Origin of the sequence: Prochlorococcus marinus CUG1415 (assembly GCF_017696015.1) — a bacterium.
Classification (GTDB): Bacteria; Cyanobacteriota; Cyanobacteriia; order PCC-6307; family Cyanobiaceae; genus Prochlorococcus_A; species Prochlorococcus_A marinus_AE.
This window is the reverse complement of record NZ_JAAORL010000002.1, coordinates 114,799-172,469: the sequence shown is the minus strand read 5'-3', so window position 1 is coordinate 172,469 and position 57,671 is coordinate 114,799. Positions and strand designations below refer to the sequence as shown.

Sequence of the window (57,671 nt, the reverse complement as noted above, 5' to 3'; positions counted from 1 at the left end):
GAGAAATCATATTTATCATTTAAGTTTGGTAATTGTTTGTTTTTCAACTTTGTAAATATGATCAAACTTTTCTAATGTATTTGGTCTATGCGTAATCATTAATATAGTTTTATTTTTGAGGAATTTATTAATATTTTCAAATATTCTTTTTTCAGTTTTTACATCTAAAGCACTTGTAGCCTCATCAAGAATTATTATTTTTGTCTTTCTATAAATTGCTCTTGCTATTCCTAATCTTTGTCTTTGCCCGCCGCTTAGTTGCATACCACGTTCACCTAATTTTGTATTATATTTACTTTGAAGACTTTCTATAAATTCATCAATTTCGGCAATTTTTGCAGCTTCTTTTAATCTAGCAATATTTATTTCGTTTTTATTAAGACCAAAAGCAATATTTTCAGCAATGCTGATGTCAGAAATATATATATCTTGGGGTACATGAGAAATACAATTTTGCCACTCTCTAAGATTTTTCTTATTTCTTAGTGGCTTATTATTTATTATTATTTCACCTTCTGTAGGCAAAATAAAACCCATCAATAAATCAATAAAAGTACTTTTCCCACTTCCTGTTGTACCTATGATGCCTATTTTTTTCTCTAATGGAATGCTTAAATTAATGTTTTTAAAAACTATACTATTTAATTTTTTATAAACGAAAGTAACATTTTTAAAATTAATTAAATTATTTTTCTCTGGAAAATTTTGTAATTCTTTTGTGAAAATTAATTTACTCTTTAAATTTAATATTTTTAAAACTGACTCTATTTCGGATTTTCTGGAAGATATATTTGCCCAAGAATTATAAATATTTTGTAGAGCTGGAAGAAGTTTTTGAGCACCTAAAGCTAACGAACCTAGAATCGCAACAGGGATTTTACTATTACTAGTTTCTGAAAATAAAAATATAGATAATATACTTACAATACAGATAGCTGCCGCTTCTAAAATATATCTAGGAAATAATCCAATAAATCGATTGTTTGCATATCTTGTTCTCATTTCGCGATCTATTTCCCCATAGATGGAAACATATTTATTTTGTAATTGTCCTAAAATAATTTCTCTTATATTACCTAAACCATTTTGAATAAATCTTACTTGCTGGTCAGTTACCTGAGAAATTAGTTTACTATTTGCTGTAAGGTATTTTCTTGACTTTGACGATATTAATAAATAAATTATAAGAAAAATAAAAGTACTTAATATTGTTGATTGCCAATTTATAAATAATAAAGTGAGTATTATTGAAAAAGAAATAGCTATAGATAGAAAAAACTGAAAAGATGAGTAAATAGATTCTAGACAATATTCTAGTTTTGAAGTTAAACCGGTAATTAATTGACTAGATTTAGTATCAATGTGGAAACTATAGCTTTGTTTCAATATATTGGAATAACCTAATCTTCCAAGATCATTCCCTATTAAAGCAATAACTTTGCAATTAACCCAAATATTTAAAAGTCTTAAGGCCGCAGAAATGCATATTGCTATGCAAAAAATAATTACTACTGGAATTATTAGGTTATTAGAAGAATCAATACTGAAAAAAGATAAAAAATAATTTATTAATTTAAATTCATATAGTTTTCTCGGATTAGATAAAGAAGCTAAAAAGGGAAGAGATATTGATAATGTTAGTGATTCAGATAAAGCACTAAGAATCATAAGAAAAAGAGAGAAATATATCTGTATTATTCTTTTTTTTGGAAGTCTATTTAATATGCCATATATTAATATTATTGGTTCAAAAGATGAAATCATGCCTTCCCAAAAATATAATAATTAATAATATAAGTATATTAAAATATCTAGTAAAATGTATCTAAAAAAATAGTTTTATTTAACACTATTTATTTATTTAGATTATAGAAATATAAAAATTTTCAAATTTAAATATATAATTTAATATATAATTAATTATATATTTAGTTTTATATATATGAATGTAGAAAATAGAGAAGTTTTAATTGTTAATTATGCATTTAGTATTTTTAGAGGGGGAGGTGAAAACTTTGATTTAAATATTTGCAAAGAATTCAATTTGAGTGGGATTAATTCTTCTATCGTTACGGTGGATCCATTTTTTTGTAAAAATAAACCTGCAACTATTGATGGAATAAAAATAAAATATGTCAGGGCTTTTTGGTTTTATGATTTTTCATCATATCTAAAGTCTATTAATCCTAAACTTTCTGGTGTGGGTTATGCAATGAGAATTCTTGGACAATTTTCTTTTGAAATATCTGTTATCTTTTTTATTATTAGGCAGAAAAGAAATAAAAATTTATTGGTTCTAACAACCTTCCTGCCTTTTCTCACTTTTTTTGCATCTAATGTTTTGAATATCAGTGCATATATGAGATCTCCAGGGCCATTATTGTCTCCTTATGAAAGAATATTTTTTCGATTTATAAAAGTTTTGTGTAATGGAGATGCTTATAGAAAATTAGTAAAAGATTATCCTAATCAAGTTAATTATGTAGAAATTGGAGTTGGTAAGTTTATTTTGCCAAAAACTAACAAAATAAATGATAATAATTTTACTGAAATTGCAATTGTTGGTCGCCTTATCCCTATCAAGGGTATTGGTCAATTATTAAAAATCTTAAAAATAGTAAATTCAATATATCCTCTTAAGATCCATATTTTTGGAGATGGAGTTTTGAAGAATAAATTAGTTAGTCAATCATTTAAACTAAAATTAAATAATAATGTTATTATGCATGGATTCTTGGAAAAAGAAAAGCTATACGAATCCTTAGAAAATTTAGATTGTTTATTGATGAACTCTAAATATGATAATTTTCCTAATGTTCTTGTTGAGGCTAATGCTCTTGGCCTTCCTGTTTGGGCACCAAATGTTGGAGGGATTGATCTGATAATTGAGAATAGAGTAAATGGGTTTATTGTAAATAAAAATTTAAATATAAATGAGAAAGCTGAATCTATTTGTGAATTTATAAAGTTTATAAAGGATGGCAAATTTGATTCTGTAGAAATTTCAAGAAAGTGTCAAATGAAATTTGACTGGAAAAGAACTATTCAAAATATATTAGAACTTACTAATTAAAAATTACTCAATATGAATTATAGAGAAAATTTATGGGCAATAAAAAATAGAAAAGCATACCTTATCGTTAAAAGTTTTAATAAAAAACAAATTTATAGTGTTGAAGAGTCAATTAGTAAAATACTTAAATATGCGCAAAAGAATGTACCTTATTATGCAAAATTTAACTCTAGTGATATAAAAAACTTTCCAATATTAACCAAAAATATTATTAGGTCAAATTTTAAAGAATTATTATCTAAAAACTATAAGGGAAAATCAAGCATAACTTATTCTGGAGGCTCTACTGGCGAACCTGTTCCGATTTTACAATGTGAAGAATATGCTGATTGGACAAACGCTATTTTATTTAGTTACTTTAAAAATAATTTTGAGAAAAGTTGGCAAGAGGCAACTACCCTAGAGATTTGGGGATCTTTAAATGATATAGAAAATAAAGAAGGAACAAATTTTTATAAGAAATTCAAAAATATCATCTACTCTTCCTATTGCTATAATTGCTTCGTATTTACAGAGGTTGATTATAAAAGATGTATAAATTTAATTAATAGAAAAAAACCTTTTTTTTTAAAGGGTTATACAAATTCCTTATTAGAATTAGCTCAATATATAGATAAAAAAAATATATATGTTGAGGAAATTCCGTATATCTTAACAAGAACTTGTGTATTAAATAATGAAACTCGTGATTTCTTACAAAAGGTATTTAAAGGCAGAGTTTTTGATCTTTATGGATCAAGAGAAGTAGCAGCAATTGCAGCTGAAAGATCTTTTGGAAAATTAAATGAATATTATGTCTTTAATAAAAATTGTTATGTAGAGGTAAATGAAAATAATGAATTATTAATTACAAACTTTCATAATTACTCTATGCCTATTATTAGGTTTAATATTGGAGATCAATCTAAACTCGTTTCTAAAAAAGAAGATTTGCAAATTTTAGGTCCTATTAAAGGAAGGATTTTTGATTATATTAAATTTGAAAATGGTTTAAAAATTCATGCTCAATATTTTATTCAAAAATTTTTTAAGACTTCCATTAATCAATTTCAAATTGAACAGACTAAAATAAATTCAATTTTAATTAATTATGTTGACCCCTTTAATGATCTAACTGATGAATTCAAAGAGGCGTTTGAAAAAGATTTGCAGAAATTAGCAAAAGTTGAAATTCTATTTAACTGGAATAGAGCGAAATTTATAAAAAAAACAAAAAATGGTAAGTATCTTTATGTAAAGGGGTTAAAGTTTTAATTTTTAATTTTTAATTTTTAAGTTTTTAAATTTTGGTGATTTTCCCATTCAGGAACAATTCTCTTCAATAAATTTAAGGATTTTTCTTTTTCTAATTCCTTTAGGTATTCAATTAGTTCATCGATGAGGGGGATAAGCTCATCTGGTTCCATGTGACTTTCTCTTGATCTATATATAAGTGGATGTTCAGTTTTCAAGGAAGTATTATTAATAAGCAGTTCTTCGTAAAGTTTCTCTCCAGGTCTTAATCCAGTAATCTTAATTCTTATATCCCCATAAGGATTTTTCTCATCCTTAATTTTGAGACCACTTAAACTAATCATTTGTTTTGCTACGTCCATAATCTTGACCGGTTCACCCATATCCAAAAGTAAGACATCTCCATTTTGATGTAAAGAAACTGACTGAATAATTAATTCCACTGCTTCAGGAATAGTCATGAAATATCTTATAATTCTTGGATCAGTAATTGTTATATCTTTTCTATCTTCTATTTGCTTTTTAAAGAGAGGAACAACAGATCCTGAGGAGTTTAATACATTCCCAAATCTAACAATAGAAAAAGAAGTATTTCCTTTTCTTTTTTGAATTGGCTCATTGTTTTCATTTGATAAAGCTGCAAAACTTTGAACTATTAATTCAGAAACTCTTTTTGATGCCCCCATAACATTGGAAGGCCTAACAGCTTTATCTGAGGAAATTAAGGTCATATTTGATAGGTTATATTTTTGAGCAGCTTTGCAAATAATATAAGTTGAAATTATATTGTTTCTTAATCCAATTAAAGGATTTTTTTCTATTAGAGGTACATGCTTGTAAGCAGCAGCGTGGAAAACTATATCAATATTGTTATTTTCAAAAATTTTATTAATTAATTTTTCATCTTTGCAGTCACCTAAGATGATTTGGAAACAAATCTTTTTATCTTTATAAATAGCATTTATTTTTTCTGTGATGTTATAAATATTTAACTCACTTGAATCAAGTATTATTATTTCTTTTGGAAGATACTTAAATAATTGAATGCATAATTCACTCCCGATTGATCCTGCGCCACCAGTAATAAAAATAGTCTTATTTTTAGATGTTTTTTCTAATAATTCTTTTTTGGGTAATACTACTTTTCTGCCAAGTAAGTCTTCAATTCCAATTGATCTTAGAGAATCGATCTTAGCATTACCTTCAGATAAATCTTTGAGGCTTGGGATTTGTAAAACTTTTAAATTTAATTTATTTAAATTATTCAGAATTCTTTTTCTATTAAATGGTGAAAGATTAGGTATGGCTAATAAAATAAGATCAACTTTTTTCTTTTGGCTTATTTGTTCTAAAACATTAGGAGATAATATAGGAATATCATTTATTTTTCTATACTGAAGAGATGTATTATCATCTATAAAGGATATTATTGAATAGTTATTGGATACTTTTAAAGATGCAGCAAGTTGAATACCCGCGGAACCTGCCCCATAAATAACAACATTCTTTATCTTTTTATTTATTATCTTGTTTAACTTAAATAGTAAATCTCTAAGTAGAAATCTATAACTAGATAAAAAGAAAGTTGTAAAACCAAATGAGATTAGTAGTACAGATGGAGAATTATTTATGAACTTTAGGTATAAATTTAAAATGTAAATAGATAATGTAATTATAAGGTTTCTTAATATTATTTTAAAAGCTGACTTGGCTCCAATATATCTTGTTATGCTGTTGTATTGGCCTCCTATTATGTATACAAAACTCGATATTATTATTGTTAATAAAATATAAATTGTTAAGTTTAAAATTTGTAAATCTTTAGATATAGTCTGAAAGAAATATTTTGTTAACAATAAGGAAAAGCATATAATTAAAATATCTAGATTAAAAATAATAAATTTTCTTTTATTTGGACTTATCCTAAATATGTTTTTTATAAATAACTGATTTACTCTGAAAATAAAATTTTTTCTAATCATTAAATAGTTTTTATTTTTAGTAGAAACATAAAAATTATAATCTTAATTGGCCTTGTTTATTAAAACAATGTTTTTTTGTTTCATGATTAAAACCTTTAGGGTCTTATTGGTTTTAATTGCCGAGGAATAATTCCTTTTAAATCAAAAAATATTCCATTTTTAATTATTAAAGATTCCCATTCAATTGGTCTAAGTTCGGCAAATTCATTATGCTTAACGAGACAAATAACGGAGGTATATTTTTTGTTTTTAGGGAAATTATTAGTGATTTCTAGATTAAAAAAATTTTTGCAATCTTCAACATTGGCCCAACTATCCCAAATTGTTAATGATACATTATATTCATTAAGTAAATGTATTAGTTCGAAAATTTTTGAATTTCTAATATCTGGGCAATTTTCCTTAAAAGTAATACCCATTAATAGAATATTTGCTCCTTGAATATCGAGATTATTATTTTCTAATTCAGATATAATTTTCTTTAAAATCCATCTTGGCATTGAGTTATTGATTTTTCTTCCTGCTAAAACAACTTCTGGTTTGTAACCTAAAGTTTCGGATTTATAAGTTAGGTAATATGGATCAACCCCAATGCAATGGCCTCCAACAAGCCCAGGCCTGAAATCTAAAAAATTCCATTTTGTAGATGCAGCTTTTATTACTTCTAAAGTATCAATTTTCACTAGGTCACAAATTTTTGCTAATTCATTCATTAACGCAATATTTAAATCTCTTTGAGTATTTTCTATGACTTTTGCAGTCTCAGCTATTTTAATACTTGATGTCATATGAGTTCCTGCTTTTATAATTGACTTATAAAGTTCGTTAATCCATAAGGCAGATTGCTCGTTACTTCCACTAGTTACTTTTATTATTGAATTTAATTTGTTTTTATTATCACCAGGGTTTATTCTTTCAGGACTATAACCGCAAAAAAAATCTTTATTTAATTTTGATTTTGATTCCTTTTCAATTATTGGTACACATATTTCTTCAGTAGCTCCTGGGAAGACAGTACTTTCATAAATAATAATTGGTTTAATTTTTTCTTTTCCCTTAAGTTTTAATACCTTACCTATCATTTCACTTGCCTTCTTAATTGGATTTAAATCTGGAGCATTTTTTTTATCAATTGGTGTAGGGACTGTAACTATGAAAATATCTGCTTTATTTAGAATCTTCATATCATTAGTTAGATTTATTTCATTTAAATACTTTAAGTTTTCAAAGTTGATTTCTTTAGTGATATCTATTCCGTTTTTGAGTGCATTTACTCTTTCTAAATTAATATCAAATCCAATAATTTTTCTTTTTAAGATTTTTTTTGAATTGCAATCTATATTTTTTGCGAATTCAATAGCCAATGGTAAGCCTACATAACCAAGACCTATAATTACAATAGTGCAATTTGATTGTTGAGGTAAATCAAAATATTCCATGATTTTTTAATATAGAGCTAATAGTTAAGATTTATAAAATTCGCGATACCAATTTATAAAATTGGAAACCCCTTTTTCAAGAGATGTTGTGGGTTTGAAATTTATCCACTCTTCAAGCAAAGTGCAGTCAGAGATTGTTTTTTTTACATCACCAGGTTGCATAGGCATAAATTTTTTAATTGCCTTTTTGCCTAATAAAGTTTCTATACAAGTAATATAATCCATCAAGTTGATGGGTGTAGAATTTCCAATGTTAAAAACTCTATATGGAGCCCAACTTGTTGCTGGGTTTGGTTTTTCCTTCCTGAAAGAAAGATTCGGTTCGGCTTCTTTATTCATTACCAGAATAATACTTTCAACAATATCATCAATATATGTAAAATCTCTTATCATATCCCCTCTATTGAAAATCTCTATTGGTATTTCATTTATTATTGCATTTGTAAATTTAAACAATGCCATATCAGGTCTACCCCATGGTCCATAAACAGTAAAAAATCTAAGCCCAGTGGTTGAAATACCAAATAAATGACTATAAGTGTGCGCCATTAATTCATTTGATTTTTTAGTGGCTGCATAAAGACTTACTGGATGATCTACACTATCTTTCTCTGAAAAAGGAAAAGATTTATTACCTCCATAAACTGAGCTACTACTTGCATATACTAGATGCTTGATTGAAAATTCTTTGCAGGCTTCTAGAATATTACCAAAACCTACAATATTTGATTGGATATAACTTGAAGGGTTTTCTATGGAATACCTAACGCCGGCTTGAGCCGCTAAATGTATTACTTTTTCAGGTTTTAGTTCAACAAATATTTTCTTTAATTCATCTTGATTCTCAAGATCAACTTTTTTAAAAAATAATGAGCCCTTATTTTCTGACTGTGATATTTGTTTCAATTTCTCAAGTCTAGATTCTTTTAAAGTTATGTCATAGTAAGGATTAAGATTATCTATACCAATTACAAAATATCCATTTTCTATTAGTTTTTTGCCTACATGAAAACCAATAAAACCAGCTATTCCTGTAATTAATATTCTCATAAAGAAGCTAGGACTTAATTCTCTATTTTAACGAATCATTAATGATATTTATAAAATTTCTATATTAATTAAACAAAAGCCTAATTATTTTTATTCAGATAATTTATTTAAAAGTTTTTATAATTAAATTATTAAGACTATTTAAATTTTTATAATTTCGTTATTATTAATGTCCTATTAAAATTAATCGCAACAATAGAACAAAAATGTTTTTTGGCATTATTTCCGATAAATAAGATCATAATCTTTCCAGTTTTAAGATAATTAATCAATATTTAACTAGTTATTTTTTTTATATTAAAGTATAGAAATTTCTAGCTTATTTTATACACATCCAACCTTTAAAACTTATATTTGTATATATATATTCAATATCCTTAAAGCCAGCTCTTTGAAACATATCATAATTCCCTTTATCTGAGAAAGGTTCTAATACTCCAGCGAGGGATCGGCTTTTTGAGAAAATTTCTTCAGGTTTATATCCTTGCCTCAGTTTATACTCGTTATAAACATGACTATTCATATCTTGAAATCTTCCATCAGGTCCTCTCGTTTTTTCAAAAATAAAAAAGGCTCCTCCCCATGCTAATGAATCATAAATTTTATTCACTAGATCTTGGCGTACGCTTGGTAAAATAAATTGTAAAGTGTAGTAAGAAGTAATTATAGATGCCTCGCTTAATTCTAAACTTAAGATATCTTTGCATTCAAATTTGAATCTTTCAGGATTAATAAATTTCTTTTTTTTTGCTATTTCTATCATTTTTGGGACAATATCGAATCCAACATAATTTATTGGCTTTTTAGGATGCCTTGCTTCAATTTTTTCTAATAAACTTCCTGTTGAACAACCTAAATCATATATTTTTTGAGGAGTTAAATTAATAAAAAAATCACTGTAAGATGCGATTAATGATTGACCTTCTTGATATCCTGGTACTGATTTAGAAATATGTGCTTCAAAAGATTTTGCTGTATCTCCCTCGAAAGACCATGAACTTACATCTGTTTTTATATTATCACCAGCTTGATTTTGTTGATAAGACATTTATGCTAGCTTATTTTTATTTTATAAATATTATAAATCATTATTATAGAAACCTTAAAAATAATTATTTTATTTTTCTAAATTGATAAATCTATTATTCAATAGATATTAGATTTTTTATCTTTTCTTTTTAAAACTTTATTATCTCTAAAAGTGTATAATAAACTATTAATTAATAGTCTTAGTTTATTAAAAAAACTTATCTGGTATAAATTTAATACTACAAAAAAACATCAACTATAAATAGTATAATTTATACTCAAATAAAGAATATTAAAATCAGATTTAAATAATCTTCCTTATCAAATTAATCAAGAGACGGTTTCATAAATTTTAGCCTAAGTTAATTAAAAAAAGATTACCAGCTACTGAAAAAAAATCATAAGAATTTATTGTGAGGATAAGTTATTTTAGAAAAATGGGATAAGATTATTAATTATAAATAGCATATTAAGTAATTTGAATTAAATTTATGTTGTTACTATTTATTAGTACTATATTGGGTTCTTTTTGTTTCTACCTTATTTATCCGACTCTTAAAAAAACATTTTTAGATTATCCAGTCTCAAGAAGCTCTCATACCTTTCCAACTCCAAAGGGCGCTGGAATTATATTTGCATTGATTGGGTTAATTGGATCCATAATTTTTAAAAGTAAATTAATACTAATTTGTTTGCCACTAGCAATAGTTGGATTTATTGACGATAGATATAACTTGAAAAGGAGATTAAGATTTTTAATACAATTAATTATCTCATTATTAATTTTAAATGAAAGTAGTTTATTCCTTATGGTGTTTAATTATTTTCAAGGAAACTATATTTTAATTGTTCTACTGTTCTTTTTAACAATTCTTGGAATAATTTCATTTATTAATTTTACAAATTTTATTGATGGGCTAGATGGATTAATTTGTGGATGCATGATAATTGCTTTTTCTGTTGAGTCATATATGATTTCATCATCACTATTATCGTTAATAGGTTCTTTGATTGCTTTTCTTCCATGGAATTGGAGCCCTGCTAAATTATTTATGGGAGATTCAGGGAGTACTTTCTTGGGGGCTACTTACATCGCTTATGCATTAAATGCTTATACATTTGGAGAGTTTTGTGGATTAATATTGGTTGTTACGCCTATATGGGCCGATGCATTTTGTTGTATCCTAAGGAGATTAATGAACAAACAAAATATCTTCGTACCTCATAAATTACATTTGTATCAAAGATTAAATCTATCAGGTTTATCTCATTCAAAAGTATCTCTTATCTATATTTCTAGTACTTTATTTATATCAATAACTCTAATTCTTTTGAATTCTTTATATGCTTTTTTCTCTGCCTTAATAGTTATATTATTTGGAATTTATCTGGATAAAAAGGTAGCAGCTAAATTTCAAATATGAATATGCTACTGATTGAGTGAATTTTCAATTAGAACTATTTTTATGAATACTTTATCAAGAACCAATTCTCCAAAAATTAAATCCAGCCTTATCTACTTTTGCTTTGTCAACTATGGATCTTGTATCAAATATCCACGCTGGTTTGATCATCATTGAATATATTTGATCCCAGTCTAAATGAGCAAATTCTTCCCATTCAGTAAGTACTATTACCGCATATGAATCCTTCATACAATCATTTAAAGATGAAGCAAATTTAAAATTTTTATATCCTAAAGAATTATTAAACGTGTCAATATTTAAAGCGGCAGATACTTGAGACTCTTTTACTTTTGGATCGTAAATGGAAATATTTGCACCTTCTTCCATTAAGTCTCTACATATATCTATCGATGGCGATTCTCTGGTGTCGTTTGTATTAGCTTTAAAAGAAAAACCTAATACTGAAATTTTCTTCCCAGATAGTGTATTAAATAATTTTTCGATTATTATTTTTGAAATACGTCTTTTTTGCCATGAATTAATATCAATTACTTTTTGCCAATAGGATGATACTTCAGCTAAACCATAATAATTGCAGATATAAACTAGATTTGATATGTCTTTTTTAAAACAACTCCCACCAAAGCCAGGCCCAGCATTTAGAAAGTATTTCCCAATTCTTTTATCTGTACCTGTAGCTATAGAAACATCTTTTATATCTGCGCCTGTTTTCTCACATAAAGCTGATATTGAATTAATAGAGCTTATTCTTTGAGCTAAAAATGCATTTGCTACTAGTTTGGATAGTTCAGAGCTCCACAAGTCAGTAGTGATAATTTTCTCTTTATTCACCCATTTTTTATAAATGCTTATTAATGCATTGATGGCTTTATCATCCTCTCCTCCAATTAAAACTCTATCTGGATTTTTTAAATCCGAAATAGCGGTTCCTTCAGCTAGAAATTCTGGATTGGATAGTATTGAGAAACTCTTTAAATTATTTTTTAAAGGAGAATTATCTTGGTTAGCTTCCATAAGAATTTTTTTTATTGTTTGTGCTGTTTTAACCGGTAAAGTACTCTTTTCTATAACTATTGTGTGTCCTTGTGCATATTCGGCTATTTGCCTAGCTGATGCTTCAATCCATTTTAGATCACTTGCTTGACCAGCGCCTACACCTCTAGTTTTTGTTGGTGTATTAACAGAAATAAAAACCATATCCGAGGATGCTAAATTTTTCTTTAATTCAGTAGTAAAGAATAGATTTTTGTTTCTACATTTTGAAATAACTTCAGAAAGTCCTGGTTCAAAAACTGGTAGCTTTGACAAATCATCATCATTCCATTTTTTTATTCTTTCAGCATTCATATCAACAACATAAACTTCAATTTCTGGGCATTTTTCTGCGATTACTGCCATAGTCGGTCCACCTACATAGCCAGCTCCAATACAACATATTTTTTTGATAATATTTCCCATTGATTTTAGTTTTCCTTTATTCTCTTAAAATACTCAATTGTAATATCTAAACCTTCCTCTAGACTAACTTTAGGTTCCCATGCGAGTAAATTCTTTGCAAGTTGAATATTTGGATTTCGTTTCATAAGATCATCTTCTGATATTGGATTATTAATTAAAACAGAATTTGAATTTATTTTATTCTTAATTTTATCAGCTAAACTAAAAATTGTAATTTCTTCATTGTTTCCTAGGTTTATTGGTTTTTTGTAAGTTGAATCCATTAGTTTAATTAAGCCTTTTATTAGATCGTCAACGAAACAAAATGAACGTGTCTGTAATCCATTACCATTTATAGTGATTGGTTCATTATTTATCGCTTGATCTATAAAATTACTTATCACCCTGCCATCATTTTTAAGCATATAAGGCCCATAAGTATTGAATATCCTAGCTATTCTAATGTCTGTTTGAAAAGTTCTATAAAAGTCACAACAAAGAGATTCAGCTAAACGTTTACCTTCTCTATAACAACTTCTTTTACCTGTGGGATTAACTTTCCCAATATCTGATTCTAATTGTGGAAGTTTAGTTGATTCTCCATAAATTTCACTACTACTTGCAAATAGGAACTTAGCATTTTGTTTTTGGGCTAAATTGAGTAAATTATAAGTCCCATGAAAAATTATTTTTGATGTCTCTATAGGATCCTTTAAGTAATGAAGGGGAGAAGCAGGACAAGCTAAATGCCAAATCCTATCAATTTTTATATCCAAAGGAGTTATGACATTTTGTTTGATAAATTTAAAATTGCGATTATAAATAAAACCAGAGATATTTTGTTCTGTACTTGTTGATAAATTATCTAAACAGATTACTTCTTCTCCTTTTTCGATTAATTTTTTTATTAGGTTAATACCTAAGAAACCTGCACCTCCAGTAACTAAGTTTTTCAAAATCTATAAACTAATTTCATAGTATTAGTTTAAATATATCTTATTTTTTAAAAATTATTTATTTATTAAAATCATATTTCGCAAATTAAATTATTTTCACAAGACTTTATTATAGATTGCAGACCAGCTAGTAATATCCAACTTAATAAACTAAATTTGCCATCATAATAAGTTACATCAGTCAAGTTATAAAGAATAACTATTAGAGTTGAAGAGTACCATGATTTGTTTATTATTGAATTATATTTTTTGTCGAAGAAAATTAATTTAAAAGATCTTACTAATATATTGGATATAAAATATGTCAATAATAAAGAAACTGGTATGCCGTAATTAAAGGCTAGTTCAAGGTTTATATTATGTGTATGTTGAATATCAATGTCACCACCAGATGATAAGTAAATTATTGGAAATATAGATGCCCCCCAACCCCAAATCGGACGTAACTTTATAAAATTTATAGCTCTATAAAATACATCAAGTCTTACTGGAATACGATTGCTGAGAAAAGCAAAATTTGTAAATCTTTTGATATGTCTATAAGGAATGAAATTATTTAATATTTCTTCTTCTAATCCGACAAAATTATTTAAACTTAATAATGAAATTAAAAATATTATTAGAAATAACGCGATTATTAAAAAAACTTTTATTCCAACTAATAAAATTGTTGAAAACAAAATTCCTAAAATTGCATTTCTGGAATTAGTTAAAATTAAAAAATATGTTATTAAGGACAAATTTAATATTAAAAATATATTTTTTTTTCTTTCAGATAAACTAAATACAGCAAAAGGCCATATACTCGCCAACCAGAATCCAGCATAATTGGGGTTACTAAAAAGACCTGTAATACCGTTTGCTATTGCAGATTTATTGAACCAAACAATAAGTCCATTTAGAGTGGTAAAAGGTCCGTACCAATCAAACCATACTTGTCCAATGCAACTAGCTATGACGGGCAAAGAACTTATTATCAATGCTTTGGCAACTAATTCTCTATTTTTTTCGGTTTTTAAATATGATTGAAAACCCCAATAACAAAAAAATAATGGAATCCAATTGAATAGGTCTATCCATATCGAACTATTATCTTCTTGAACGAAAACTGCTGGACTAGAAAATAGATAACGAAAATTACTAATTAACATTAATATAATAACTATAATTAAAAGAAAATTTATTTTATTTAAATTAAATTCTCTGAAGCTAGATCTTAAAGAAATTATTAAAGCTGTAAATAGAAAGATTGCGCTGATAGGGAGTGCTGAAGGTAAAAAAATTAATCCGATTAAAAATAGATAATGTCCTTTATTGATGAATTTATGTCTTGATAAAAAAATGCTAATTCTTGGAGATATTTTGTTCAATATATAAGCTGAATTATTTTTGATCTATCTTATCATTATATTTTTATTGCGCCAATTATAATACTTTAAGAAAATATAGGAGGAAAAAATAGTTTATGTAAAAAAATTATGTTTTTAAAATAGATATAATTTTAGGATATAAACTTTTTGAGTCGAATAACTAAAATCTTTTGTATTCATATAGAATAGTTCCCACTTAAATCGTTAAAATTGAAATCTTAAACATTTTTAGAATAAAATAGTACTATCCAAAGATCACATGTCTCATATTTTAATTACCGGCGGATCAGGCTTTGTTGGCTCTCACATATGTATTACTTTATTGGAGAATAATTATAAGTTAGTTGTAATAGATAACGAAGCAAATAGTACATCTAAATGTTTACTCAGGATAAAAAATTTTTTTGAAGATAAGATAAGTCAAATCGAAAAAAAACTAATTTTTATAAATTCTGATTTAAGGAATTTTTATGAATTAATAGAAATTTTTGAAACTCTGGAAAGAAAAAATATTCGTATAGATTTTGTTATACATTTGGCAGGTCTTAAGGATATGAATAAGTCTATTTTAAGATCAATTGAATATTGGGATAACAATGTACTTGGATCAATAAATTTGTTTAAAGTTATGGAAAAGTTTAACTGTAGAAATATTGTTTTTAGTAGTAGTGCCGCAATATATGATGCAAGAAATACTCAAAAATTTAATGAAGATTCTAAAAAGTATCCTTTAAACCCTTATGGATTAACTAAATTTACTATAGAAAAAATATTACATAATTTATATGAAGGATCTTCATATCCATGGAATATTATTAACTTAAGGTATTTCAACCCAGCGGGAGCACATTATTCTGGAAATTTTGGAGAAAGTCCACTAGATAAATCCTCTAATCTTTTCCCTTTGATTACAAAGGTTGCAGTTGGTAAATTAGACTTTATAAAAATTTTTGGCAGAGATTGGGGAACTAAAGATGGAACTGCTGAAAGAGATTTTGTACACGTAACAGATTTGGCAGAGGCTCATTTATTGGCCATGGAGTATTTGAAAAATAAAAAAAAATTATTCATTTCTATCAATATTGGCTCAGGTCAAAGAACTAGTATTTTAAATCTTATAAGAACTTTTGAAAAAGTTAATAAATGTCAAATTCCGATTAAATATTGTGATAGAAGGAAAGGAGATGTTGCAGTTTTGTCCGCTGATATTGAGTTAGCTAAAGATATTCTTAAATGGGAACCAAAAAAAACAATTATTGATATATGCAAAGATGGATGGAATTGGCAGAGTAAAAATCCTAATGGATACTAGTAAGAATTTTTTGTTTTTATTTTAATTGAAACGCTTCCTGCAGGATTCGAACCTGCGGCCCACTGCTTAGAAGGCAGTTGCTCTATCCAGCTGAGCTAAGGAAGCAAAGTATTAAATGCTTTTTAATTTGATCATGGAATTACAAATTCCAATCCTTACTTCAATTATATATTCTGAGAGGATGGCTGTTATTTAAAGAAATATTTGGTTATAAAAAATTTAACATTATTGAAAGTGTTTTTTGGGATTTTCAAATTGATTATTATCAAAAAATATTTTTTGATAATAATCTAAACTTTTTTTTATGCCAGAGTCTAAGTCTGTTTTTGGACTCCAACCAAGACTCTCAATATGTGAAATATCAAGTTTTTTTCTAGGGGTTCCATTAGGTTTTGTCTCATCCCAGATAATTTGACCTTCATATCCAATAATGTTAGATATCTTTTCTGCAAGTTCTTTAATTGTGATTTCAAAATTACTTCCAATATTTAATCTTGTAAGTGATTTTCCATTCATTTCTTTAGGAGAGTTTTTTTGTCTAGGGAACCAGTTCTTTAAAGTAAAAATACAGGCCTCTGCAAAATCTTCAACGTACAAGAATTCTCTTAAAGGCTCTCCCGTGCCCCAACATAAAACTTTTTCATGTTTATGAAATTTTGCTTCGAAAAATTTTCTAATTAGAGAAGCCATAACATGACTACTATCTATATCGAAATTATCTTTTGGTCCATATAAATTTGTGGGCATTAAAGAAATCGCATCAAAATTATATTGCTGCCTATATGCATCGCAAAGTTTTATTCCTGCAATTTTTGCAATTGCATACCACTGATTAGTTTCTTCTAAGGAATCACTTAATAAATATTCTTCTTTAATAGGTTGTTTAGCAAACTTTGGATATATACAACTGCTCCCAAGAAATAACAATCTTTTTACCCCAAATTTATATGATGCTTCTATTAAGTTATTCTGAATTCTTAAATTTTCTAATAAGAATTGAACAGGTTGATTATTATTTACTAAAATTCCACCAACTTTTGCAGCAGCTATGATTACGATGTCAGGTTTATATTGAGAGAACCATTCATTAACTTTAAAAGTATTTGTTAAATCAAGTTCTTTTCTTGAAGTTACTAAAAGATTTTTATTTTTTGAATTAATTCCATATCTATTCAAAAGACGGCAAATTGCACTGCCAACCATTCCAGTTGAACCTGCCACATAAATTTTAGAATTTTCATTAAGTACGAACATTAAATAAATATTTATTATTCATTCATAATTCTGGGAACTGTTTCTATTGAATTTGAGAAAGAAAACCCTTTTTGTTTAAGGTAAAGTTCTTTTCTTGCTTCAGTATGATCATTCTCAATCATTTCAGTAATAATATTTTCAAGTTTAATTTTAGGTTCCCAACCAAGGTCTCTTCGTGCTTTTGATGAATCTCCTAAAAGTTTATTTACTTCAGCTGGCCTGAAATATTTGGGGTCAACTCTAATAACTATTTTTTTATTATCGGCTCTTTTACCAACTTCATCAATACCTTTCCCCTCCCATATAATTCCAGGACCATCTTTTGTAAGATTCCACCCTAATTTTAATGCACTTATTTCTATAAACTTTCTTACTGATACTGTTCTTCCTGTAGAAATTACATAATCTTTTGGCTCCTTTTGCTGTAACATCATCCACTGCATCTCAACATAATCTTTTGCATGGCCCCAATCCCTTTCTGCATCAAGATTTCCTAAATAAAGACAATTATCTAGATCTAGATTAATTCTTGTCAATCCTCTTGTAATTTTCCTGGTGACAAATGTTTCTCCCCTTCTTTTAGATTCATGGTTAAATAGAATTCCATTACAAGCGTAAATTCCATAAGCTTCTCTATAGTTTATTGTTATCCAGTAAGCATATAATTTCGCTATTGCATATGGACTTCTTGGCTTAAAAGAAGTTAGTTCATTTTGAGGAACATCTGTTGAATTACCATAAAGTTCACTAGTACTTGCCTGGTAAACTTTTGTTTTATTGTGCAAATTTAAAAGTCTTATAGCATCAAGTATTCTAAGAGCACCTAGTGCATCACAGTTGGCAGTATATTCAGGAGATTCAAAGCTTACTGCAACGTGACTTTGTGCTCCCAAATTATAAATTTCGTGAGGTTTTATTTTCTCTATAGTTCTTATAATATTAGAACTATCAGTCAGATCTCCATAATGAAGAATTAAACTTAGATCTTTTTTGTGGGGATCTTCATAAAGGTGATCAATTCTTTGCGTATTAAAATTACTTGATCTTCTTTTAATCCCATGGACCTCGTAACCTTTTTCAAGTAAGAATTCTGTTAAGTAACTCCCATCTTGGCCCGTAATACCAGTAATTAAAGCTTTTTTTCTTGTGCCCATTATTTTGGAGTTAATTTGACAACCTTTTAAAGGTAATTAATTTATAGAAATATTTAATTATTACCTCTTTTGTATTTATCTTCAAATCTAATAATATCATCTTCCCCTAGATAACTTCCAGTCTGAACCTCTATTATTTTCAAGATATTTTCTCCAGGATTAGATAATCTGTGTTTTGAACCAAGTGGAATAAAAATACCTTCGTTCTTTTTTAAAAAAGATATTACTCCATTTATTTCAACTTTTGCTTGACCTTCTACAACAACCCAATTTTCAGATCTAAAATTATGCTTTTGTAGAGAAATACTTTCCTTAGGTTTTATTTCTAGCTTTTTAACTTGCCAATTTGTTTCATTAATCAAGTTCTCAAAGTTTCCCCAAGGTCGATATGTTTTTTGATTAATTTTCGTCTCATTCATATTATTCCGTCTTAATTCTTCTACTAATTCTTTTACTGAATTAATAGAGTTTTTATTGGCTACTAAAATCGCATCTTTAGTCTCAATAATAAATAAGTTTTCTAGACCTAAACCTGCAACTAACCTGCTCTCACTTCTTATATATGTATTTTTTACATCCTTTAAAAAAACTTTCCCTTTAATACTATTTCTTTTCTTATCAAAACTTGTATCTTCCCATATTGATTTCCAACTCCCTAAATCATTCCAACCTACATCTAATCTCAATACAGTTCCAAGATTAGTTTTTTCCATTACGGCATGGTCTATTGAAATATTTGGACATCTCTTGAAAACCTTACTATTTAATCTTTGAAAATTAAAATCTTTTTCGCTTTCGTTAAGAGATTCCTTGCAAATATTAATTAATTTAGGATGATATTTTTTCAATTCATCAACAATAGTAGAGGCTTTGAATAAAAAAATGCCACTATTCCATGTGTAATGACTATTTTTTAACAGCTCTTTTGCTAAATCTTGACTTGGCTTTTCAATAAAACCTTTTATATAACTCCAATTTAAATCTTCAGACATCTCTTCTGATGCCCTTATATATCCATATCCAGTAGCAGGATATGTTGGCAAAATTCCAAAAGTTACCAATCTTCCTTTAATTGCAAAATTTAACCCATCATTAATAGTTTTGTTAAATTGAATAGGATTTTTAATCTCGTGATCTGCAGGCAATATTAACAAAATTCGATCTTTTTTTTCTTTTAAAATTTTCAATGCTGCTATGGCTATGGCGGGAGCTGTATTCTTTCCAAAAGGTTCTAATATGATTGACTGAGGATCTATATTAAGAACTCTCATTTGTTCTGCAACAATAAATCTTTGTTCTTCATTACAAACTATTATCGGAGATTCTAAGTTTTTGATATCCTTGAGCCTCAGATATGTATTTTGCAAAAGAGAATATTTACTTTTTGGATTCATTTTTAGATATTGTTTTGGGAACGCAGTTCTTGAGACTGGCCACAACCTAGTTCCATTACCTCCAGATAGAATTATGGGAGTGACATTAATATCTTTAATTTCTTTTTCTTTCAAATCTGACAATATCTTTTAAATAAATTTAATATCTAAAAATTTTTAGATACTTAATTTATATTATATTTAACTTGTATTGTAAAATTTTAAAATACAAATTTTTATTTTGCCTAAAAAAATCTCAGAAAAACAAAAAGAAGAGATAAAACTAGATTTTATTAACGGTAAAACCTTAGAGGAGTTATCAGATAAATTTAAATTTACTAAATTAACAATTTCAAGGAATTTAAAGAAAAATCTTGGTGAAGAAAAATATAATAGTTTTTTGAATAAATATTCAAAAAAACAATTAAATCATAAACTTTTATCTATCAAAGATTCTAAAGAAAAAACATTAAAGGAAAATCTTTCGATAACAGATTCTGTTAAAGAATACTCTTTAGAAACAGAATTAAACCCAATTGATTCATTCATTGAAATTGCCCCTTTAAACTTTGAAATTGAAAATGTTCCTCAAAAAGATTTGTCATCTATTCCCATCTCAGAATTCGATTTCCCAAAAATTGTTTATATGGTTGTAGATAAAAAAATTGAATTGGAAACAAAGTTATTAAAGGAATTTTCAGAATGGCAATTTCTTTCGCAAGATGAATTGCAAAGAAAAACGATTGAAGTTTTTGTAGATTTAAAGATTGCAAAAAGATATTGCAATAAAGACCAGAAAGTTATAAAAGTGCCTAACACTAATGTATTCAAGATTGTTGCCCCAATCCTTCTTAATAAAGGTATTTCAAGAATTGTGAGTGCTGAAAATTTAATAGCATTATAATTTTTATTCTTTTTTGCCTTTCATATTTATATTTAAAAGGCCTCCAGTAATAGAACCACTTATAAAACTTCCACCAACTATAAAACTAATTGGCAAATAAACTGTTTCACCTATTATTAGATTAACTTTTTTTTTGGTTTTACTGTTTTGTATGCCTAGAAAAAGAATTAAAAATAAAGATAAATTAAATGTAAAAATAAATAAAAATTTTTTCAAAATAAATAACATTTCTTATTAGAAAATTCTTAACTTTGATACATATTATAGATGAGATTTTTCGTTAGGTTGTTTTTCTTTGCGAGGTATTTTGAAGCTGCCGTTAAGCTCACCCCTGCGGCAATTAAATCGTGAAGCTCTTTTTTTAATTTAAAATTATCAAATTCAGAATTTTTCTTCAATTTGGTTATTCCTCTTATAACAATAGTAATCTCTCCAAGTACTTCTTCCCCTTCAAAATGATCTATTATTTCGTTGATATTGTTTCTAATATTTTCCTCATACATTTTTGTTAATTCTCGAGATATTTGTATTTCTCTACCACCACCGCAAAAATCTTTCAATTCTTTTAATAATTTTTTAAGGCGATGAGGAGATTCAAATAGAATTGTAGTCTTATCATTTTGACTGATTTCTCTTAGGATTTTTTCCCTCTCAGACTTTTTTTTAGGGAGAAAACCTTCAAAAGTAAATTTTGAGGATGGAAACCCACTTGATGCAATCGCCGTTATTGCTGCGCATGGACCAGGGATGCAAATAATATTTATACCATTTGTTTTGACATGGTTAATAAGTTCTTCTCCAGGATCACAAATACTTGGCATGCCAGCATCACTTACTAATGCAACTGAATTCCCTGAATGAAGATCATTAATTATTCTTGGTATTTTATTCCTAGAATTATGCTCATTGAAGCTTATGAAATTATTAGTGAAATTATATTTGCTCATTAATTTTTTTGTTTGTCGAGTATCCTCGCACGCAATCAAAGATACATCTCTTAGAATATTTAATGCTCTCAAGGAGATATCACTTAAATTTCCAATAGGTGTACCCACAATATATAAAACACCTATTTCAGGTTCTTGCCTTTTGTGAGATGATGTAGTTTTAATATTCATTTAGTGGTTAATTTACCTTCCGGTGTAGATATAAAAAAGCTCATAAATGATTTAAGGGCCTTTAGTTGGGAGGCTTCTGATATCTTGATTTATTATGCTCAAATACTAAAAGATTCAAATAATAAAAGCAATATTCTAAAGAATGATAATATTGATGACCCTGTAACACTAGCTGATCTAAAAGTTAATGAAATAATAATTCAAAGAATTAATGAAAATTATAAAAATATTAATTGGGGTATTTTAAGCGAAGAAAATGTAAAGTCTGGAAATCGTTGTGAGGATAATGATAAGGATTGGATGTGGGTTCTTGATCCTCTTGATGGGACAAAGGATTTCATGCAAGGCACAGAAAACTATGCTATGCATTTAGCCTTGAATTATAAACAGAAACCATATATTGGAATCGTTTTAATACCAGAAAAGGATGAATTGTGGATAGCTTACGAAGAAAAAGTTTGGTGTGAAAGAAGAAATGGATTAAAAATTTTACCAAACCTATCAAAAAAAAAGAGTCTTCCAAAAATGGTTTTAGTAACAAGTAAAAATCACAGAAATGAAACCTTGAAAAATTTAATAAAAAGGATAAAGTTCAACAAGGTTTTAATCATGGGGAGTATAGGCTGTAAAATCGCCTCTATAGTTAGAGGAGAAAGTGATATTTATATATGCCTCAGCTTACCTGGTCAAAGCTCACCTAAGGACTGGGATTTTGCAGCTCCTCAAGCTATTTTAAAAGCTGCCGGTGGGGACATCACAAAATTAAATTATGAGGGACTTTCCTTTGATTCAATTGAAAGGGGAAATTACAATCAAGATGGAATCATTATTGCATCAAATAATAGAAATTATCATAAATATATTTGTGCTGAAATAGAGCAAATAATTTTAAAATATGATATTTATCCCATTTGATTTCAGTTAAGAGGTGCTACAGGTGTTGGAGTCGGTTCAGGATATGGCATGCCCCCATTTTGAGATACTCCTCTCAAAGTAAGATTTATCCTACCTCTACTGTCAATTTCTCTAACTCTTACTGTTACTTCATCACCCTGTCTAACAACATCTTCAACTCTCTCAACTCTTGCTTCCGATAATTGAGAAATATGCACCATGCCCTCTTTCCCGGGTAATATTTCTACAAAGGCACCTATTGGGATAATTCTAGTTACAACACCTGAAAAAATTTCACCTTCATGAACTTTTCTAGTTAGACCTTCTATGATTTTTTGTGCTTCTTCGGCAGCAGCTCCATCATGAGAAGCGATTGTTACAATCCCTCCATCTTCTATATCAATTTTTGTATTTGTTCTTTCTGTAATTCCTTTTATAGTTCTTCCTCCAGGTCCAATAACAGTTCCAATTAATTCGGGATCGATCCTAAAGCTTAATAGCCTTGGCGCATGTGGTGATAATGCCTCTTGGGGCTTATCTATCGCTTCCTGCATTTTTTCTAAAATGTGCAATCTTGCTGGGCGAGCTTTTTTTATTGCATCTGAAATTATAGATACTGGTAAACCTGTGATTTTCATATCCATTTGTAGTGCTGTTATTCCTTTCTCTGTACCAGCAACTTTGAAGTCCATATCACCAAGAAAATCCTCAATCCCTTGAATATCTGTAAGAATTCTGACTTCTTTACCCTCTTTGATTAGACCCATAGCTGTTCCACCAACAGGAGCTTTAAGGGGTACACCAGCATCTAATAATGATAGTGTACTTCCACATACTGAACCCATAGAGGTTGATCCATTAGAGCTTAAGACTTCGCTTACTACTCGAAGAACGTATGGAAATGTCTCTTTGCCAGGAAGCACAGGTATTATTGCTCTTTCTGCTAATGCTCCATGACCAATTTCTCTTCTTCCTGGAGTTCTCATAGGCCTAGTCTCCCCAACTGAGTATGGTGGAAAATTATAGTGATGTAAGTATGTTTTCTCAGTATTTGGATTAAGGTCATCCATCTCTTGAGCATCGCTAGGTGTCCCTAGTGTTGTTGTCGACAAGACTTGTGTAAGACCTCTTTGAAATAATGCAGAACCATGAACTCTTTTTGGAAGTATTCCCGCAGAAGCAGATATCTTTCTGACTTCATCAAGGTCTCTCCCATCAACTCTTTTACCATCATTGATGATTTGTGACCTCATTAATTTTTTTGTTAATTTTTTAAAGTCAGAGTTAATTAATTTATCATCCTCAGATAGTAAAGTTTTTAATTGGTTATCGTCTTTTAAAGATTTAATTTGCTCCTGAGTTTCAAGCTTAATTTTTTCGAGTTCAATATCTCTAGCCTCTTTTGACTGATCAAATTTTTTTAAGACCAGTTCAATAGCTTTTGTACAATTTTTTTCCAAATAGGAAGGTAATGTTTTATCCTCTTTAGGTTCGGCTGGCTTAATCTGTTTTAATCCTAAATCTTTAAGTAAATCTTCTTGGGATTTAATAAGTTCAGTAACTGCTTCATAACCAAAATCTATCGCTTCAATAGTATCTTGCTCAGATAATTGATTAGCGCCTGCTTCGATCATCACAATACCTTCAGGAGAACCGGCTACAACAATGTCTAGATCACCTTTTTCTATTTCTCTATAACTCGGATTAAGAATGAAATCATCTCCTATAAGTCCAACTCTTACTGCAGCCATAGGGCCATAAAATGGTATTTCACCAACCAAAGTTGCTATTGATGCACCAGTAACAGCAAGGACGTCAGCTGGGACCCTTTCATCAAGAGAAAGACAGGAAGCAACTATCTGAATTTCATCTCTCATCCAAGAGGGGAAAAGAGGCCTCATTGGTCGATCAATCAATCTTGAGATTAAAGTTGCTCTTTCTGGAGGTCGACCTTCTCTTCTCAAGAACCCGCCTGGGATTCTTCCTGCTGCATATAGCTTCTCCTCGTAATCACATATTAGAGGTAGAAAGTCAGCAACTTCTTTTTTTATAGTTTTTGTTGCTGTTACTAGTAAAGAGGTGTCTCCACATTCGATCATTACTGATCCGCTCGCTTGAGGAGCATATAGTCCTGTAGTTAGTCGTATCTCTCGTCCGTCAAACGTGATCGACTTATTTTGTCCTTCCACTTTTTAAATTATAAATCTATACATGATTTATTCTTACATTTTATAGGGACATATTGAGTAAATTATTTAGATAAGCTATAAAAACTTTTAAAAAATGTCCGAAAATAAATTTTAATATCTATATGATTATCAATTTTTTGTTAAAAAAATAAAATATTTAAAATAAAGAAATTTACTACCAACTGGATTTAACTACCCCAGGAAGTTCACCGTTATGAGCTCTTTGTCTCAATTGATTACGGCATAAACCAAAATCTCTATAAACTCCTCTTGGTTTCCCAGTCGCCCAACATCTATTCCTAACTCGATTTGGTGCTGAATTTCTTGGAAGGCCTTGAATCTTTCTATGTATTTCTAACCTTTCCATTGGACCTTTTGCGGCATTGAATTCATCTAATAATAATTTTCTTTTTGCAGCATATTTATTTACGAGCTTTTTTCGTTTAACTTCTCTCGCAATCATGGACTTTTTAGCCATTTAAAAAATTTAAAATATTGTTTATATATTAGCATCTTGGTAAACATTATTAGAAATCTATATTATTGGTTTAATAATCTTTGTACGATTAAAAGTTGACTAGTGTCTCTAATAATTAGCAGAACACTTAATCCGACTAAAAGAAAAAAACTGGATTGAGTAACGGCTATTTGTACTTTAACTGGGACAGGTTTACCCCTTAATCCTTCAATAATAGTAAATACCAGTTGCCCTCCATCTAAGAGGGGTAAAGGTAAAGAATTGAGAACTGCTAAATTAATAGAAATTAAAGCAGCAAATAATAAAATCCCGTTCCCTCCTTGTTCTGAAAGTTGAGCTCCAATCTCAACAATTTTGACTGGCCCACTTAATTGTTGTGCTGTTGCGGAGAAATTTGTTATTAGTCCTTTATAACCTTGAATTGTTTTTACTAAAAGCGATAAGAACTGTTTGTTAGAGTATTTGAAAAGTTCGTAAATATTTTTTGTTTTTTTTGTTTCTTTCCTTATGTTAGGTTGTAATTGAGCACCTATGGTACCTTTACCATCAATTTTTTTAGGTATCAAAGTTATTTCTTTAAAAATTCCATCCCTTTCGATTTCTATTGATATTGGCTTTTCCGATGAGCTTTGAATCTCTTTTACCAAATTGGAGACAGCTAGATCTCCAACCCCTAAAGTTCTGGATTCAATTTTTATGATTTTATCTCCTGATTCTAAGCCAGCTAGATCAGCAGCCTTTTCGGGCTGTGTTGCTAAAACTAAAATACCTGGTTCAGGTTCAAAAGGAATTCCTAAAGTAGCTACATTTAAAATTAAGATTGTATACGCAAGTATTAAATTAGCGAATACTCCAGCAGAGATAACAATAACTCTTTGAAAAATTGGCCTATTTTTTAAAAGGTTTGGATCTTTAGGGTCAATATTATTAAGTTCTTCATCAGGGAAGGAAACAAATCCTCCTAAAGGAAAGGCTCTAAATGAATAAGTTATGTCTTTATATTTTTTTTGAATTATTGAAGGTCCAAATCCAATAGAAAATCCATCTACGTAAATACCTTGTAAAATTGCTGCAAGAAAATGTCCCATTTCATGAAAAAAAATGAGAAATCCTAGAACTGTAATTGAGGTTAGAACATTCATTGTTTTATACTAATCAGGTTTTATAAAATCTGACCCAAAATATGGAACTAGAGCCTCTGGAATCTTAACGCTTCCATCTAGTTGTTGGCCATTTTCAAGAATTGCAGCCATCGTTCTTCCGATTGCTAAGCCACTGCCATTTAAAGTATGTATATATTGATTTTTTTTATCAATTTTTGTTCGTATTGAAGATCTGCGTGCTTGAAAGTCCAAGCAATTGCTGCAACTTGAAATTTCTCTATAAGATTTACTACTTGGTAACCAGACTTCAAGATCAAAAGTTCTACTGGAAGAAAAGCCTAAGTCTCCAGTACAAATATCTATCAATCTGTAAGGAAGGTTAAGCTTTTTTAAAATGCTTTCCGCATCAGCAGTAATACTTTTATGAGCTTCTAGGGATTTACTTGGATCACAAAACCAATATAATTCGACCTTATTAAATTGATGAAGTCTTATCAACCCTTTAGTATCTCTTCCATAACTTCCTGCTTCTCTCCTGAAACATGGGCTGAAAGCAACATACTTAATGGGTAAAAGTTTGAAATCAAGTATCTCATTTCGATGGAAAGCAGTTAGTGGCACTTCTGCTGTTGGAGAAAGCCATAAATCATCTTTGGAGCAATTAAAACTTTCATTTGAAAATTTAGGTAATTGCCCAGAACCTTGAAGACTTTCTGAGTTAATTAATGCTGGAGGCATTAACTCTAAGTAACCATTTTCAGAATGTATATCTAGCATGAAATTAATCAATGCCCTCTCTAATCTGGCTCCATTTCCAATAAGGGTAATAAAACGACTTTTGGATATTTTTGTTGTTTTTATAGAGTCAAACAGATTAAGACTTTCACCTATTTCCAAATGAGATTTTAGATTTTCTCTTTTCAAAGGATCTCCCCAAGTTTTTATTTGGATATTATTATTTTCATCTTTTCCAATCGGTGCATCTTTACTGGGGAAATTAGGTAAACTTAAAATTTCTTTTTGAATTGCGTTTTCTAAGATTCTTTTTTTTTCTTCAAATTCAGAAATTTCGGTTCTATATTTGTTGCCTTTGTTTTTTAATTCATTAAGTTCTTCAGAATTGCTGTTTTGAGATTTGCTTATTTCTAGACCAATTAGTTTGCTTAATTTTTTACTTTCAGATTGTAGATTTGATATTTCTATGTCTATTTCTTTTTTCTCAACGGTTAATTTGTGTATACGGGAAATATTAAAAACTTTTCCTCGTAGGGATAAATTTGCTTCAACAGATGTTGGATTTTCTCTTATTAATTTTTGATCTAACACTCTTTTTCGTTTATACCTTAATAAGATAGTTAATATAATTTAATTATTAGAGATTTTTGATGAAAAATTAACTAAATTATTGATTCCTAACTTATTTTATATCTTTAAATGCATTTTATTTTAGTTACGATGCAGAACGAGCTCTCCCTGTAGATGACCATTCTTTTAGTAAATCAATTTGCTCTTTAGCTGTTCTAGATAAGGGAACTAGTTCAGAAACTGCCTTTATCAAATCCTTCTCCATTAGTTCTCTATTTTCAGAAAATGAAATGTGCATTCCTTCTATTACGGCTTGTTCAAGTTCTGCCCCAGAAAATCCATCTGTTCTGTCAATAATAGTAGTGAGAGGAAAACTGTAACTTGGTCTTCTTTTTTTTAAGTGCAAATTAAGAATACTTAATCTTTCTTCTGAATTTGGTAAGTCAAGAAAGAATATCTCATCGAACCTCCCTTTCCTTAATAATTCAGCAGGAAGCTTATCTATAGCGTTAGCCGTGGCAATTACAAATACGGCGGATTCTTTTTCAGCCATCCAAGTTAGTAAACTCGCCAAAACCCTTTGACTGGTCCCTCCATCACTCCTGGCATCCCCACCAAAGGCCTTGTCAATTTCATCGATCCAAAGGATACAAGGTGACATGGCTTCGGCTCTTGATATGGTTTCTCTTGTTCTTGCCTCGCTTGAACCTACAAGGCTAGAAAATAGTCTCCCCACGTCTAACCTAAGAAGCGGCATTGACCAACTCTTGGAGATTGATTTTGCCGTAAGGGATTTCCCAGTGCCTTGTGCTCCAACAAGTAAGACTCCTTTTGGAATAGGTAGCCCATAGTCTCTGGCTTCTTTAGAAAAGGCCCTATATCTTTGATTTAGCCAAACTTTTAAAACATTTAAACCACCAATATCGTTTTGACTTGATTTGGCTTCAAAAAATTCTAATATTTCACTTCGAGCGATCACTTGTTTTTTCTCTTCAAGAATATCTTTAATATCTTCTTTACTTATTTTCCCTCTTTGAGCAAGTGCTTTTGCTGTAACTTGTTTCACTTTTATTTCGGTTAATCCGCTTGAAGCTAAAGAAAGTTCGTTTAGGTCTTGTTCCTCAAGATTTGAACTAGTATTTATAGCAATTTTTTTTATTAGATTTTTTAAATCTTTTTGATCAGGTAAGGGTAAATTAACAATTGTCATTAATTCATCAAGATCTTCTGATGATGGAAATATATGGGAACTGATAACTAAATTATGATTTGTTTCCTTAAGCGAAGAAGATAGTTCTTTAATAGTTCTATTTATAGATGGATCATCATAAAATTTATGAAAATCTTTAACTAATAATATTGTTGATACTTCTGCATTTTGTTCTTTAAGCCAATTAAGCACTCCTAATGGATTGTTAGAAAATTTACCTTCATCATTTAGTAATCCTTTAATTCCGTTAACACAATCCCAGCAAACGTATCTTGTAATATTTAATCTCTCACATGAGTAATTGATTATTTTTTCTAATCTTTCCTCTTCTTTAGTCCTTATCCAAATTAATGAAGTTCTTGCTTTTATTAGTAATTCTAAATTTTTACACCAAGAATTCATTAGTTAGGATTAAGTCTATTTTTTACTATTAGGTTCAAAAGGTAATCTTTTCTCTGAGATGGTTGTAGCATCAATTGCTATTGCTTCATTTTTGCTTAGTAATTGTTGATCGAGAATTTTCTGTAGATTCTCAGGAAGAGCCTCCTTATTGAGAAGAAAGGTCTGGAATGCTTGAAATATGTTAGCCACAACCATATAAAGTAATACTCCTGCTGGAAGAGGGAAAAACAGAAACATACCAGTTATCAAGACTGGAGTGATTTTGTTAGCTGTTGATTGCTGTGGATTTGCAGGCATTCCCTGACTGGAAAGAACTTGAGAGAGAAGTAAGGTTAATCCAAAGGCACCAACAAGAGCAGCAATATCCCAATTAATAGCTCCATCTACATAAAAACCAACTTGACCAAGAGCTTTAATAAATAGGAATCCACTTTTCGCAGCTAGACCAGGAATTTTAGCTTCAATTATTGCATCTCCTGGTTGAATCGGAGTTACTGTTCCGTCTTGGGAAACTTTTAGATTTTCGGATCCTTTAGAAACTTTCCAAGTAGGGAGAAAATTTGAACCATTATCGTATTTAGACAAAACATCAGCATAGCTGTTGCCATTTGTTGTTTGCAGATTTATTTTTATTGATTCTTCTGTTCCTAATTTTGTTCCATTTGGAATTGTAGCTATTACAGGGAAATGAGATTTTTCATTAATAAATATAGAGTGTCTTGGGGACTTATAGGGTTTTGGATCAATAGCTGCTATTTGATCTTGGGGCACAACCTTAAGATTTATATTATATGGAACATCAGCAAATGGTGATCCTCTCAAAGTTGCAAACAAGGCAAATAGAACAGGCATTTGTACAATCAATGGAAGGCAACCTGCCAGAGGACTTCCAAACTCATTCATTAGTTTCCCTAATTCTTCTTGTTGTTTCTTTGGATCACCTGAAAACTTAGATTTTATTTCTGCCTGTCTTTTTTGCATGACTGGTTGTGCAATCTTCATCCTTCTTGCACTTCTTATGGACCCTGCGCTCAAAGGGAAAAGTGCAATTCTAATTACTACCGTTAATGCAACAATTGCAAGACCATAACTAGGAAATAAACCGTAGAAAAAATCTAAGATCGGTATAAGTAGTTTTTCAGATATGAACCCTATCACGATATTAAAAAGAGTGAAATTTTATTAGACATTTATTTTACAGGAAAAAAAGGTTTTTGTAATTAATTAATTTAGGATTTAGTAGCAAATCCTTCTACCTCTTTGAGATTTATTGTTTGTGATCTTTTAATTATATTGTCTTCAATAAATTTTTGTTTTTCTCTGAATAAGGGTAATGATTTTATCTCTACCTTAGATCCGTCATTAAGAATAAGAACCATATCACCATATGAACCAAACCCTCTTGGGATAGATCTAATTTCTTCAATGTTACTTATTGAAACTTGTGTTTTGTTTTTACCAAACCACCCCCCAACAATTGTAATTCTTTTGTTTGTGATTTTATATCTCAACCAAAAGGCTCTAACTATTGCAGCAAAGGTAAATGGCAAACCAAGAATAGTAATTCCTGCTAGTAGATTTATTATTAAATCACTTTTTGCAGGACCACCTTCGTAAAAGGTTTCTTCATTCATATTAATCATTTGATTAGACGAGATTTTAACATTAAGTTTTGAAATTCCTCCAAAAGTTTATTTCTATCATTGCAGAAATCTCCAAATTTAAGGTTAACAAGTAACCAATAAGGTTTGTGGTTATTAATTTTTTGAATGTTAGTTAATAGCCACTCTTGAATAATTCTTCTTATTTTGTTTCTATCTACAGCTTTTTTTGAAACTTTTCTACTAATTGCAATAGCTACCCTCAAATTATTTGAATTATTTCTTAGTTTATGGGATAAGAGAATCTCAGGATTTGATTCTGCTACTTTGAAAGTCATTAGTTTTCCATGATATTTTATGGAATTTTTATGAATATAATTAAAAGTCCTATAACCTTTTAAACGCATATCTTTAGGTAAGGCCATTTTTATTTAAAGTTATACAGCTATTCTTTCCCTACCTTTTTGTCTCCTGCTTTTAATAACTCTTCTACCAGTATGAGAACGCATTCTTACTCTAAAACCTGATACACGTTTTCTTTTTCTTGAAGTTCCGCCAAAAGTTCTTTTAGTCATTGTTTTGTTAATCCATAATTAATTTATCATTTAATCGATCACTATAGTCCAGCTTCCTAAATAACTTGAAACTGATTTTCCTTTAGGCTGCCCATAAGAGTGGAATTGATATAGCCCTGATTTCTTTGGATTAATAATTTTTAAAACAACCGCATAACTGTCTTTATTAGAGGGGATTGGGCTATAGGGATATATGTTTAAGGAGCGGAAGGATGATTCATCCGTATTAATTTCAATATCAGCTGGAATATCTTGAAGACATTTAGTTCGATCTTCAAAACCACCTATCTTTACCTTGCAAAGACTAATTTTTTCGTTATTAAGTGTGGATTTAAAGTGTTTTGGAATGGCAAGATTTATTTTTAAAAGATCAGTTTTTCTATCAGATGGTCTAAAGAAAAAATATATTGTATTTCTAAACCTTCTTTTATTTTCTTTTTGAAACCACTTTAATCTTCTGTATCCAGAGTCTTGGTCCCATTGAAATTCCATGCCTGCTTTAGCATCTTGAATATTATTAAAAAATGGAGTTGAAAATAAAATTGTTGGAATTAGAAAAAATCTTAAAATTTTCAAATTTAAAGCAAGCTTCTTTGTTTTTACCATTGATTTAATAAATTTTATAAGGATTAATTAAGTCTATCCAGATTAAAGTGGAAAATTATTGTACTAAGATTAACATCTATCTGGCCTTAATTTTGAAGCGCCTCTTAAATAAGGATGTTGTATAGGAAAATTTGGCGGTAATAAAACTTGTGCCATTATTCTTATACAAAAATCGATATCATTAGAGACATACATTTGTTGACAGTCTAAAAATGCAACTGAATCAAGTTCATTAAATTTCCTTGCAATTGAAGCAGGGAAACATGCATCCAAATCTTTTGTTGAAGTAAATGTAATGGATAATAAGTTCTTCTTAATAAGATTATTTCGAGAAATTAATTCATCTATTAATTCAACTACGGCATCTTCTATTTCCCTAACAGAGTTACCTGATGCTGTTGTAGCTCCTCGAATAAATGTAATTTTATAGTCATCTTTCATTTTTTCATACATATTGATTTAAGGCTTATATAACCAAAGTATTTTATTAGATGAATCAATCTCAAAAAATATATTATTTAAAACTTTTTCAATAATTTTACTTCCAGGTATTAGTCCAAGTATTTTCTTTTTTTTCTTCCCTAATGTTAAGGGCTCAATTTTAGGATCAATATTAACCATTTTTGCAGCAAGTTCCCTCGCAACAAATTCATCTCCAACTTCATCAACAAGACCTAATTCTTTTGCTTGTGTCCCAGTGAAAATTCTTCCATCCGCAAATTTCCTTACTTCTTCTACGGGTATATTTCTGCCCTCAGCAACAGCTTCAGTAAATTGTTTGTAGCTTTCATCTATGAGGCCTTGAAGAAGTGATCTACCTTCCTCGCTTAAAGGTTTGTCTGGAGAAAGTATATCTTTAAATACACCGCTTTTAACAGTCTCGAATTTTATGCCAATTTTATCTAATAATTCAGATAAATTATTTCCCCTTATAATCACTCCAATAGATCCTGTAATTGTGCCTGGATTTGCAACTATTTTGTCAGATGCAACACTAATGTAAACACCTCCAGATGCTGATATGTTCCCAAAACTAGCAATGACTTTACATCCTTTATCTTTTAGTCTTTTAATAGCAGAGTATATTTCTTGGCTATCGCCAACAGTACCTCCCGGTGAATCAATTCTCACGATTAAAGCAGGAAATTCTCTATCCTCAATTTGTTTAAGAGCTTTAAGGACAGAAACTCTTGTTGAACTTGTAATAGGCTCATCAATTACTATACGAGCCAGTCGTTTTTTTGACTTTCGTCTAAAAGGCCAAATCATTCTTTTAAGGTAAATACATTAAAACTACTTTAAAAAGATTATCAGCAGACCTAATGAATTCAATCCTAAATTGGTTTTTAATGATACTCCCTTTTGCATTATGGGGCACTTCAATGGCGGCAATGACCCCCTTAGTTGCTAGTGCAGGACCGGAGTTTGTGGCTTCTTTGAGATTACTTCCTGCAGGAATTCTTGTTCTTATAACAACATATTTACTTAAAAGAGATTTAAAAATTTACAAGTGCGATTTGAAGTGGTTTTTTATTTTTACAATCGTCGACGCTACTTTTTTTCAGTTTTTTCTTACTTATGGCATTGAAAAAACTGGGGCAGGGCTTGGCTCTGTATTGATTGATTCTCAGCCCCTATTGGTGGCAATTTTAGCAAGGGCAATTTTTGGTAATTTAATTAATCCAATAGGATGGTTAGGCTTACTTTTTGGATTAGGAGGAATAGTATTCTTAGGTGTTCCTCAAGAGTTTTTAGAAAATTGGTGGTTAATGTCTGATACGGCTACAAGTGATGTGGCTTTTAACGTTGGAGAACTTTGGATGCTTGCAGCATCGCTTGCTATGGCAATAGGAACTATTTTAATTAGATTCACCTGTACCAAAAGTGATCCAGTTGCTGTTACTGGATGGCATATGGTTTTAGGGAGTTTCCCCTTAATTATTAAGCATTGCTTACAATCAAATTTTCAAATAATCCCCGATTGGTCAATATTTGATTGGACCCTCATGTCATTTGCAAGTATCTTTGGAGGAGCCATAGCTTATGGATTGTTTTTCTACTTTGCTAATAATAAAGAAATAACTGGATTTAGTACTCTTGCATTTTTAACTCCTGTATTTGCACTTCTTAGTGGAGGTGTTTGGTTAGATGAAAGGCTTACTATTCTTCAATGGATAGGAGTAGTTTTTGTTCTTATCTCGGTATTTTTTGTTAGCCAAAGAAGGTCTTTATGGGAAAATAAATTTACTGACACTACTAGTTAATTATTTTCTTGTTGTAAAAAGTCTAAATAATGCGAATAGTTTTGATAAGCACTCCAATAGGTTTTCTGGGAAGCGGTAAAGGTGGAGGAGTTGAATTGACTTTGAATTCCTTAGTCTCAGGCTTGCTTTCTTTAGGCCATTCTGTAGATGTGATTGCTCCTAAAAATTCTAAATTATATGAAAGTAATGAAAAAGCAAAATTACATTTTGTAGAGGGTGAAGATCAAATTAGTTGGCAGCATCAAAATTACAATTCTCCCGCTAGTATTCCAGATAATTCACTTCTAGCAGGAATGCTTGAAAAGGGATTAGAAATCGCGAAACAAGCAGATGTACTTTTGAACATGTCTTATGATTGGTTGCCTATTTGGATGACTCTAAATGTAGAGATACCAATTGCACATATTATTAGTATGGGTTCTGAAAGTTCAGTAATTAGTAATTTAATCTCGAAGGTATATTTTAAACATCCATATAATTTTGCTTTTCATTCAAAAATACAAGCTAATGATTATCCATTCATAAAAAAACCAACAATTATTGGTAATGGTTTTAAATTAAATAATTATATTTTTCAAGATTCAGTAAAGGGACCCTTGGCCTGGGTAGGAAGAGTGGCACCTGAAAAAGGTCTAGAGGATGCTGTTTTTGTAGCCAATGAACTTGGAGAAAAACTAAATGTTTGGGGGGTGATAGAAGATGAGACCTATGCCTCAAAGATAGAACAATCATTCCCTCAAGGAACTATAAATTGGATGGGTTTTGTAGCAACCGATGCATTACAAAAAGAACTTGGTAAATGTAGGGTGATGCTCAATACTCCGAAATGGAATGAGGCATATGGGAATGTAGTTGTTGAAGCTCTAGCTTGTGGGGTGCCAGTTATAGCTTATAAAAGGGGCGGACCTAGTGAAATTATTCAGCATGGGCAAACAGGGTATCTTGCTGAACCTGATAATAAAGAAATTCTGCTTTCATATGTAGAGATTATTGAAAAAATAAAGCGTAAAAATTGTAGAGAATGGGTAGAAAAAAATGCTTCGGCAGATATATTTGCCAACAAGGTTTTGAACTGGCTTAATAAGGTAATCAACGAATATAAGTAAAATTAATATAGTAGATGATTATTCTCAACTCAAAAAAAAGGTTTATAACGTTATTAATATTGTTAGTTTCTGGGATTATTATATTTATTTTCGATTTAGGCAAAACAGGACTTGTGGATGAAACCCCTCCTTTATTTGCCGCTGCTTCACGGGCAATGAGTGAATCGGGTGATTGGTTAACTCCAAAAGTTAATGGCATGTTTCGTTTTGACAAGCCTCCACTCATATATTGGCTAATGGGTTTTTTTTATTCTTTACCGAAAAATGAAATTTGGGATAGTTTCGGGACACTCTCAGCCAGACTTCCTTCAGCTTTGGGATCATTATTTTTAATGTTGATGATCGGAGATACTTTGTTTTGTTGGCCACAGCAAGGTGATAAGCAATTCCTAACTCCAATAGTTGCATCGTTAGGTTTTGCTCTGTCTCCATTAATAATTATTTGGAGTAGAACAGCTGTGAGTGATGCTCTTTTAACTGGCACTTTAGGGATTAGTCTACTTTTGTTTTGGAGAAGAATGGCAAGTGATAATAATGATCAATGTATAGCAGCATGGGTATTTTTGGGTTTTGCAATTTTAACTAAAGGACCTGTTGCATTTGTTTTAGCAACATTAACTATTACATCTTTTTTATTTAGTCAGAAGGATTGGAAAAGTTTGCTTTGCAAGATATACCCTAAGAAAGGTTTTTTTATAACAATCCTAATAAGTGTTCCATGGTATGTCTTAGAGCTTATAAAAGAAGGGAAGCCTTTTTGGGACAATTTTTTTGGTTATCATAATTTTCAAAGATATACATCAGTTGTAAATAATCATGCTGAACCGATATGGTTTTTTCTCTTCATAATGATATTGGCTTCATTACCATTCACGCCTTTTTTGTATCATGGCATATTTAAAGCTATTGAGGATTTTTTGAAAAATTTAAAAGATAATTGCAGGGCTTCTGAAACCCTTTATACATATTCTCTATGCTGGTTATCATCAGTTTTGATCTTTTTTAGTATTTCTGCTACGAAACTACCAAGCTATTGGTTGCCAGCAATTCCAGCAGCTGCAATTTTAATTAGTAACAGCTTTATAAACTTAAAAAAGCCAAATAAAACTTACGTATATTTGTGGATTTTTAATATTTTAATTTTCTTTGGATTCTCAATCGCATTCTTTTTCTCAAATATTTGGTTAAGTTCAATAAATGATCCTGAAATGCCTAATCTTGCATCAGATTTAATAAGCACTGGGATAATTTTCAAAGCCAAATTGCTTTTCTCTTTATTTATTTTTCTTGCAATAATTTTATTTACTTTAAAATACAAAAATATCATTCTTTATCTTCAAATTTTATTTTTAATTGGACAATCTTTTTTGATGTCCCCAATTAGAAAATTAGCAGATACTTCAAGGCAATTACCTTTGAGGAATATCTCAAAATTAATTTTAGGTGTTCGTGAGGGGAGGGAAACTTTAGCAATGATTGGGATAAGAAAACCGTCCTTACATTATTATTCGAGACAAATAGTTTTTTATGAACCAAATACTAAAGAAGGATTAATTAATCTGTCAGAGAGACTAAATAATGATAGGAGAAAGAATTATGAGGATCAACCAAATTACGAAAATAAATCCTTATTGGTAGTTATTGATGATTACTCTTCTAGACAATTTCATTGGTCAAATATTAATCATCAAAAATTAGGTGAATATGGAATTTATAATTTATGGCGCGTTAAGAAAAATGATTTAAATAAGTATTCGAATTATTTAGTTAAGAACGGTTATAAATCTGACTGGAAAGATAGAAAAGTTGAGAAATTTTAACAAAGCTTTTTTTTAAGAATAGCTTTTTTTAGATCATCAGGGCTGCACTTATTGGGAATTTCAATTTCATTTAAATCTTCTAGTAATTCTAGATCAATAACAGAATCTTCCGCTAAAAAACTAAAAACTTCATTAATGCTTATTCCCATATCCTGAGCCATTTCTGAGATGAGCCTTAAAGTATCTCTCCTCAAAGAAATCCTTAGATCTAAGGGGATGTATTCATTTTCAGAGTTTGTTGACTTCATAACCTAAATCTTAAGACATTATGTAATTATGAGGACATTATGTTTACAATATTCAGTAATTATGCTTTTTAACACCTTTTTGATTTTTTTAAAGTAGTTTAATTAAATGACTTTATGAAAATTGCTAAGAGTGGAATTGTAACTATTGAAATTAAAGTTGTAGTAAAAAGAATTTTTGAAGCAATCTTTTGTTTTACTCCATAAGCTTCTGCCATTAAAATTGTGGATATTGCCGTTGGTGTTCCTGCCTGAAGAATTACTGCTGATGATTGATAGAAGTCAAATTTTAAAAATTTGCTTATTAAAAAAATAATAAAAGGTAGAATAAATAACTTTAATATAATTGAGAACTTAATTTCTTCATTAAGATCAAAAAATTTACCCTTTTTATTTGTTATTAATCCAAGTCTTGTCCCCACAATAATTATTGCTAAAGCAATAACTATATTTGTAGGTATCAAAAGATATTTACCTAATATCTTATCTATTTGAAAAAGGTATGCCAAAAGTACACCAATAATACCTCTTGATGCTGGGCTATTTATTAATGCATTTAATAATCCTTTGATATTTGGGATGCTCTTATTTTGGGAGTTTTCTTTAAGAAAAAAAGGTCCAAATATCCAAGCGAATAGTGTTGTTCCTAAATCAAATCCGATAGTAAAGTTTATAGTTTCTGTATCTGGGAAAAGAGCTTTTGCAATTGGTATTCCAAGAAATGATGTATTACCTATTAGCCCTGCTAGCTGCAAGGTGTAATTTGGAAGCCTGCTTTTAAATATTGGTAATAAATTTATCAGAACTATTAGAAATCCAATTAGAGAAAAAGCTAAGATTGCACTTTTAATTAAGTTTATATCTATACCTTCTTTTAATAAAAGTCCCATTACACTTAATGGAATCCCAAATCTTATTAGAGGTCTTGCAATATATTCAGAAATCTTTGGGTTTTTTTTTCCAAGAAAAAAACCAAAAATCAAGAAAGGGATAATATTTATGAAAAGAGAGAAGATGGTATTAATTTAATATTTTATAAAGCAATATTAACTTGCCAGAGCACAGTAAAATTTTTTTTATCATAGATGGATAATTTAAATTATTTTCCATATTGCTTTATCAGGTATTAAAGGAGATTTGTATAAATCTTCTGGTTCTTTTGTTAAAACTCTCCAATTTGGCACTCTACAAGTTACATAAGAAGGACTTTCTATTAAAACCCCAGGCTTCTCATCAAAGGTACAAGTAAACCCTTCTTTCCAAAAACCACCATTGTTGAGGCTACCTTTAAACCAAACCCAGCATTTTGTAGTTTTCAAGATCAGCAAAATTTATTTATATGATAATTTAAATTTGAGTAATATTTAAAAAATTTAATACCATTAGAATAATTATTCGTTACTCAAGGTTTTTGAAAAATATATTTTTGAGATTAATATCAATAGATTTAAGATTAAGGTAATTAAATTAGCTATTAATATTGGTGTAGACGAAATTTCATAACCGTAAATAATCCAAGACAAAACTCCGAAAATAAACATTATTAAAGTCGTCAAAGAAACATCATCTGCCTTTTTTGTTTTTAAAGTTTTTATCAATTGAGGTAGAAATGCAGCTGTTGTTAAAAGCGCTGCAAAATATCCGAAAATATCTATGTCTATATTCATTAAAAGATTTTAAAAATTATTCTTTAATTAAATCAGATAAAAATCGTAAAGGATCCCTCATGTTTGATGAATATCCAAGCACATCACTTGAAAAAAATTTATAAATAACTTGATTTTTATCATTCAATATAAAAGAAGCACCTCTTTGAGGAAGATATTCTTCCTTAAGAATATAATCGCCCCAATTTTGTATTATTTCATTCATATTATTTAATCTAAATGTTGCCAATTCAAATGGTCTCAAATAACCATCCCCAAAAACCTGTCTAAAAGAATTACCTGAAAATTTTAGAAATTTTAAAACGTCAATTTTGTCAACTTCCGAATAGATTTGCTTTGCTTTGCGGTCTCCTGTGTAACCTCTAACAACTTCTTTGATTGTTTTAAAAGAATTTATTCCAGATAGCATCAAAAGCATATTGATCCAACCTCCTAAACCTATATCTAATCCACTTGAGACTTTTAGATTCTTATGGATTTGGTTGTCAGAAACAACTATTAAATTTTCTTCACGAAAGCCAGTAAATTTACAGAATTTTTCTTTCCCCTTTTGGTTGCCAATAGCAATGGCAAAAATATCTAAATTTTTATCGGGATGATTAACGATAAAATTTTTCAAATTTATTGCATATTCAAAACTATCAAAGTCTCCTAATAATCCAAATAAAACAATTAATTTAAAATTTTTCACCCCTCTAAAGTTAAATTCTTCAACGAGATTATTGATATCATTTTGGAATTTTTCAGTCACGATGTTTTAAATGTTTTATATGCATTATTCTTAAAAAATTTTTCTTACCTTGATTAGTATAAAATTTTACATGAAAAAGTTTTTAAAGAAATTAATTTAATGTTTTTTGATTTTATTATTTTAAGGTAAACATTTTGAAGTTATGACTGTAGGAATTTATTACGCAACTACAACTGGAAAAACTGAAGACGTAGCTGATCGTCTTCACAACTTTATCTCTTCAGCAGAGGCACCTAAAGATGTATCTGACGTTGATGATCTTTCAGAATTAGAAGCTCTTGATGGGATTATCTGTGGGATTCCTACTTGGAATACAGGAGCAGATGAAGAAAGATCAGGAACTGCATGGGATTCCATCTTAGAGGATATTGGTGAACTAAGTTTATCAGGTAAAAAGGTTGCAATTTTTGGATTAGGAGATTCTTCTACCTATACAGAAAATTATTGTGATGCAATGGAAGAACTTCATAGCTACTTCACTAAAGCAGGCGCCGAAATGGTCGGTTACGTAGATAAAGCTTCATATACATTCGATGAGTCTAAAAGTGTTATTGGAGAGAGCTTTTGTGGATTACCTCTTGATGAGGATAGTGAATCTGATTTAACTGATTCACGACTTGAAACATGGGCTTCTCAGCTTAAGGGAGAAATTCCTTCATTGGCTTAAGCTTTCAATGATATTACTTTTCCTATTTGTAACATTTGTTCTTTCACAATATGTTTTTTTTACATAAGTAATTAAATCTGTAAAGAACATGTAAAAAAATACACTGATTAGCAATATGCTCAATTTGCTGTTTATTTAAATCAAGTGTTACAAACTTACGGAAAATCTGATGTCACCTATGACTGGTACGCAGGAAATTCTGGTGTTGTTGGCCGTTCAGGTAAATTCATAGCTTCTCACGCTGCTCATGCAGGACTTATGATGTTTTGGGCAGGTGCTTTTGGATTATTTGAGTTAGCTCGTTACGACGCCAGTATTCCAATGGGTGCACAAAAATTAATTTGTTTACCTCACCTCGCAGGTCTTGGGATCGGTGGTATTGAAAATGGAGTTATTACTGAAACATATGGAATCGTTGTAATTTGCACATTGCATCTAATTTTCTCTGCTGTATTGGGTGCTGGGGGATTATTACATTCCACTAAATTTGCTGGGGATCTTGCAGATTATCCTGAAACCAGTAAGCCAAGAAAATTCGATTTTGAATGGGATGATCCAGATAAATTAACTTTTATTCTTGGCCATCATCTAATCTTCCTAGGGATAGGAGCTATTTGGTTTGTAGAATGGGCTAAATGGCATGGGATCTATGACCCTGCGATTGGTTCAACAAGACAAGTAATTTACAATTTGGATATTGCTGCTATCTGGAATCATCAATTTGACTTTTTAAAAATAGATAGTCTAGAAGATGTTTTGGGAGGTCATGCATTTCTAGCCTTTTTAGAAATAATTGGCGGAATCTTCCACATTTTCACTAAGCAATTTGGTGAATATACAGAATTCAAAGGTAGAGGTTTACTAGGTGCAGAGGCTATTTTGTCTTACTCAGTAGTAGGTGTTTCCTATATGGCTTTTGTGGCTGCATTCTGGTGCGCTTCAAACACAACAATATACCCAGTTGATTTATATGGAGAGCCTCTAAAGCTTCAATTTGAGTTCGCTCCTTATTTTACTGATACAGTTGATTTAGGTTCTGGAACATATAGTGCAAGAGCTTGGCTTGCAAATGCTCATTTCTATTTGGGATTCTTTTTCTTACAAGGTCATTTATGGCATGCTCTAAGAGCAATGGGATTTGACTTTAAGAAAATTGGTCAAGCTTTTGACAATATGGAAAACGCAAAAATTACACAACAATAGTTAAATTTGAAAATAAATATCCTCTCTTTAGCTAGAGAGGTTTTTTTTTGTAGAATTATTTTCAAGAGTTTAAAAAAAATTAGTGGAGAATCTAAAAGAAATTAATTGTAAGGAGATTTTTCGAAAGGCTTATGAAAATAGGTACACTTGGAAGAATGACTTTAATGGTTACCAAGGTAAATGTATTCTTTTGATTAATAATAATATTTATAAAGGTAACTTTTTATTAGGCAAAGACTTTAAACCAGATATTCAAAAAATAGATAATGTCAAAATTGTTAAAAGTATTGCCTCTCAGTTATTTGAAGTATGTATACATAGGGTAAAGAGAGAATTCCAATCTGTTCATTCAGAAAATAATTTTAATTTACTTAAAAGTTCTGAAAGTGGTATTGAAATGAGTGTATCTGGTAAAAATGAAGGTGATAGATATAGAGTTAAAAATGACCGTATTAATATGGTCTATAGAAAAATTCATGGAACTATAATTGAAATTTTTGTAGAAGAATTCTTAGATACAGGAATAGGTTGCCTCAGTAAAAAATATACTAGTCAACAAATTGATTCAGATACACTCAAGGCAAATTCACAAAAATTGGAATATGAGGATCAATTTATAAATATAGGTAAAGAGGATTATTGGATTTTAAATTCAAGAACAATAAAAAATTTCAACAAAAATCAAGAAGAAGAAATACAGAAATTTGTTTTCGAAGAGATATCTTTATTAAACTAATATTTTTATTCAACCAATCTAAATCCTTTATCCAATAGTTTTTGATATAAGAGCCTTGCTCTGAAAGCTAAAATTTGTTCTTCATTTTCATTACTGATTACATGAAAATAATTATTATCTAGTTTATTTTTGCTAAAGCATACATTCGCTTCTCCTAATCTTAAAGTCCAGTTCTCTTTTTTGGCTAAATGTTGATTTGGTCCAAGATCCCAGGGACATTTTTCAGGATATTTTTCTCTTTTAGAGCCCATATGTTTGATTTCAACTATCCAATAGTAGTAGAAATTTAAAGGTATGGCTATGTATTATTATTTTAGATTTTTTCGCCAATGAATCAAAGTTATTATTTACTCTTTAGTCGCAATTAAACAATAAAATGGGTCTTTATTTAAAAAATTAAAGATGTTAGGTACAGGTTCATTAAACCTTTGAATAATTTTTGGCTCATTAAATCCGTTTGAGATTAATACTTTTCTTACATATTTGACTCTCTCTTCTTCAGTAGATGCAGTCCATATTTTAGGAGCCTTATGCCAAAATGCCCTATTTGAAAAAGAAATTATAAACTTTCCCTGACTACTTAAAATTCTTAAAATTTCTTTGGTTAAATTTTCTGGATATTGTAGATATTGCCAGGCAGCCACCATTAAACAATAATCAACACTTTCATTATCTAGTGGAATTTCTTGATTTAAATTGAAATTTTGTATCCAATAAGAATCAAAAATTTTATTTTTTTCAAGTTCTTTCTTGTTTAATCCATGCCCAATAACTTTTTTAAATTTTTTATCTTTAGGCAAATAACTATCCCAACTGGACATTAAATCGAGAATAGTTGAACTATCTGAAATTTCATTATTGTAAACACTTGACAAATATTGCCTGAAGTTTGCATCTAGATGATAAACAAATTTTGGTTCAGAATAAAACTCTTCATCATTACTCTCATCAAGTTTTTTTCTCTGATAATTATTTAAAACTTCCAAAACAAGAGTTAAAGTTATTTATAATTTAGTAATTAATTTAGTAAATAAAAATTCAAATTGTGTTTTAGAAATGTACTTTCTATTTAAATAATTAAAATTTTTGATAAAAACTAGACATCTATTCAAAAAAAGTTAAATTATTAATTAATAATTTAATTAATAATGATTGAATTTAAAAGGAGCAAAAAAAGTAGGTCTAAAAAAGCTCTTTTCAATCCCTACAAAAATGGAATAAGTTCATACGATATGGCATATCTATCATCAAAAAGAGTTTCTAAAAATAAAACTGTTTATCTCCTGACTGACTCTCAAAAAGATTATTTAGCTGTATAAATATGCCTTATATTAATATTTCTACTTCAGTAAACGTTGAGGACAAAGAAAAAATACTTGAAGACATTTCAATATTAGTTTCATCTTTAACAAATAAATCAAAAAGATTTGTTATGGCTAAATTAGATGATAATTCCGTAATGTATTTTAACGACCAAAGCCCTAGTTGCTTTTTAGAAATTAGGTCAATAGGCTCTTTAAATCCTTCAGAAATGGCAAAGCCAATATCTAATTTTTTGCATGAGAAAATGGGAATCCCAATAGATAAGATTTATATTTCTTTCGAGGATGTACCTTCCTCAATGTGGTCATGGAATGGTAGAACATTTGGATAAAAATTAATTCTCATTTTAATTACTTAAATGGAAATAAATAATTTATTTGATTTAAACAGTCTTAGATCAGCTCCTAATTTAAGTAAAAGACAAAAAAATAAACTTCTAGAAGAGCTTGAATTAAATATTCTAAATGCCGATTGGATAACAATAGGAATAATGGCACCTTCTGATCTTGATGCTATTGCGGCATTAAAATCAATTTCTAAAAAATATTCCTCGGTTAAATTCATGGATTTAGAATCTCTTCATGCTGTTGGAGGTGTTTTCCTAAAAGGTAATCAAAAAACTGGTAATGTTTTTATTAGGCCTGAAAGTGGACTTGGAGAAGGTATTTTATTAACTTGTCAGTATGACCATGAATCAATAGAATCTAGTACTTTTGGGCCATTGCCACTAGATTTTTTTATTAATTAAACTTTGATTTATGTTTTGATCAATAACATTTAATTCTAAGAATTTAATAGTTTGACAACTATTTCAGAAATAAGTTTGGTTATTCCTTATTGTTTGCCTAAATGCGATTATATGAATTACTTTTTGCTAACTTTTCTAAGAAGTTTTTATTAGTAAAACTATAATTATCAAAGTATTTTTATTAATATTTCTAGTAAGCTTTGTTATTATATTTTATGGGATTACTCCCAATTTCTAAAATTGTTAATTATAGATGTTTTTTCAGGACATAATTCAAAACTTAAATAAATTTTGGTCTGAAGAAGGATGCTTAATAATGCAACCATATGATACTGAAAAAGGTGCTGGAACTATGAATCCACATACCTTTTTAAGGGTTATAGGACCTGAACCTTGGAGTGTTGCATATTCAGAGCCATGCAGAAGACCTACAGATGGACGTTTTGGCGATAATCCAAATAGGGCTCAACATTACTTTCAATATCAAGTAATAATTAAACCGTCACCAGATGAAATACAGGAAAAATATTTATTATCTTTGGAGTCTTTAGGAATTAATCCTAAGAATCATGACATAAGATTTGTAGAAGATAATTGGGAGTCGCCAACACTTGGCGCTTGGGGTGTAGGTTGGGAAGTTTGGTTGGATGGTATGGAAGTAACTCAATTTACTTATTTTCAACAATGCGGAGGAATAGATTGTAATCCAATTCCAATTGAAATCACCTATGGATTAGAGAGGATAGCAATGTTCTTGCAGGATAAGGATAGTATTTGGGATCTAAATTGGAACAAAAATCTTAAATATAGTGATATTTGGCTTCAATTTGAAAAAAGTCAGTGCTCATATAATTTTACTGAATCTAGTCCTAAGAATCTCAGGAAATTATTTGAAATTTACCAAGCCGAAGCAAATAATTTGATCGAAAAGAAATTAACTTACCCAGCTCTTGATTTTGTTCTTAAATGTAGTCATACTTTTAATTTACTTGATGCAAGAGGCGTGATTTCAGTTACAGATCGAGCTCAATATATTGAAAAAATTCGCAAATTAGCACGAGAAGTCGCATCCTCTTGGTTAGAGGAAAGAGAGTTTTTGGAATTCCCATTACAAAATAACTAATAATCAAAATATCTATATGTAATGAAAAGTATCAAAAGATACATTGAGATGAAACTTATATTCCTTTTCTTTTATGTCGCTAACGATACAGTATAGATACCTAATTTTTTAGGTTACTTTAGTGTGAGGTAAAATGAAACTCTTCCAACAAATGTTGGTAGCAGGAGCATCTTTGAGCTTTATAGCTCCAATGGCTGCTCAAGCTTCCAATGTTGTCAATTTAGATGAAATTAACAGCTACGCCCGTAGAGGAACAAAATCTTCAAGAATTGACAGCAAAACATTCATTAACGAAGTTAGTGAAGATATAGCAAAGCTTAAAGGTCGTGTTGATGGCCTTGAGGTTAGACAAAATGAATATGAAGCAGGTGGCTTCTCCGATACAACCACAATGGATGGTAAGGCTGTTTTCCAAATAGGTGCAGTTGAGCAAGCTGAAGGTGGATTATCTGAAAGTTTACAAGCTGCTTACACTTATCAAGTTAACTTAAATACAAGTTTTACTGGTGACGATAACTTATACGTCCGTCTTAAGACAGGTAATGCTTCTCAATTCATGGATAGTAAGACTTATGGTACTTACCTTTCATCAGCTAATGGCAACAACGACGCCTTAGAAGTTGACAAGATTTGGTACTCATTCCCCGTTGGAGATAATAATACTGTTTGGGTAGGTCCAAAAATTGAAAACTACTACATGCATGGAACAACTCCATCAATTTATAAGCCCGTAACAAAGCAATTTACCCTTGGTGGTAACGCTGCTGCATATGGAGCTAGTACTGATAGTGGTGCAGGTTGGGCATATAACGCAGATAATGGATTTGCAGTTAGCTCAAACATTGTTTCCAAGCAAAACGAAAGTACTAGGGGTTTATTAACTAATGAATCAAGAACTAGCTGGGCAACTCAAGTTGGTTTTACACAACCTCAATATGCTGTTTCAGCAATCGTTAACATGAAATACAATGGTTGGTATGATGATTATTTCTCAACAGCTAATGGTATTACATCTAGAGGACATGCTGGATCTACACCTGCTGGCAACGGTACTAACCTAAACAGTACAAACGTTGGTCTAAGGGCTTGGTGGAGACCTGAGGAAAGTGGTACAGCTACACCTGAAATTACATTGGGTTATGACACTTCTAAGATTGATAATGCTCCAGCAGGAGCAGACTCTACAGATGCATGGTTTGCAGGTCTTACCTGGAAAGATATGATTAATGCTGACGATAGAATTGGTGTTGCTTTTGGTCAACCTCAAACTGTTGAAAATGAAAATGTAGAGCCATTTGCTTGGGAAGCTTATTATTCATACAAGGTTAACGATTCTGTTTCTGTTACACCAGCAATATTTGGTGGTACAGATAGAAACGGAACAGCTGGCCGTGATATAAGTGGTGCTGTTCTTGAAACAACCTTTAAGTTCTAAAAAATATCTTTCAGATGTTTTACTAAAAAAACCGCTTATTTAGCGGTTTTTTTTTTATTAAATTTTTTGTTTACCAACAATTCTCTCCTTCCCCAATAGGAATACACATACTAGATTTTGCTGCTTCATCAGCAATTCTTTGAGCTTCTGCATCTAGTACAAAATCAGCATCTACATGCATATCAGTATTCCATTCCTTTAAGCCTCCTAGATCATTTTCCCCTGCATTTATAGTATTTGTTTCAGTTGTTGCAATAGTTAGTGCACTTGTTGCAGCTAAGAAAATTGATATAGAACTTTTTTTAGGCATTAGATAACTTTTTTTTTAATCTTAATCAATTTAATTTTTATTTTCTATTTAATGTATAAAATGTTTCTTATCAATCTCCTAATGTACGAAGCAAGTTTGAATAGGATTTAAAGATAAGGTCTAGTTCATCAGATCTGCCATGCCTAGCAAGTAAAGTTCTTGCTCCAGCATCTAGGTCAAATAAATATTCTCTTTCCTCGATACTTTTTACATAACTTTCTATCCATCCAATAACAACTATTCTTTCACCACTAATTACTTCTTGTACTGAGTGTAAATAAGTACTGGGATATATAACGATACCTCCTGAATCAAGTTTGAATTTATTTTCTGAATTAAGGCCTTCAATTAATAATTCACCACCTGCATATTTATCTTTCTCATTGAGAAATATAGTGAATGATAAATCAGCCCTGCCAGTAGACATAAAAGCATTATCTATATGTCTGCCATATTTCATTCCTTGTAATGATTTAGTGAACATTGTTCCGTGAATTCTTTTAGGTACGGTAAAACTCTTTATTAAAACATCATTAAGTATTTTTTTTTCAATTAATTCAGTATATTTTTTTGAAATATTAGAACTTCTATCGAGTTGAAGATTATCTTTAACTTTTGCGGCGTGATTACCAGCAGTTTTTTTGCCATCTTCCCATGGTAAATCTTTTAAAAATAAATTCTTCTTTAAAAGATTTATTTCTTTAGGATTTAGTAATTGATGAGTTAAATAATTCATTGCTTATATAAAAAATGATACAAAGTTAAGTATAGAAAATGTCTTTTAGAGCCCCTGTTGGGTAGTTAGAGATAAAGTAACCATAGATACTAATTTGAAAAAGTGCAAAAACTCAGAAAATTTTTTTACACAGCACTAACATGTACATTTTTAATGAATATAAATATTCCAGTTAATTCAACAGAAAAAGAAGTCAAAGTTTATTCGGGTAGACATTACAACACAGATAGAAGTGTTTATAAAAAATTTGCAGAAGAAACTGGAATTAAAGTTAGGCTTATAGAAGCGGCAGGTATATCTTTAATTGAAAGATTAAAACGAGAAGGTAAGAATTCTCAAGCAGATTTAATATTGCTAGTAGATGCCGCAAGAATTACTAATGCAGCCAAGGCTGGATTACTTCAACCAATAGGATCTTCTAATTTAGAAAATGATGTTCCTGTTGGATTGAAAGATCCAAAAAAGGAATGGTATGCATTAACCAGAAGAGTAAGAGTTATGGTTGCTAATCCAAAAGTAGTAGATGTAAGCAAGATTAATGATTACGCTGATTTAGCTGATCCTTCTCTAAAAGGAAAAGTATGTTTGAGAAATAGAAAAAGTCCATATAATCAATCTTTAGTTGCTAATCAAATAATTAACAAAGGTGAATCAAAAACTAAAGATTGGTTAAGCGGAATGATTTCGAACGTTTCCCAACCATTCTTCCCAGGAGATATTGCAATAATTAGAGCAGTTTCCAAGAGAAAATGTGGAGTAGGAATTGTTAATCATTATTATGTTGCAAGAATGTTAGCAGGTGTTAATGGAAGAAGAGATGCTTTATATGCAAAAAAAACAACAGTCCTTACTCCTAATCCTGCACATGTAAATATAAGTGCTGGCGGTGTTGCAAAATATGCAAAAAATAAATATGAAGCTATTGCTTTGCTTGAATTCTTGGCCTCTCCTGAAGGAAGTAAAGGTTTAGCTGCTCCAACTTTTGAACATCCCTTGAAAGAGGTTAATCAAAATCCCATTGTTAAAGACTTTGGAGAATTTACTCCTGATATGGTTACTGTAGAAGACCTTGGTGAATATAACTCTGTTGCAATAAGAATGATGAAAGATGCAGGATGGGATTAAAAATTTAAGATATTAAGTTATATCTTAACTTCTCTTAGATTATGTTCATACTTAATAAAAGGAGGAGAGGTGGCTGAGTGGTCGAAAGCGAACGATTCGAAATCGTTTAATAGGCAACTATTCGTGGGTTCGAATCCCACCCTCTCCGTTTTGCTAAAACTAATTGCGATGCTATGCAGTGCGAGAAGGGGAGATTTCCAAGTCATATTAAAGACATTTCAACTAATAGGCACAAGTTGGTGAAATTTTGAGTGCAATAGAATTCCTCTGCATTACGTTTATACGATAAAAATCCCAGTTAATTGAATAAGATTATTCCTAGAGATTTTTTATCAGTGACTTTTATATCTTCAAGGACTAAAATTACAGAAATAATTTTTTTTATGCTTACTTCTTATTTCTCTGCTTGGAAAAGACCTTTTGATTTTAAAGGAAAGACAACCAGAAAGGAATATTGGCATTTTGTAATTTTAAATTCGATTGTCACTGTAATATCTTATGTCTTGTTTCTTTCTGCTATTGCACTTACTAGTGGGGTTAATTCTAGTTTTTCAGTTGCCATATCAATACCTATGTATATCATCTCTTTAATAGGTTTGTTGTTGTTTTTTGGAAGTATTTGGGTTGCTCTTCCACTAACTGTTAGAAGAATTAGAGATGTTGGCATGTCTTGGAAATGGATATTTTTAGTTTCTGTGCCATATATAGGCGGTGTTTTTGTAGTTATATTTCTTACTAGGTCGTCAATAATTTCTATTGAGGGGAAAGAATATTATTTAAGATATCCAACTAAAAAAAATCATATCGTTGGATATTGGATTGCAAGTGTATTAATAATTGCATTGTTTTTAGTGATTTTTACCATCTCTCTTATTGCTGCAGTATGATTTTTTGAAATATATGAGATATAAAAGTCTTAGTAAAAAAAATCAAAGTGTCCCATGGAAAAACGAATGGAATTGTTTGATTTGTACCATGCCCAGACATGTCCTTCCAAATCGACTATCACCCTCTCCAGATATTTAAAGTTTTAGGTTTTGTCAAACCCCTAGAAATGATTATATGAAAATATTTTTAACAAAAAAATAAATTAACTTGATTGAGTTTAGTCCAGTTTTGGGTCTTGTCTGTTTGTGATATGTTTGTGATCTTTAAATTTTTTTATTAAACACTTGTTCATACTTGTTCAGGACTGTTCATTTGAAACTGTTTCTATGAACACCCTCTCCGTTTTTTCTTGTGTTCATACCTGTTCATATTTGTTCAGGATATTCAGCAATTAGTGATACCAATCAATTTGCGTTATGTACCTGTTCATAGGTGCCAAGAGATGTTCATAGAGTTTTAATCCTGCGTTGGCGGATGTGTTGGCGGGAGTTTTTGCTTAAGATCCCTTATCGCAACTTCTTATTAGCAAAAAGAAAAAGTAGGTAAAATATAGATATGGGAAAACTTATTGTTGGGAAAAATGGTCAGACAATATAAAAAGTAATTTATAAATATTCTTATTTGATTTTCTTCTCAAAATCATTGAATGATGATTGCATTTGTCCCGTATTTTCTATTGGATCATCTTTATCTAAACCTCTGATCTTTCTCTATCTGGAATACATATACCCAAAATAGATACCTTGCATAAAATTTTTTGCACCATGCTCTAATAGATTCTTGGAAAATTTATCGTTAAATCTTCCACTTTCTAATAATTCTTTTTGCCAATTTATTTTTTCTTTAATTGCTGTTGCTGTTCTTCCTGTTTTCTCTTCAGCCTTTCGTATTCAACGTGCAGAACACCTAATCGCCAAGCATCTTTCAAACCTTTTACACCTCCCATCAAGAGTTTTGCATCTGAAGGAGAATGAGATTTCATGTTCAAGAAATCTTTCTGCCAAGAATTATCATCCCACTTAGTCATACCACTACTCTTTTTCTTATTTTAAATATCGTGTCAATAAATAACAAGAAGTGTTGGAGGGAATTTTGGTGTAATTTTACTTATTCTCGATAATACCAGTTTCAGTAAGTGTCTGAGAGTGTCTCATGTATCCATCTCCACTAACACCCTCTACGGTTTAATAGGATAATTTACACTCTTGATTTTTTGAGTTCTAATTCAAATTGCATTGATAGAGAAGAGTTCTAAGAAATATAAATTTCTGTATAGTTGGGTTTTATTTTTATGAGTGTTGGTGGATTCCTTTGGATGATCTCTAAAAAAATAAAGAAGGGAGAGATTGTACTTTCTCCTGAGGGTGAGGGAAATTACTTTTTAGGTGAAGTGATTAAAAATTTTATTACTCCAACTGAATATGGAAAGATAGTAGTGAGAGAAATAAAGCACGAATACTCTGGTAGAAATACCCTATGAATTTCAAGTGAAAAGTAGGATAATATTAGTGTAAATACAGGAGTTCTTATGAAACTCATTACTCCTTTCACTATCCTCAATCAAAAATCCCATGAAATGGATTTGATTAGAGATGCGATGAAGAAAAGAAGATTAGCAACTGAAAAATTGCATAATGATTATAGAAAAATGTACGAAAATCATTAATTTGCTTACATATTATTCATATCAATAAATTCACCCCCTGAAAAATCGACTGTAAGAGCATTAAAAATTTATTATCGTAGATAAAATGTTCTGGTAATTTGAATAAAGATATTTTTATTTATGTCTCTTAATAATTCAATATCTAAATATGATTGGCAATACATTGTATGCGCATCTATTTTAATCTCATTTTTTATTTTTACAGATTTAATTGGAATTCTTGATAAAGAATTTTTATACTTTGTACCAAGATTAATTAGTGATCAACCTTATAGGATTTTCACATCAATCCTAGTCCATGCAGATTTAAATCATTTATTAAGTAATCTTGGTGGAATAATTATCACTAGATATTTTCTGATGAGACTTGGAATTAAAAGCAGTTTGTTTTATCTGAAATTTATTTTAATTTGTTCTTTTTTAAATTTTTTTATTATTTGGTTTTACGAGAAGATCTTATCATATTTTTTTAATACCTATCCGAATTATGCCGCTTTAGGATTTAGTGGCATAATTTATGCTTTTTTTGGATTCTTATTATTAACTTCTTTTTATGGAAAGAGCTATTTTTTAGGTAAAAAAATTGGTTTAAAATCTAATTATGAAGTTCAAAAAATGACAAATACCATATGTCTTATAGGATTTATTTTCTCTTTATTCCCAGGAGTAAGCTTATTGGGTCATATAAGTGGATTTATTGCGGGATGTTTTTTATTCTTAATCTAAAAAAGATTAATTATTCTTTGATCAAAATAATATATTCAATATAGTTTTCTTGTAATAGAGGCTTTGTTATGCAAACTAAGTCCTTGTATTAACTTTCCTATATTATTCAAAGAGTTTACTATAAAAAACAAAAATGTTGTTTTGGATATGGTTGATGATAATATGAATCCTCCTTATAAAGACTTCCTGTATGGTTATATAATTGCCCCTATTGGATGTGATTTAATATCACACGCTCTATTTTTTTGATAATCATTTGGGACGGTCATCTTATATGAATAGAAAAGACCTGAATTTTAAATCAGTAATTTTTAAAATATTTTTTACCTATTTAGTGGTTTACTTTTTGGCTCTAATATTTAAGTATAACTATGATATTGAATCCCTACTTAGTAATATTCAATACAGATATTTGATAGCCTTAAATATGATTTCTATATTTTTAGGCCTTCCTTTCTCAATTATTTTTGACTTTATATTAATAAAGATTTTTGGGTTATATTATATTTTATTTTTTTCTCCTGCTTTAACTATTTTAAGTGTAATTCAAGTTCTTATCTTGAGAAAAATTAAATCCAGACTTTTTAGAAATATATTGTTTTTGAGAAAAAAAGAAAAAAATAATTTGGATAAAATTTTTGCAAATGTTAGTTTTAGATCTTTCTATATTTTAATAATAAGATCTTTCCCAATCCTTCCTCATGTTTTGGGAAGTTATATTATTGCCTGTTCAAAAATCAAGAAGAAGGTGATTTTAATCTACACATTTTTAGGATCATTTTTTTATTATCTATTTCTTTTTCTAATAATAGGTAATGTTTAGTGAAATTTAGTTTTCCCAAAAGGGGTCTGTAGTTAAAGAAACCTGTAACTTACATTTTTTATTATTTTTAATTTGAGTGATACAAGCCCTTACTGTTTCACCATTTACATCTATTTCACAGGCTCCACAACTTCCTGTCAGACAACCAGTCGGAATTTCTAAACCTGCTTTTTCAGCAGAAGATAACCAATCATCTCCCTCTGAAACAAAGGTTTCATTCTTATTTGGCCATATGACTTTTATATTTGTTTCTTTCAAATTAAAAATGATGTGAGATTTAAATGTTTATCGAATTCATTCGCAAGATTATTAATAATGGATTCTCTCTTCTTTTTATAAGATATTGATTTTTTATTTAACATTGGTAAATTTTTACTCTTCCTTATTAAGTTAATATATTGGTCTCTCCAAATATCATTTTCAAAGATCCCATGAATGTATGTACCTGCAATAGTTCCACCTTTATTATTTTCTTTGTACCAACCTAGATCTAAATCTTTGAAAATGGGATTAATCTTTAATGAGCTTTGCATGTTATCCAATACAGTTTGGCCATTATGAATTTCAAATCCATTAATGTTTGATTGGCATGGCCATATAGATTCAGATTTGATTTGACGGGTTAACTTTTTTTCAAAGAAAGTCGTTTTTAATGGTAGTAATCCAATCCCTTTGATTTTTTGTTCAGAATAACTTTTGGATCCCTCTTTAAAATAAGGATCTTCAAGTGTTGTCCCTAACATTTGTAAACCGCCACATATTCCAATAATATTTCCCATATTATTTGAATATTCCCTTATATCCTTAGACAAACCAGTCTTTTCAAGAAATATTTGATCTTTAATAGTTTGTTTACTACCAGGCAGAATAATAAAATCATATTTCCTCAAATTTTGCGATTTTCCAAGCCATTCAATTAATATTGATTCTTCATTTTCTAATGGGTCAAAATCTGAGAAGTTACTTATAGATGGCAATTTTATAATTCCAACTTTGATCTCAGGATTATTGAAACGTGAATTTTTTTCTAATAAATCCAAAGAATCTTCTGGAGGAAATGAATCGTTTAACCAAGGAATAGTTCCAATAACAGGGATTTGAGTTTTATTCTCTATCCATTTTTTACCTTCTTCAAATAATGAAAGGTCTCCTCTGAATCTATTTATAATAATTCCCTTAATAAGTTTCCTTTCTTCAGGTTTCATTAATTCAAGAGTCCCGATTATTTGTGCAAATACGCCACCTCTTTCAATATCAGTAATTAAAATGCAATTTGCCCTTAAATACTTAGCTATTCTTAAATTAGTAAGGTCTCTATGAATTAAATTCATTTCTACTGGACTGCCAGCTCCTTCGATAATTAAACGACAATTTGGATTTTTTTTATAAATAGATTTTAAACTTTTTTTGATTATTTCCCATCCAGGAATAAACCAATCTTTGTAATAATTTTTTGCGGTTGTGGTTCCTATATTTCTGCCAAGGTGAATAACCTCACTTATTGAATTACCTTGTGGTTTTAATAAAATAGGATTCATCTCTGAACAAGGATGAATACCACAAGCAAAAGCTTGAAGTGCTTGTGAATATGCCATCTCCCCCCCTTCCCGATCAACCCAAGCATTGTTACTCATATTTTGGCCTTTAAAAGGTATTGGCTCTTCACCTAAATTTTTAAGAATCCTGCAAATAGCTGTAACTGTTAATGATTTGCCTGCACCACTAGAAGTTCCCAAGACCATTATTGGTTTTTTTATTGCATTCAACTTTTTTTCACTTTCCATAAGAAATTTATATTAATTTTGAAATTTATAAATTGATATATTCAACTATAATTCAATAAAAATTTTGTGTTAATTCTAGCCTCTGCTTCTCAATCTAGAAAAAAATTACTAGAAAATTGTCAAATTGACTTTCTTCAGTTTTCAAGTGATTTCGATGAGTCTTCAATAAAAGACGAGAATATTTCTAATTTAGCTTTAGAGTTATCATTTCAAAAGGCTTTAACTCTATCTGAAAATATTCAAAAAATTTCATTGCCTAGAAAATTTAACGATAGTTCTTTGGAAATTCTTGGATGTGACTCAATCTTTGAGTTTAAAGGGGAAGCCTATGGAAAACCAGCTAATAAAGAAGAGGCATTTAGTAGATGGACAAAAATGTCAGGAGAATTTGGCTTTTTACATACTGGTCATACTCTTTTAATTGGAAACTTTGATTCAACTTTAAATATTTTTAAAATCACTAAAACTATTAGAAAAACAATAAGTTCAAGAATTTATTTTTCCAAATTGGATGATTGGGAGATAAAGATTTATGTAGATACCAATGAACCTTTATATTGCGCTGGAGGATTTGCTTTGGAGGGTATAGGAGGTAAATATATTGAAAAAATAGAAGGTTGTTTTAGTAATGTAATGGGGTTAAGTTTGCCATGGCTCAGAAAAAATTTATATAAATAAAAAAATTGAATAAAAAAAAACCCTATCAAAAGATAGGGCTTTTTTTATTATGGCTTAGAGTTTAATCTAAGTCAGGCATTTCTAAAGCGGGTTCACTCTTTCTGTCGATTCCTTTCTCGAAACCAGCAGCGGCAGCTCTAGCACGTCCAGCATGCCAAAGGTGACCGATGAATGTAAACCATCCTAGGAAGAATTGAGCTGAAGCTAACCATTGTCTTAGGTTGACGAAGTTAACAGCATTAGGCTCTGTAATAATTCCACCAACTGAGTTGATAGAAGCGTTAGGAGCATGAGTCATATATTCAGCAGCTCTTCTAACTTGCCATGGCTGAATATCGTTTTGGATTTTCTCAAGGCTTAATCCATTAGGTCCTCTAAGAGGCTCTAACCATGGTCCTCTGAAATCCCAAAATCTCATTGTTTCACCACCAAATATAATTTCACCTGTAGGAGATCTCATGAGATACTTACCTAAACCTGTTGGTCCCATTGTTGTGCCTACATTGGCTCCAATTCTTTGGTCTCTCACTAGGAAAGTAAAGCTTTGGGCCTGTGAGGCTTCAGCATTTGTAGGGCCATAAAATTCAGATGGGTAAGCAGTATTGTTAAACCATATAAATGTGGATGCAATAAAACTTGCTACACATATACCACCTAGTGCATAACTTAAAAGTCCTTCACCGTTCCAGATGAATGCTCTTCTTGCCCATCCAAAAGGTTTTGTAAATATATGGAATATACCTCCAAGGATTTCAATTACACCAACATATACGTGGCCACCAACTATGTCTTCAATGGAGTTAACACCGATTAGAGAACCGGCACCTCCCCATGGTGATCTAAAAAGATAACCAAAAATCACACTTGGATCCAAAGTTGGATTTATTAGTCGTACTTCTCCACCTCCAGGTGCCCAAGTATCATATGCACCGCCAATAAAACACCAGTTTACTGACCAAGCTAATGCACCTACACCTAGAACTATCAAATGGTAACCAAGAATGTTGGTCATTTGATTTTTATCTCTCCAATCAGTAGAGAAGAAAGGGAAATCTTGCTCAAGCTTTTCTGGACCAGCTAATGAGTGGTAAATTCCACCAAATCCAAGGACTGCTGAAGCTATTAAATGTACCACACCTACTTGGAAAAAAGGCATGATATCAGTAACTTCACCACCAGGTCCTATGCCATAGCCAAACATAGCTACATGAGGCATGCAGATTAGGGCTTGCTCCCACATTGGTTTATCAAAAGTAAAATGATTAACCTCATAGAGCATCATTGCACCTGCCCAGAAGACTATAAGTCCTGCGTGAGCGATGTGAGCTCCTAATAAACGTCCAGATAAATTGATTAGTCTAGCGTTACCTACA

The 57,671-nt window shown here is 30.0% G+C and carries 62 protein-coding genes and 2 tRNA genes (2 of these 64 only partly in view); 24 read left to right on the top strand and 40 right to left on the bottom strand.

Annotated features, from left to right (window positions below; all coding sequences use genetic code 11):
* Together HA143_RS07065 and HA143_RS07060 are read right to left on the bottom strand one after the other, a co-directional pair.
* Positions 1–10: the beginning of a glycosyltransferase gene (locus tag HA143_RS07065; protein WP_209085095.1), read on the bottom strand. Its footprint begins 1,127 nt before the window's first position; only the first 10 of its 1,137 coding nucleotides appear in the window; its start codon is at positions 8–10; the stop codon falls past the left edge of the window.
* Positions 11–15: 5 nt separating this feature from the next.
* Positions 16–1,764, bottom strand: coding sequence for an ABC transporter ATP-binding protein (locus HA143_RS07060; protein ID WP_209085093.1), 1,749 nt, complete (start codon positions 1,762–1,764; stop codon positions 16–18).
* 178 nt (positions 1,765–1,942) lie between these two features.
* On the opposite strand from HA143_RS07060, the gene HA143_RS07055 reads away from it, so the two are divergent.
* Both HA143_RS07055 and HA143_RS07050 read left to right on the top strand, forming a co-directional pair.
* Positions 1,943–3,073: a glycosyltransferase family 4 protein gene (locus tag HA143_RS07055; RefSeq protein WP_209085085.1), complete on the top strand. Its 1,131-nt coding sequence runs from the start codon at positions 1,943–1,945 to the stop codon at positions 3,071–3,073.
* 12 nt (positions 3,074–3,085) lie between these two features.
* Positions 3,086–4,327 carry a phenylacetate--CoA ligase family protein gene (locus tag HA143_RS07050; protein ID WP_209085083.1) on the top strand — a complete coding sequence of 414 codons (1,242 nt, stop codon included), beginning with the start codon at positions 3,086–3,088 and terminating at the stop codon, positions 4,325–4,327.
* A 17-nt stretch (positions 4,328–4,344) separates the two neighbouring features.
* On the opposite strand, the gene HA143_RS07045 is transcribed toward HA143_RS07050, so the two are convergent.
* The 4 genes from HA143_RS07045 to HA143_RS07030 form a co-directional block, all read right to left on the bottom strand.
* Entirely contained in the window at positions 4,345–6,162 is a 1,818-nt protein-coding gene (locus HA143_RS07045) for a polysaccharide biosynthesis protein (protein ID WP_209085081.1), read from the bottom strand.
* A 221-nt stretch (positions 6,163–6,383) separates the two neighbouring features.
* On the bottom strand, positions 6,384–7,727 hold the full coding sequence (locus HA143_RS07040) for a nucleotide sugar dehydrogenase (RefSeq protein WP_209085079.1): 1,344 nt from the start codon (positions 7,725–7,727) through the stop codon (positions 6,384–6,386).
* Positions 7,728–7,751: 24 nt separating this feature from the next.
* Positions 7,752–8,777, bottom strand: coding sequence for an NAD-dependent epimerase (locus tag HA143_RS07035; RefSeq protein WP_209085077.1), 1,026 nt, complete (start codon positions 8,775–8,777; stop codon positions 7,752–7,754).
* A 319-nt stretch (positions 8,778–9,096) separates the two neighbouring features.
* Positions 9,097–9,825 (bottom strand): methyltransferase domain-containing protein, encoded by a 729-nt coding sequence (locus HA143_RS07030; RefSeq protein ID WP_209085068.1) that lies wholly within the window; start codon positions 9,823–9,825, stop codon positions 9,097–9,099.
* Positions 9,826–10,297: 472 nt separating this feature from the next.
* Between HA143_RS07030 and HA143_RS07025 the strand changes: the two genes are divergently transcribed.
* On the top strand, positions 10,298–11,230 hold the full coding sequence (locus HA143_RS07025) for a glycosyl transferase (protein WP_209085066.1): 933 nt from the start codon (positions 10,298–10,300) through the stop codon (positions 11,228–11,230).
* Positions 11,231–11,284: 54 nt separating this feature from the next.
* On the opposite strand, the gene HA143_RS07020 is transcribed toward HA143_RS07025, so the two are convergent.
* The 3 genes from HA143_RS07020 to HA143_RS07010 form a co-directional block, all read right to left on the bottom strand.
* Positions 11,285–12,691, bottom strand: a complete 1,407-nt coding sequence (locus HA143_RS07020) for a nucleotide sugar dehydrogenase (protein WP_209085064.1) — start codon at positions 12,689–12,691, stop codon at positions 11,285–11,287.
* 5 nt (positions 12,692–12,696) lie between these two features.
* Positions 12,697–13,626: an NAD-dependent epimerase/dehydratase family protein gene (locus tag HA143_RS07015; RefSeq protein WP_209085062.1), complete on the bottom strand. Its 930-nt coding sequence runs from the start codon at positions 13,624–13,626 to the stop codon at positions 12,697–12,699.
* Between the two features lie 71 nt (positions 13,627–13,697).
* Positions 13,698–14,777 (bottom strand): O-antigen ligase family protein, encoded by a 1,080-nt coding sequence (locus HA143_RS07010; RefSeq protein ID WP_209085060.1) that lies wholly within the window; start codon positions 14,775–14,777, stop codon positions 13,698–13,700.
* A gap of 478 nt (positions 14,778–15,255) precedes the next feature.
* Between HA143_RS07010 and galE the strand changes: the two genes are divergently transcribed.
* The gene (galE, locus tag HA143_RS07005) at positions 15,256–16,308 is read left to right on the top strand and encodes a UDP-glucose 4-epimerase GalE (RefSeq protein WP_209085058.1); all 1,053 of its coding nucleotides are present in this window, start codon (positions 15,256–15,258) and stop codon (positions 16,306–16,308) included.
* A 31-nt stretch (positions 16,309–16,339) separates the two neighbouring features.
* On the opposite strand, the gene HA143_RS07000 is transcribed toward galE, so the two are convergent.
* From HA143_RS07000 to HA143_RS06985, 4 genes are all read right to left on the bottom strand, one after another.
* A tRNA-Arg gene (locus HA143_RS07000) sits at positions 16,340–16,413 on the bottom strand.
* Positions 16,414–16,533: 120 nt separating this feature from the next.
* The gene (locus HA143_RS06995) at positions 16,534–17,562 is read right to left on the bottom strand and encodes a GDP-L-fucose synthase family protein (protein ID WP_209085056.1); all 1,029 of its coding nucleotides are present in this window, start codon (positions 17,560–17,562) and stop codon (positions 16,534–16,536) included.
* Positions 17,563–17,576: 14 nt separating this feature from the next.
* The gene (gene gmd, locus HA143_RS06990) at positions 17,577–18,716 is read right to left on the bottom strand and encodes a GDP-mannose 4,6-dehydratase (RefSeq protein ID WP_209085048.1); all 1,140 of its coding nucleotides are present in this window, start codon (positions 18,714–18,716) and stop codon (positions 17,577–17,579) included.
* A 53-nt stretch (positions 18,717–18,769) separates the two neighbouring features.
* Positions 18,770–20,224 (bottom strand): mannose-1-phosphate guanylyltransferase/mannose-6-phosphate isomerase, encoded by a 1,455-nt coding sequence (locus tag HA143_RS06985; RefSeq protein WP_245210907.1) that lies wholly within the window; start codon positions 20,222–20,224, stop codon positions 18,770–18,772.
* Between the two features lie 106 nt (positions 20,225–20,330).
* On the opposite strand from HA143_RS06985, the gene HA143_RS06980 reads away from it, so the two are divergent.
* The gene (locus tag HA143_RS06980) at positions 20,331–20,993 is read left to right on the top strand and encodes a hypothetical protein (RefSeq protein WP_209085047.1); all 663 of its coding nucleotides are present in this window, start codon (positions 20,331–20,333) and stop codon (positions 20,991–20,993) included.
* A gap of 3 nt (positions 20,994–20,996) precedes the next feature.
* On the opposite strand, the gene HA143_RS06975 is transcribed toward HA143_RS06980, so the two are convergent.
* Entirely contained in the window at positions 20,997–21,209 is a 213-nt protein-coding gene (locus HA143_RS06975) for a hypothetical protein (protein ID WP_306822619.1), read from the bottom strand.
* A gap of 29 nt (positions 21,210–21,238) precedes the next feature.
* Positions 21,239–22,111, bottom strand: coding sequence for a 16S rRNA (cytidine(1402)-2'-O)-methyltransferase (rsmI, locus tag HA143_RS06970; RefSeq protein ID WP_209085043.1), 873 nt, complete (start codon positions 22,109–22,111; stop codon positions 21,239–21,241).
* A gap of 3 nt (positions 22,112–22,114) precedes the next feature.
* Between rsmI and HA143_RS06965 the strand changes: the two genes are divergently transcribed.
* On the top strand, positions 22,115–23,026 hold the full coding sequence (locus tag HA143_RS06965; RefSeq protein WP_209085040.1) for a 3'(2'),5'-bisphosphate nucleotidase CysQ: 912 nt from the start codon (positions 22,115–22,117) through the stop codon (positions 23,024–23,026).
* A 2-nt stretch (positions 23,027–23,028) separates the two neighbouring features.
* On the opposite strand, the gene HA143_RS06960 is transcribed toward HA143_RS06965, so the two are convergent.
* From HA143_RS06960 to sppA, 12 genes are all read right to left on the bottom strand, one after another.
* Positions 23,029–25,194 (bottom strand): polyribonucleotide nucleotidyltransferase, encoded by a 2,166-nt coding sequence (locus HA143_RS06960; protein ID WP_209085038.1) that lies wholly within the window; start codon positions 25,192–25,194, stop codon positions 23,029–23,031.
* Between the two features lie 175 nt (positions 25,195–25,369).
* A complete protein-coding gene (gene rpsN / locus HA143_RS06955) occupies positions 25,370–25,672 on the bottom strand; it encodes a 30S ribosomal protein S14 (RefSeq protein WP_209085036.1) in 303 nt (100 codons plus the stop codon).
* Positions 25,673–25,734: 62 nt separating this feature from the next.
* Positions 25,735–26,814: an RIP metalloprotease RseP gene (rseP, locus tag HA143_RS06950; protein WP_209085034.1), complete on the bottom strand. Its 1,080-nt coding sequence runs from the start codon at positions 26,812–26,814 to the stop codon at positions 25,735–25,737.
* A gap of 9 nt (positions 26,815–26,823) precedes the next feature.
* Positions 26,824–28,101 (bottom strand): serine--tRNA ligase, encoded by a 1,278-nt coding sequence (gene serS / locus HA143_RS06945; RefSeq protein WP_209085032.1) that lies wholly within the window; start codon positions 28,099–28,101, stop codon positions 26,824–26,826.
* A gap of 124 nt (positions 28,102–28,225) precedes the next feature.
* Complete coding sequence (locus HA143_RS06940; RefSeq protein ID WP_209085030.1) at positions 28,226–29,692, bottom strand: AAA family ATPase; 1,467 nt, start codon at positions 29,690–29,692, stop codon at positions 28,226–28,228.
* A 15-nt stretch (positions 29,693–29,707) separates the two neighbouring features.
* Positions 29,708–30,850, bottom strand: coding sequence for a membrane protein insertase YidC (gene yidC, locus HA143_RS06935; protein WP_209085022.1), 1,143 nt, complete (start codon positions 30,848–30,850; stop codon positions 29,708–29,710).
* A gap of 71 nt (positions 30,851–30,921) precedes the next feature.
* The gene (locus HA143_RS06930; RefSeq protein ID WP_209085020.1) at positions 30,922–31,335 is read right to left on the bottom strand and encodes a PH domain-containing protein; all 414 of its coding nucleotides are present in this window, start codon (positions 31,333–31,335) and stop codon (positions 30,922–30,924) included.
* Positions 31,332–31,718, bottom strand: a complete 387-nt coding sequence (rnpA, locus tag HA143_RS06925) for a ribonuclease P protein component (protein WP_209085018.1) — start codon at positions 31,716–31,718, stop codon at positions 31,332–31,334. Before rnpA ends, HA143_RS06930 begins: the two co-directional genes overlap by 4 nt.
* A 12-nt stretch (positions 31,719–31,730) precedes the next feature.
* Positions 31,731–31,868 carry a 50S ribosomal protein L34 gene (rpmH, locus tag HA143_RS06920; RefSeq protein WP_002808184.1) on the bottom strand — a complete coding sequence of 46 codons (138 nt, stop codon included), beginning with the start codon at positions 31,866–31,868 and terminating at the stop codon, positions 31,731–31,733.
* Positions 31,869–31,898: 30 nt separating this feature from the next.
* Complete coding sequence (locus tag HA143_RS06915) at positions 31,899–32,474, bottom strand: DUF2808 domain-containing protein (protein ID WP_209085016.1); 576 nt, start codon at positions 32,472–32,474, stop codon at positions 31,899–31,901.
* Between the two features lie 69 nt (positions 32,475–32,543).
* Positions 32,544–32,927: a chorismate mutase gene (aroH, locus tag HA143_RS06910; protein WP_209085014.1), complete on the bottom strand. Its 384-nt coding sequence runs from the start codon at positions 32,925–32,927 to the stop codon at positions 32,544–32,546.
* A gap of 6 nt (positions 32,928–32,933) precedes the next feature.
* Positions 32,934–33,743 (bottom strand): signal peptide peptidase SppA, encoded by an 810-nt coding sequence (gene sppA, locus HA143_RS06905; protein ID WP_209085005.1) that lies wholly within the window; start codon positions 33,741–33,743, stop codon positions 32,934–32,936.
* 53 nt (positions 33,744–33,796) lie between these two features.
* Here sppA and HA143_RS06900 point away from each other — a divergent pair, with 53 nt between their 5' ends.
* Genes HA143_RS06900 through HA143_RS06890 form a run of 3 tightly spaced genes read left to right on the top strand, consistent with a single transcriptional unit; the run spans position 33,797 to position 37,664 of the window.
* Positions 33,797–34,738 carry a DMT family transporter gene (locus HA143_RS06900; protein WP_209085003.1) on the top strand — a complete coding sequence of 314 codons (942 nt, stop codon included), beginning with the start codon at positions 33,797–33,799 and terminating at the stop codon, positions 34,736–34,738.
* Between the two features lie 29 nt (positions 34,739–34,767).
* The gene (locus HA143_RS06895) at positions 34,768–35,844 is read left to right on the top strand and encodes a glycosyltransferase family 4 protein (RefSeq protein WP_209085001.1); all 1,077 of its coding nucleotides are present in this window, start codon (positions 34,768–34,770) and stop codon (positions 35,842–35,844) included.
* A 14-nt stretch (positions 35,845–35,858) separates the two neighbouring features.
* Entirely contained in the window at positions 35,859–37,664 is a 1,806-nt protein-coding gene (locus HA143_RS06890) for an ArnT family glycosyltransferase (RefSeq protein ID WP_209084998.1), read from the top strand.
* Here HA143_RS06890 and HA143_RS06885 read toward each other — a convergent pair.
* The 5 genes from HA143_RS06885 to HA143_RS06865 all read right to left on the bottom strand — a co-directional run bounded on the left by HA143_RS06885 (position 37,661) and on the right by HA143_RS06865 (position 40,327).
* A complete protein-coding gene (locus tag HA143_RS06885; protein ID WP_209084997.1) occupies positions 37,661–37,912 on the bottom strand; it encodes a CopG family transcriptional regulator in 252 nt (83 codons plus the stop codon). The two genes, HA143_RS06890 and HA143_RS06885, sit on opposite strands and share 4 nt — an antisense overlap.
* 98 nt (positions 37,913–38,010) lie before the next feature.
* Positions 38,011–38,799, bottom strand: a complete 789-nt coding sequence (locus HA143_RS06880; protein WP_209086604.1) for an AEC family transporter — start codon at positions 38,797–38,799, stop codon at positions 38,011–38,013.
* Positions 38,800–39,003: 204 nt separating this feature from the next.
* Positions 39,004–39,228: a hypothetical protein gene (locus HA143_RS06875; RefSeq protein WP_209084977.1), complete on the bottom strand. Its 225-nt coding sequence runs from the start codon at positions 39,226–39,228 to the stop codon at positions 39,004–39,006.
* 72 nt (positions 39,229–39,300) lie between these two features.
* Positions 39,301–39,576 (bottom strand): SemiSWEET family sugar transporter, encoded by a 276-nt coding sequence (locus HA143_RS06870; protein WP_209084975.1) that lies wholly within the window; start codon positions 39,574–39,576, stop codon positions 39,301–39,303.
* A 16-nt stretch (positions 39,577–39,592) separates the two neighbouring features.
* A complete protein-coding gene (locus tag HA143_RS06865) occupies positions 39,593–40,327 on the bottom strand; it encodes an AhpC/TSA family protein (protein ID WP_209084967.1) in 735 nt (244 codons plus the stop codon).
* A gap of 142 nt (positions 40,328–40,469) precedes the next feature.
* Between HA143_RS06865 and fldA the strand changes: the two genes are divergently transcribed.
* The 3 genes from fldA (at position 40,470) to HA143_RS06850 (ending at position 42,933) form a co-directional block, all read left to right on the top strand.
* Complete coding sequence (gene fldA, locus HA143_RS06860; RefSeq protein ID WP_209084965.1) at positions 40,470–40,994, top strand: flavodoxin FldA; 525 nt, start codon at positions 40,470–40,472, stop codon at positions 40,992–40,994.
* A 144-nt stretch (positions 40,995–41,138) separates the two neighbouring features.
* The gene (locus HA143_RS06855) at positions 41,139–42,197 is read left to right on the top strand and encodes a chlorophyll a/b binding light-harvesting protein (RefSeq protein ID WP_209084963.1); all 1,059 of its coding nucleotides are present in this window, start codon (positions 41,139–41,141) and stop codon (positions 42,195–42,197) included.
* Positions 42,198–42,279: 82 nt separating this feature from the next.
* The gene (locus tag HA143_RS06850; protein ID WP_209084955.1) at positions 42,280–42,933 is read left to right on the top strand and encodes a DUF3386 domain-containing protein; all 654 of its coding nucleotides are present in this window, start codon (positions 42,280–42,282) and stop codon (positions 42,931–42,933) included.
* Between the two features lie 5 nt (positions 42,934–42,938).
* Here HA143_RS06850 and HA143_RS06845 read toward each other — a convergent pair whose 3' ends face one another.
* Positions 42,939–43,184 carry a hypothetical protein gene (locus tag HA143_RS06845; RefSeq protein WP_209084953.1) on the bottom strand — a complete coding sequence of 82 codons (246 nt, stop codon included), beginning with the start codon at positions 43,182–43,184 and terminating at the stop codon, positions 42,939–42,941.
* Between the two features lie 96 nt (positions 43,185–43,280).
* Positions 43,281–43,919, bottom strand: coding sequence for a methyltransferase domain-containing protein (locus HA143_RS06840; protein WP_209084951.1), 639 nt, complete (start codon positions 43,917–43,919; stop codon positions 43,281–43,283).
* 162 nt (positions 43,920–44,081) lie between these two features.
* Here HA143_RS06840 and HA143_RS06835 point away from each other — a divergent pair, with 162 nt between their 5' ends.
* From HA143_RS06835 to HA143_RS06815, 5 genes are all read left to right on the top strand, one after another.
* Complete coding sequence (locus HA143_RS06835; RefSeq protein ID WP_209084949.1) at positions 44,082–44,252, top strand: hypothetical protein; 171 nt, start codon at positions 44,082–44,084, stop codon at positions 44,250–44,252.
* 2 nt (positions 44,253–44,254) lie between these two features.
* A complete protein-coding gene (locus tag HA143_RS06830) occupies positions 44,255–44,587 on the top strand; it encodes a phenylpyruvate tautomerase MIF-related protein (RefSeq protein ID WP_209084947.1) in 333 nt (110 codons plus the stop codon).
* Between the two features lie 27 nt (positions 44,588–44,614).
* Entirely contained in the window at positions 44,615–45,004 is a 390-nt protein-coding gene (locus tag HA143_RS06825) for a DUF1824 family protein (protein WP_209084943.1), read from the top strand.
* A 253-nt stretch (positions 45,005–45,257) separates the two neighbouring features.
* Complete coding sequence (gene glyQ / locus HA143_RS06820; RefSeq protein WP_209084940.1) at positions 45,258–46,127, top strand: glycine--tRNA ligase subunit alpha; 870 nt, start codon at positions 45,258–45,260, stop codon at positions 46,125–46,127.
* Between the two features lie 133 nt (positions 46,128–46,260).
* Positions 46,261–47,562 carry an iron uptake porin gene (locus HA143_RS06815; protein WP_209084937.1) on the top strand — a complete coding sequence of 434 codons (1,302 nt, stop codon included), beginning with the start codon at positions 46,261–46,263 and terminating at the stop codon, positions 47,560–47,562.
* 70 nt (positions 47,563–47,632) lie between these two features.
* On the opposite strand, the gene HA143_RS06810 is transcribed toward HA143_RS06815, so the two are convergent.
* Both HA143_RS06810 and HA143_RS06805 read right to left on the bottom strand, forming a co-directional pair.
* Complete coding sequence (locus tag HA143_RS06810) at positions 47,633–47,872, bottom strand: hypothetical protein (RefSeq protein ID WP_209084917.1); 240 nt, start codon at positions 47,870–47,872, stop codon at positions 47,633–47,635.
* A gap of 70 nt (positions 47,873–47,942) precedes the next feature.
* The gene (locus HA143_RS06805; protein ID WP_209084915.1) at positions 47,943–48,608 is read right to left on the bottom strand and encodes a Fe2+-dependent dioxygenase; all 666 of its coding nucleotides are present in this window, start codon (positions 48,606–48,608) and stop codon (positions 47,943–47,945) included.
* A 153-nt stretch (positions 48,609–48,761) separates the two neighbouring features.
* Between HA143_RS06805 and HA143_RS06800 the strand changes: the two genes are divergently transcribed.
* The 3 genes from HA143_RS06800 to HA143_RS06790 all read left to right on the top strand — a co-directional run bounded on the left by HA143_RS06800 (position 48,762) and on the right by HA143_RS06790 (position 50,620).
* Entirely contained in the window at positions 48,762–49,733 is a 972-nt protein-coding gene (locus HA143_RS06800; RefSeq protein WP_209084913.1) for an extracellular solute-binding protein, read from the top strand.
* A gap of 63 nt (positions 49,734–49,796) precedes the next feature.
* Positions 49,797–49,881 (top strand) — tRNA-Ser (locus tag HA143_RS06795).
* Positions 49,882–50,116: 235 nt separating this feature from the next.
* Positions 50,117–50,620 (top strand): DUF805 domain-containing protein, encoded by a 504-nt coding sequence (locus tag HA143_RS06790; protein WP_209084911.1) that lies wholly within the window; start codon positions 50,117–50,119, stop codon positions 50,618–50,620.
* An 833-nt stretch (positions 50,621–51,453) separates the two neighbouring features.
* On the opposite strand, the gene HA143_RS06785 is transcribed toward HA143_RS06790, so the two are convergent.
* On the bottom strand, positions 51,454–51,648 hold the full coding sequence (locus HA143_RS06785; protein WP_209084909.1) for a hypothetical protein: 195 nt from the start codon (positions 51,646–51,648) through the stop codon (positions 51,454–51,456).
* Between the two features lie 264 nt (positions 51,649–51,912).
* On the opposite strand from HA143_RS06785, the gene HA143_RS06780 reads away from it, so the two are divergent.
* The 3 genes from HA143_RS06780 to HA143_RS06770 all read left to right on the top strand — a co-directional run bounded on the left by HA143_RS06780 (position 51,913) and on the right by HA143_RS06770 (position 53,013).
* Positions 51,913–52,101: a hypothetical protein gene (locus tag HA143_RS06780; RefSeq protein WP_209084907.1), complete on the top strand. Its 189-nt coding sequence runs from the start codon at positions 51,913–51,915 to the stop codon at positions 52,099–52,101.
* A gap of 48 nt (positions 52,102–52,149) precedes the next feature.
* A complete protein-coding gene (locus tag HA143_RS06775) occupies positions 52,150–52,287 on the top strand; it encodes a hypothetical protein (protein ID WP_209084905.1) in 138 nt (45 codons plus the stop codon).
* A 120-nt stretch (positions 52,288–52,407) separates the two neighbouring features.
* Positions 52,408–53,013 (top strand): rhomboid family intramembrane serine protease, encoded by a 606-nt coding sequence (locus HA143_RS06770; RefSeq protein WP_209084903.1) that lies wholly within the window; start codon positions 52,408–52,410, stop codon positions 53,011–53,013.
* 829 nt (positions 53,014–53,842) lie between these two features.
* On the opposite strand, the gene HA143_RS06765 is transcribed toward HA143_RS06770, so the two are convergent.
* Together HA143_RS06765 and HA143_RS06760 are read right to left on the bottom strand one after the other, a co-directional pair.
* Entirely contained in the window at positions 53,843–54,094 is a 252-nt protein-coding gene (locus HA143_RS06765; RefSeq protein ID WP_209084901.1) for a 2Fe-2S iron-sulfur cluster binding domain-containing protein, read from the bottom strand.
* Positions 54,091–55,620 (bottom strand): cobyric acid synthase, encoded by a 1,530-nt coding sequence (locus HA143_RS06760; RefSeq protein ID WP_209084899.1) that lies wholly within the window; start codon positions 55,618–55,620, stop codon positions 54,091–54,093. The genes HA143_RS06765 and HA143_RS06760 overlap by 4 nt, the downstream gene beginning before the upstream one ends.
* 66 nt (positions 55,621–55,686) lie before the next feature.
* Between HA143_RS06760 and HA143_RS06755 the strand changes: the two genes are divergently transcribed.
* Complete coding sequence (locus HA143_RS06755; protein ID WP_209084897.1) at positions 55,687–56,298, top strand: nucleoside triphosphate pyrophosphatase; 612 nt, start codon at positions 55,687–55,689, stop codon at positions 56,296–56,298.
* A gap of 61 nt (positions 56,299–56,359) precedes the next feature.
* On the opposite strand, the gene psbC is transcribed toward HA143_RS06755, so the two are convergent.
* On the bottom strand, positions 56,360–57,671 hold the 3' portion of the coding sequence (gene psbC / locus HA143_RS06750; protein WP_209084895.1) for a photosystem II reaction center protein CP43. Its footprint extends 71 nt past the window's final position; 1,312 of the gene's 1,383 nt are visible here — the last part of the coding sequence; the start codon falls outside the window, past its right edge; its stop codon occupies positions 56,360–56,362.

Excerpts from the sequence above, each read along its gene's own strand:
- HA143_RS07060 (WP_209085093.1), bottom strand. The coding sequence starts at position 1,764 with ATGATTTCATCTTTTGAACCAATAATATTAATATATGGCATATTAAAT.
- HA143_RS07055 (WP_209085085.1), top strand. The coding sequence starts at position 1,943 with ATGAATGTAGAAAATAGAGAAGTTTTAATTGTTAATTATGCATTTAGT.
- HA143_RS07050 (WP_209085083.1), top strand. The coding sequence starts at position 3,086 with ATGAATTATAGAGAAAATTTATGGGCAATAAAAAATAGAAAAGCATAC.
- HA143_RS07040 (WP_209085079.1), bottom strand. The coding sequence starts at position 7,727 with ATGGAATATTTTGATTTACCTCAACAATCAAATTGCACTATTGTAATT.
- HA143_RS07035 (WP_209085077.1), bottom strand. The coding sequence starts at position 8,777 with ATGAGAATATTAATTACAGGAATAGCTGGTTTTATTGGTTTTCATGTA.
- HA143_RS07030 (WP_209085068.1), bottom strand. The coding sequence starts at position 9,825 with ATGTCTTATCAACAAAATCAAGCTGGTGATAATATAAAAACAGATGTA.
- HA143_RS07025 (WP_209085066.1), top strand. The coding sequence starts at position 10,298 with ATGTTGTTACTATTTATTAGTACTATATTGGGTTCTTTTTGTTTCTAC.
- HA143_RS07020 (WP_209085064.1), bottom strand. The coding sequence starts at position 12,691 with ATGGGAAATATTATCAAAAAAATATGTTGTATTGGAGCTGGCTATGTA.
- HA143_RS07010 (WP_209085060.1), bottom strand. The coding sequence starts at position 14,777 with ATGTTAATTAGTAATTTTCGTTATCTATTTTCTAGTCCAGCAGTTTTC.
- galE (WP_209085058.1), top strand. The coding sequence starts at position 15,256 with ATGTCTCATATTTTAATTACCGGCGGATCAGGCTTTGTTGGCTCTCAC.
- HA143_RS06995 (WP_209085056.1), bottom strand. The coding sequence starts at position 17,562 with ATGTTCGTACTTAATGAAAATTCTAAAATTTATGTGGCAGGTTCAACT.
- gmd (WP_209085048.1), bottom strand. The coding sequence starts at position 18,716 with ATGGGCACAAGAAAAAAAGCTTTAATTACTGGTATTACGGGCCAAGAT.
- rsmI (WP_209085043.1), bottom strand. The coding sequence starts at position 22,111 with ATGAATATTAAAACTACATCATCTCACAAAAGGCAAGAACCTGAAATA.
- rpsN (WP_209085036.1), bottom strand. The coding sequence starts at position 25,672 with ATGGCTAAAAAGTCCATGATTGCGAGAGAAGTTAAACGAAAAAAGCTC.
- rseP (WP_209085034.1), bottom strand. The coding sequence starts at position 26,814 with ATGAATGTTCTAACCTCAATTACAGTTCTAGGATTTCTCATTTTTTTT.
- HA143_RS06940 (WP_209085030.1), bottom strand. The coding sequence starts at position 29,692 with ATGAATTCTTGGTGTAAAAATTTAGAATTACTAATAAAAGCAAGAACT.
- HA143_RS06930 (WP_209085020.1), bottom strand. The coding sequence starts at position 31,335 with ATGATTAATATGAATGAAGAAACCTTTTACGAAGGTGGTCCTGCAAAA.
- rnpA (WP_209085018.1), bottom strand. The coding sequence starts at position 31,718 with ATGGCCTTACCTAAAGATATGCGTTTAAAAGGTTATAGGACTTTTAAT.
- rpmH (WP_002808184.1), bottom strand. The coding sequence starts at position 31,868 with ATGACTAAAAGAACTTTTGGCGGAACTTCAAGAAAAAGAAAACGTGTA.
- HA143_RS06915 (WP_209085016.1), bottom strand. The coding sequence starts at position 32,474 with ATGGTAAAAACAAAGAAGCTTGCTTTAAATTTGAAAATTTTAAGATTT.
- aroH (WP_209085014.1), bottom strand. The coding sequence starts at position 32,927 with ATGTATGAAAAAATGAAAGATGACTATAAAATTACATTTATTCGAGGA.
- sppA (WP_209085005.1), bottom strand. The coding sequence starts at position 33,743 with ATGATTTGGCCTTTTAGACGAAAGTCAAAAAAACGACTGGCTCGTATA.
- HA143_RS06900 (WP_209085003.1), top strand. The coding sequence starts at position 33,797 with ATGAATTCAATCCTAAATTGGTTTTTAATGATACTCCCTTTTGCATTA.
- HA143_RS06895 (WP_209085001.1), top strand. The coding sequence starts at position 34,768 with ATGCGAATAGTTTTGATAAGCACTCCAATAGGTTTTCTGGGAAGCGGT.
- HA143_RS06890 (WP_209084998.1), top strand. The coding sequence starts at position 35,859 with ATGATTATTCTCAACTCAAAAAAAAGGTTTATAACGTTATTAATATTG.
- HA143_RS06885 (WP_209084997.1), bottom strand. The coding sequence starts at position 37,912 with ATGAAGTCAACAAACTCTGAAAATGAATACATCCCCTTAGATCTAAGG.
- HA143_RS06880 (WP_209086604.1), bottom strand. The coding sequence starts at position 38,799 with ATGGGACTTTTATTAAAAGAAGGTATAGATATAAACTTAATTAAAAGT.
- HA143_RS06870 (WP_209084975.1), bottom strand. The coding sequence starts at position 39,576 with ATGAATATAGACATAGATATTTTCGGATATTTTGCAGCGCTTTTAACA.
- fldA (WP_209084965.1), top strand. The coding sequence starts at position 40,470 with ATGACTGTAGGAATTTATTACGCAACTACAACTGGAAAAACTGAAGAC.
- HA143_RS06845 (WP_209084953.1), bottom strand. The coding sequence starts at position 43,184 with ATGGGCTCTAAAAGAGAAAAATATCCTGAAAAATGTCCCTGGGATCTT.
- HA143_RS06835 (WP_209084949.1), top strand. The coding sequence starts at position 44,082 with ATGATTGAATTTAAAAGGAGCAAAAAAAGTAGGTCTAAAAAAGCTCTT.
- HA143_RS06830 (WP_209084947.1), top strand. The coding sequence starts at position 44,255 with ATGCCTTATATTAATATTTCTACTTCAGTAAACGTTGAGGACAAAGAA.
- HA143_RS06825 (WP_209084943.1), top strand. The coding sequence starts at position 44,615 with ATGGAAATAAATAATTTATTTGATTTAAACAGTCTTAGATCAGCTCCT.
- glyQ (WP_209084940.1), top strand. The coding sequence starts at position 45,258 with ATGTTTTTTCAGGACATAATTCAAAACTTAAATAAATTTTGGTCTGAA.
- HA143_RS06815 (WP_209084937.1), top strand. The coding sequence starts at position 46,261 with ATGAAACTCTTCCAACAAATGTTGGTAGCAGGAGCATCTTTGAGCTTT.
- HA143_RS06810 (WP_209084917.1), bottom strand. The coding sequence starts at position 47,872 with ATGCCTAAAAAAAGTTCTATATCAATTTTCTTAGCTGCAACAAGTGCA.
- HA143_RS06805 (WP_209084915.1), bottom strand. The coding sequence starts at position 48,608 with ATGAATTATTTAACTCATCAATTACTAAATCCTAAAGAAATAAATCTT.
- HA143_RS06800 (WP_209084913.1), top strand. The coding sequence starts at position 48,762 with ATGAATATAAATATTCCAGTTAATTCAACAGAAAAAGAAGTCAAAGTT.
- HA143_RS06790 (WP_209084911.1), top strand. The coding sequence starts at position 50,117 with ATGCTTACTTCTTATTTCTCTGCTTGGAAAAGACCTTTTGATTTTAAA.
- HA143_RS06785 (WP_209084909.1), bottom strand. The coding sequence starts at position 51,648 with ATGACTAAGTGGGATGATAATTCTTGGCAGAAAGATTTCTTGAACATG.
- HA143_RS06780 (WP_209084907.1), top strand. The coding sequence starts at position 51,913 with ATGAGTGTTGGTGGATTCCTTTGGATGATCTCTAAAAAAATAAAGAAG.
- HA143_RS06775 (WP_209084905.1), top strand. The coding sequence starts at position 52,150 with ATGAAACTCATTACTCCTTTCACTATCCTCAATCAAAAATCCCATGAA.
- HA143_RS06770 (WP_209084903.1), top strand. The coding sequence starts at position 52,408 with ATGTCTCTTAATAATTCAATATCTAAATATGATTGGCAATACATTGTA.
- HA143_RS06760 (WP_209084899.1), bottom strand. The coding sequence starts at position 55,620 with ATGGAAAGTGAAAAAAAGTTGAATGCAATAAAAAAACCAATAATGGTC.